Source organism: Delftia sp. Cs1-4 (genome assembly GCF_000214395.1).
Classification (GTDB): Bacteria; Pseudomonadota; Gammaproteobacteria; order Burkholderiales; family Burkholderiaceae_C; genus Comamonas; species Comamonas acidovorans.
Window position 1 is genome coordinate 4,176,331 of the sequence record NC_015563.1, and the last position, 57,390, is coordinate 4,233,720.

At 65.7% G+C, this 57,390-nt stretch carries 49 protein-coding genes and 1 pseudogene (2 of these 50 cut by a window edge); 20 read left to right on the top strand and 30 right to left on the bottom strand.

What is annotated here, in order from left to right; genetic code table 11:
* The 7 genes from DELCS14_RS18190 to aspA form a co-directional block, all read left to right on the top strand.
* Positions 1-1,379: the 3' end of an ornithine decarboxylase gene (locus DELCS14_RS18190; RefSeq protein ID WP_013802976.1), read on the top strand. The gene continues 1,525 nt to the left of window position 1, outside the view; the window shows 1,379 of its 2,904 coding nt (coding positions 1,526-2,904); its start codon lies beyond the left edge, outside the window; its stop codon occupies positions 1,377-1,379.
* Positions 1,376-2,833, top strand: coding sequence for a biotin carboxylase (locus tag DELCS14_RS18195; RefSeq protein ID WP_013802977.1), 1,458 nt, complete (start codon positions 1,376-1,378; stop codon positions 2,831-2,833). Before DELCS14_RS18190 ends, DELCS14_RS18195 begins: the two co-directional genes overlap by 4 nt.
* 9 nt (positions 2,834-2,842) lie before the next feature.
* Positions 2,843-3,844, top strand: coding sequence for a C45 family peptidase (locus DELCS14_RS18200; protein ID WP_013802978.1), 1,002 nt, complete (start codon positions 2,843-2,845; stop codon positions 3,842-3,844).
* Between the two features lie 113 nt (positions 3,845-3,957).
* A complete protein-coding gene (locus DELCS14_RS18205) occupies positions 3,958-5,274 on the top strand; it encodes a cation:dicarboxylase symporter family transporter (RefSeq protein ID WP_013802979.1) in 1,317 nt (438 codons plus the stop codon).
* Between the two features lie 21 nt (positions 5,275-5,295).
* Positions 5,296-6,315, top strand: coding sequence for an amino acid ABC transporter substrate-binding protein (locus DELCS14_RS18210; protein ID WP_013802980.1), 1,020 nt, complete (start codon positions 5,296-5,298; stop codon positions 6,313-6,315).
* A gap of 120 nt (positions 6,316-6,435) precedes the next feature.
* On the top strand, positions 6,436-7,866 hold the full coding sequence (locus DELCS14_RS18215) for an amino acid permease (protein ID WP_043796316.1): 1,431 nt from the start codon (positions 6,436-6,438) through the stop codon (positions 7,864-7,866).
* 14 nt (positions 7,867-7,880) lie between these two features.
* A complete protein-coding gene (gene aspA / locus DELCS14_RS18220; RefSeq protein WP_013802982.1) occupies positions 7,881-9,299 on the top strand; it encodes an aspartate ammonia-lyase in 1,419 nt (472 codons plus the stop codon).
* A gap of 10 nt (positions 9,300-9,309) precedes the next feature.
* On the opposite strand, the gene DELCS14_RS18225 is transcribed toward aspA, so the two are convergent.
* Positions 9,310-10,482, bottom strand: coding sequence for an MFS transporter (locus DELCS14_RS18225; RefSeq protein WP_013802983.1), 1,173 nt, complete (start codon positions 10,480-10,482; stop codon positions 9,310-9,312).
* Positions 10,479-11,738 carry a serine hydrolase domain-containing protein gene (locus DELCS14_RS18230; RefSeq protein ID WP_013802984.1) on the bottom strand — a complete coding sequence of 420 codons (1,260 nt, stop codon included), beginning with the start codon at positions 11,736-11,738 and terminating at the stop codon, positions 10,479-10,481. Before DELCS14_RS18230 ends, DELCS14_RS18225 begins: the two co-directional genes overlap by 4 nt.
* 175 nt (positions 11,739-11,913) lie before the next feature.
* Between DELCS14_RS18230 and DELCS14_RS18235 the strand changes: the two genes are divergently transcribed.
* Both DELCS14_RS18235 and DELCS14_RS18240 read left to right on the top strand, forming a co-directional pair.
* Complete coding sequence (locus DELCS14_RS18235) at positions 11,914-12,819, top strand: LysR substrate-binding domain-containing protein (RefSeq protein WP_013802985.1); 906 nt, start codon at positions 11,914-11,916, stop codon at positions 12,817-12,819.
* 309 nt (positions 12,820-13,128) lie between these two features.
* Positions 13,129-16,125: a diguanylate cyclase gene (locus tag DELCS14_RS18240; protein ID WP_228676789.1), complete on the top strand. Its 2,997-nt coding sequence runs from the start codon at positions 13,129-13,131 to the stop codon at positions 16,123-16,125.
* Positions 16,126-16,192: 67 nt separating this feature from the next.
* On the opposite strand, the gene DELCS14_RS18245 is transcribed toward DELCS14_RS18240, so the two are convergent.
* The 7 genes from DELCS14_RS18245 to DELCS14_RS18275 all read right to left on the bottom strand — a co-directional run bounded on the left by DELCS14_RS18245 (position 16,193) and on the right by DELCS14_RS18275 (position 22,410).
* Positions 16,193-16,870 (bottom strand): DUF1028 domain-containing protein, encoded by a 678-nt coding sequence (locus DELCS14_RS18245; protein ID WP_013802987.1) that lies wholly within the window; start codon positions 16,868-16,870, stop codon positions 16,193-16,195.
* Positions 16,871-16,923: 53 nt separating this feature from the next.
* Complete coding sequence (locus DELCS14_RS18250; RefSeq protein WP_013802988.1) at positions 16,924-17,358, bottom strand: RidA family protein; 435 nt, start codon at positions 17,356-17,358, stop codon at positions 16,924-16,926.
* Positions 17,359-17,404: 46 nt separating this feature from the next.
* The gene (locus DELCS14_RS18255) at positions 17,405-18,679 is read right to left on the bottom strand and encodes an NAD(P)/FAD-dependent oxidoreductase (RefSeq protein ID WP_013802989.1); all 1,275 of its coding nucleotides are present in this window, start codon (positions 18,677-18,679) and stop codon (positions 17,405-17,407) included.
* A 115-nt stretch (positions 18,680-18,794) separates the two neighbouring features.
* Positions 18,795-19,493 (bottom strand): ABC transporter ATP-binding protein, encoded by a 699-nt coding sequence (locus DELCS14_RS18260; RefSeq protein WP_013802990.1) that lies wholly within the window; start codon positions 19,491-19,493, stop codon positions 18,795-18,797.
* Complete coding sequence (locus DELCS14_RS18265) at positions 19,486-20,322, bottom strand: ABC transporter ATP-binding protein (RefSeq protein WP_013802991.1); 837 nt, start codon at positions 20,320-20,322, stop codon at positions 19,486-19,488. Before DELCS14_RS18265 ends, DELCS14_RS18260 begins: the two co-directional genes overlap by 8 nt.
* Positions 20,312-21,493 carry a branched-chain amino acid ABC transporter permease gene (locus DELCS14_RS18270; protein WP_012204871.1) on the bottom strand — a complete coding sequence of 394 codons (1,182 nt, stop codon included), beginning with the start codon at positions 21,491-21,493 and terminating at the stop codon, positions 20,312-20,314. The genes DELCS14_RS18265 and DELCS14_RS18270 overlap by 11 nt, the downstream gene beginning before the upstream one ends.
* Positions 21,493-22,410 (bottom strand): branched-chain amino acid ABC transporter permease, encoded by a 918-nt coding sequence (locus tag DELCS14_RS18275; protein ID WP_013802992.1) that lies wholly within the window; start codon positions 22,408-22,410, stop codon positions 21,493-21,495. Before DELCS14_RS18275 ends, DELCS14_RS18270 begins: the two co-directional genes overlap by 1 nt.
* Before the next feature lie 286 nt (positions 22,411-22,696).
* On the opposite strand from DELCS14_RS18275, the gene DELCS14_RS18280 reads away from it, so the two are divergent.
* The 3 genes from DELCS14_RS18280 to DELCS14_RS18290 all read left to right on the top strand — a co-directional run bounded on the left by DELCS14_RS18280 (position 22,697) and on the right by DELCS14_RS18290 (position 26,442).
* A complete protein-coding gene (locus tag DELCS14_RS18280; protein ID WP_013802993.1) occupies positions 22,697-23,845 on the top strand; it encodes a branched-chain amino acid ABC transporter substrate-binding protein in 1,149 nt (382 codons plus the stop codon).
* Complete coding sequence (locus DELCS14_RS18285; RefSeq protein WP_013802994.1) at positions 23,845-25,359, top strand: 4-hydroxyphenylacetate 3-hydroxylase family protein; 1,515 nt, start codon at positions 23,845-23,847, stop codon at positions 25,357-25,359. The genes DELCS14_RS18280 and DELCS14_RS18285 overlap by 1 nt, the downstream gene beginning before the upstream one ends.
* Before the next feature lie 132 nt (positions 25,360-25,491).
* On the top strand, positions 25,492-26,442 hold the full coding sequence (locus DELCS14_RS18290) for a LysR family transcriptional regulator (protein WP_013802995.1): 951 nt from the start codon (positions 25,492-25,494) through the stop codon (positions 26,440-26,442).
* 29 nt (positions 26,443-26,471) lie between these two features.
* Here DELCS14_RS18290 and DELCS14_RS18295 read toward each other — a convergent pair whose 3' ends face one another.
* Positions 26,472-27,032, bottom strand: coding sequence for a dihydrofolate reductase family protein (locus DELCS14_RS18295; protein ID WP_013802996.1), 561 nt, complete (start codon positions 27,030-27,032; stop codon positions 26,472-26,474).
* 220 nt (positions 27,033-27,252) lie between these two features.
* Between DELCS14_RS18295 and DELCS14_RS18300 the strand changes: the two genes are divergently transcribed.
* The 3 genes from DELCS14_RS18300 to DELCS14_RS18310 are packed head-to-tail and all read left to right on the top strand — an operon-like array spanning position 27,253 to position 29,741.
* On the top strand, positions 27,253-28,359 hold the full coding sequence (locus DELCS14_RS18300) for an alkene reductase (protein WP_013802997.1): 1,107 nt from the start codon (positions 27,253-27,255) through the stop codon (positions 28,357-28,359).
* A gap of 59 nt (positions 28,360-28,418) precedes the next feature.
* On the top strand, positions 28,419-29,438 hold the full coding sequence (locus DELCS14_RS18305) for a zinc-binding alcohol dehydrogenase family protein (RefSeq protein ID WP_013802998.1): 1,020 nt from the start codon (positions 28,419-28,421) through the stop codon (positions 29,436-29,438).
* A gap of 3 nt (positions 29,439-29,441) precedes the next feature.
* Positions 29,442-29,741, top strand: coding sequence for a putative quinol monooxygenase (locus tag DELCS14_RS18310; RefSeq protein ID WP_013802999.1), 300 nt, complete (start codon positions 29,442-29,444; stop codon positions 29,739-29,741).
* A 40-nt stretch (positions 29,742-29,781) separates the two neighbouring features.
* Here DELCS14_RS18310 and DELCS14_RS18315 read toward each other — a convergent pair whose 3' ends face one another.
* Positions 29,782-30,726, bottom strand: coding sequence for a LysR family transcriptional regulator (locus DELCS14_RS18315; protein ID WP_228676790.1), 945 nt, complete (start codon positions 30,724-30,726; stop codon positions 29,782-29,784).
* Between the two features lie 105 nt (positions 30,727-30,831).
* Between DELCS14_RS18315 and DELCS14_RS18320 the strand changes: the two genes are divergently transcribed.
* Together DELCS14_RS18320 and DELCS14_RS18325 are read left to right on the top strand one after the other, a co-directional pair.
* The gene (locus tag DELCS14_RS18320) at positions 30,832-31,812 is read left to right on the top strand and encodes a tripartite tricarboxylate transporter substrate binding protein (RefSeq protein WP_013803001.1); all 981 of its coding nucleotides are present in this window, start codon (positions 30,832-30,834) and stop codon (positions 31,810-31,812) included.
* Positions 31,813-31,857: 45 nt separating this feature from the next.
* Positions 31,858-32,217, top strand: coding sequence for a hypothetical protein (locus DELCS14_RS18325; RefSeq protein ID WP_228676791.1), 360 nt, complete (start codon positions 31,858-31,860; stop codon positions 32,215-32,217).
* 67 nt (positions 32,218-32,284) lie between these two features.
* Here the strand turns inward: DELCS14_RS18325 and DELCS14_RS18330 are convergent, their stop codons facing one another.
* The 11 genes from DELCS14_RS18330 to DELCS14_RS18380 form a co-directional block, all read right to left on the bottom strand.
* Positions 32,285-33,571, bottom strand: a complete 1,287-nt coding sequence (locus DELCS14_RS18330) for a pitrilysin family protein (protein WP_013803003.1) — start codon at positions 33,569-33,571, stop codon at positions 32,285-32,287.
* A gap of 402 nt (positions 33,572-33,973) precedes the next feature.
* On the bottom strand, positions 33,974-34,681 hold the full coding sequence (locus DELCS14_RS18335; RefSeq protein ID WP_013803004.1) for a demethylmenaquinone methyltransferase: 708 nt from the start codon (positions 34,679-34,681) through the stop codon (positions 33,974-33,976).
* Position 34,682: 1 nt separating this feature from the next.
* Positions 34,683-35,525: an acetoacetate decarboxylase family protein gene (locus tag DELCS14_RS18340; protein ID WP_013803005.1), complete on the bottom strand. Its 843-nt coding sequence runs from the start codon at positions 35,523-35,525 to the stop codon at positions 34,683-34,685.
* A 163-nt stretch (positions 35,526-35,688) separates the two neighbouring features.
* Positions 35,689-36,873: an acetyl-CoA C-acyltransferase family protein gene (locus tag DELCS14_RS18345; RefSeq protein WP_013803006.1), complete on the bottom strand. Its 1,185-nt coding sequence runs from the start codon at positions 36,871-36,873 to the stop codon at positions 35,689-35,691.
* A 252-nt stretch (positions 36,874-37,125) separates the two neighbouring features.
* Positions 37,126-38,820: an AMP-binding protein gene (locus tag DELCS14_RS18350; protein WP_013803007.1), complete on the bottom strand. Its 1,695-nt coding sequence runs from the start codon at positions 38,818-38,820 to the stop codon at positions 37,126-37,128.
* Positions 38,821-39,238: 418 nt separating this feature from the next.
* Positions 39,239-40,015, bottom strand: a complete 777-nt coding sequence (locus DELCS14_RS18355; protein ID WP_013803009.1) for an enoyl-CoA hydratase/isomerase family protein — start codon at positions 40,013-40,015, stop codon at positions 39,239-39,241.
* A 43-nt stretch (positions 40,016-40,058) separates the two neighbouring features.
* Positions 40,059-40,892 carry an amidohydrolase family protein gene (locus tag DELCS14_RS18360; RefSeq protein WP_013803010.1) on the bottom strand — a complete coding sequence of 278 codons (834 nt, stop codon included), beginning with the start codon at positions 40,890-40,892 and terminating at the stop codon, positions 40,059-40,061.
* Positions 40,893-40,907: 15 nt separating this feature from the next.
* A complete protein-coding gene (locus DELCS14_RS18365) occupies positions 40,908-41,630 on the bottom strand; it encodes an NAD(P)H-dependent oxidoreductase (protein ID WP_013803011.1) in 723 nt (240 codons plus the stop codon).
* A complete protein-coding gene (locus DELCS14_RS18370) occupies positions 41,627-42,361 on the bottom strand; it encodes an enoyl-CoA hydratase-related protein (RefSeq protein ID WP_013803012.1) in 735 nt (244 codons plus the stop codon). The genes DELCS14_RS18365 and DELCS14_RS18370 overlap by 4 nt, the downstream gene beginning before the upstream one ends.
* Positions 42,358-45,900, bottom strand: coding sequence for an indolepyruvate ferredoxin oxidoreductase family protein (locus DELCS14_RS18375; protein ID WP_013803013.1), 3,543 nt, complete (start codon positions 45,898-45,900; stop codon positions 42,358-42,360). The genes DELCS14_RS18370 and DELCS14_RS18375 overlap by 4 nt, the downstream gene beginning before the upstream one ends.
* A 228-nt stretch (positions 45,901-46,128) precedes the next feature.
* On the bottom strand, positions 46,129-46,416 hold the full coding sequence (locus DELCS14_RS18380; RefSeq protein ID WP_013803014.1) for a hypothetical protein: 288 nt from the start codon (positions 46,414-46,416) through the stop codon (positions 46,129-46,131).
* 113 nt (positions 46,417-46,529) lie between these two features.
* On the opposite strand from DELCS14_RS18380, the gene DELCS14_RS18385 reads away from it, so the two are divergent.
* Together DELCS14_RS18385 and DELCS14_RS18390 are read left to right on the top strand one after the other, a co-directional pair.
* On the top strand, positions 46,530-47,522 hold the full coding sequence (locus DELCS14_RS18385; protein WP_013803015.1) for a helix-turn-helix domain-containing protein: 993 nt from the start codon (positions 46,530-46,532) through the stop codon (positions 47,520-47,522).
* A gap of 22 nt (positions 47,523-47,544) precedes the next feature.
* Positions 47,545-48,264: a Crp/Fnr family transcriptional regulator gene (locus DELCS14_RS18390; RefSeq protein ID WP_013803016.1), complete on the top strand. Its 720-nt coding sequence runs from the start codon at positions 47,545-47,547 to the stop codon at positions 48,262-48,264.
* Between the two features lie 210 nt (positions 48,265-48,474).
* Here the strand turns inward: DELCS14_RS18390 and DELCS14_RS18395 are convergent, their stop codons facing one another.
* The 7 genes and pseudogenes from DELCS14_RS18395 to DELCS14_RS18430 form a co-directional block, all read right to left on the bottom strand.
* The gene (locus tag DELCS14_RS18395; protein ID WP_013803017.1) at positions 48,475-49,074 is read right to left on the bottom strand and encodes a DsbA family protein; all 600 of its coding nucleotides are present in this window, start codon (positions 49,072-49,074) and stop codon (positions 48,475-48,477) included.
* Between the two features lie 2 nt (positions 49,075-49,076).
* Positions 49,077-49,760 carry a glutathione S-transferase N-terminal domain-containing protein gene (locus tag DELCS14_RS18400; protein WP_013803018.1) on the bottom strand — a complete coding sequence of 228 codons (684 nt, stop codon included), beginning with the start codon at positions 49,758-49,760 and terminating at the stop codon, positions 49,077-49,079.
* 251 nt (positions 49,761-50,011) lie between these two features.
* A pseudogene (locus DELCS14_RS18405) lies at positions 50,012-50,489 on the bottom strand (DUF3363 domain-containing protein); the annotation flags it as partial.
* 330 nt (positions 50,490-50,819) lie between these two features.
* Positions 50,820-52,436, bottom strand: coding sequence for a glutamine-hydrolyzing GMP synthase (guaA, locus tag DELCS14_RS18415; protein ID WP_013803019.1), 1,617 nt, complete (start codon positions 52,434-52,436; stop codon positions 50,820-50,822).
* 31 nt (positions 52,437-52,467) lie between these two features.
* On the bottom strand, positions 52,468-52,902 hold the full coding sequence (locus DELCS14_RS18420) for a type II toxin-antitoxin system VapC family toxin (RefSeq protein WP_012204856.1): 435 nt from the start codon (positions 52,900-52,902) through the stop codon (positions 52,468-52,470).
* On the bottom strand, positions 52,899-53,177 hold the full coding sequence (locus tag DELCS14_RS18425; protein ID WP_013803020.1) for a type II toxin-antitoxin system prevent-host-death family antitoxin: 279 nt from the start codon (positions 53,175-53,177) through the stop codon (positions 52,899-52,901). Before DELCS14_RS18425 ends, DELCS14_RS18420 begins: the two co-directional genes overlap by 4 nt.
* 140 nt (positions 53,178-53,317) lie before the next feature.
* Positions 53,318-54,247 carry a LysR family transcriptional regulator gene (locus tag DELCS14_RS18430; protein ID WP_013803021.1) on the bottom strand — a complete coding sequence of 310 codons (930 nt, stop codon included), beginning with the start codon at positions 54,245-54,247 and terminating at the stop codon, positions 53,318-53,320.
* Positions 54,248-54,340: 93 nt separating this feature from the next.
* Here DELCS14_RS18430 and ilvD point away from each other — a divergent pair, with 93 nt between their 5' ends.
* Positions 54,341-56,035 carry a dihydroxy-acid dehydratase gene (ilvD, locus tag DELCS14_RS18435; protein ID WP_013803022.1) on the top strand — a complete coding sequence of 565 codons (1,695 nt, stop codon included), beginning with the start codon at positions 54,341-54,343 and terminating at the stop codon, positions 56,033-56,035.
* 90 nt (positions 56,036-56,125) lie between these two features.
* Here ilvD and guaB read toward each other — a convergent pair whose 3' ends face one another.
* Positions 56,126-57,390, bottom strand: the 3' portion of a protein-coding gene (guaB, locus tag DELCS14_RS18440) for an IMP dehydrogenase (protein WP_013803023.1). It continues 211 nt past the right edge of the window; 1,265 of the gene's 1,476 nt are visible here — the last part of the coding sequence; the start codon falls outside the window, past its right edge; its stop codon occupies positions 56,126-56,128.

Here is a 57,390-nt window from a genome sequence, read left to right on the forward strand (position 1 = left end):
ATCCCATCTACCGCCCGCGCACGGCCATGGCCAGCGCCGCCAAGCTGTGCGAGACCTTCAAGGACCCGGCCTACGCCAGGCGCCACGCCGAGTTCGCCGCCAGCATCGACTGGGAAGACGACCAGCAGTTGCTGGAGACCCGCCTGATCCCCGACCCCGCCAAGGCCCGCATCCGGGTCTACGCCACGCATTCCACGCACAAGACGCTGACGGCGCTGCGCCAGGGCTCGATGATCCATATCTGGGACCAGGACTTCAAGGACAAGGCCGAGGAGTCCTTCCACGAGGCGTACATGACGCACACCTCGACCTCGCCCAACTACCAGATCCTCGCCTCGCTGGACGTGGGCCGCCGCCAGGTGGAACTGGAGGGCTACGAGCTGATCCAGCGCCAGCTGGAGCTGGCCATGAGCCTGCGCGAGCAGGTGCTGCACCACCCCCTGCTCAGGCGCTACTTCCGCTTCCTGCGCATCGGCGACCTGGTGCCGCTGGCCTACCGCGAGTCGGGCGTGGACAACTACTACAACGACGAGACGGGCTGGGACAACCTGGAGGTGGCATGGCGCAGCGACGAGTTCGTGCTCGACCCCAGCCGCGCCACCCTGGTCATCGGCACCACGGGCATGGACGGCGACACCTTCAAGAACAAGGAGTTGATGGACAGGTACGGCATCCAGATCAACAAGACCTCGCGCAACACCGTGCTGTTCATGACCAACATCGGCAGCACGCGCTCGGCCATCGCCTACCTGATCGAGGTGCTGATCAAGATTGCCCGCGACGTGGACGCCCGCGTGGCCGACCTGAGCGCCATCGAGCGGCGCATCCATGAAAGGCGCGTGCGCTCGCTCACGCTGGAGCAGCCGCCGCTGCCCAATTTCTCCAGCTTTCACTTCGCCTTCCGGGGCCGCAGCGTCGAAGGCCGCGCAGGCACGCGCGACGGCGACATCCGCAGCGCCTTCTTCCTCTCGTACGACGACACCAACTGCGAATACATCGACATGGCCGAGGCCGCGCGCGCCATCGCCGAGGGGCGCGAGCTGGTGTCCGCGCTCTTCGTCATCCCCTACCCGCCGGGCTTTCCCATCCTCGTGCCCGGGCAGGTGATCAGCGCCGAGATCCTGCAGTTCATGGCCGCGCTCGATGTGCGCGAGATCCACGGCTTCCGGCCTGAGCTGGGCTTTCGCATCTTCAGCCGGGCCGCGCTGGACCGCGCCGCCCAGGCCACGGCCGCGCGCGCCGCGCTGGCGCTGTCGGGCCGCGCGGCGCAGCCGCAGGCGGGCGACGAAGGCCTGGGCCTGGTCCGACCCGAGCCCGAACCTGAACTGATCACGCTTTCCCCCACCCCGAAGAAGACCACGACGAGGAGCAAGAAGTGAACAACAAAGTCAAAAGCGTTGCCGACCTGCTGCTGATGTTCCACCGCAACGAGCGGCCCATCTACTTCATCAGCGCCACCAACTTCAACCTGCTGGGCATGGACCGCTGGGTCAACCGCTTCCGCTACATCAACTACATCGATTGCTTCGACGGCCGCCACCCCAACGCCTTCGTGCCGCAGGAGCTGCCGCACGAGCCCTTCGAGTCCATCGAGGACATCAACAACTACCTGCTGCAGCACAAGGACGTGGTGGATCTGATCGAGCGGCGCGGCGGCAAGCCGGTCGCCACCTTCCTGATGTTCGACGAGAAGACCGAGGCCCTGGCCCGCGAGCTGGGCATGGAGGTCTGGTTTCCGCCAGCCGCGCTGCGCCAGCGCTGCGACAACAAGATGGAGACCGTGCGCATAGGCAACAAGGCCGGCGTCTACTCGGTGCCCAACGCGCTGGAGAAGGTGGACAGCTACGAGCACCTGATGCAGATCGCCGAGCGCCACGGCCTTGGCAAGGACCTGGTGGTGCAGTCGGCCTTCGGCGACTCGGGCCACACCACCTTCTTCATCGCCTCGCGCGAGGACTTCGACAAGCACAAGGACGAGATCGTCAACGACCCCGAGGTCAAGATCATGAAGCGCATCAACTGCCGCGGCGCCACGCTGGAGGCCTGCGCCACCCAGTCGGGCACCCTGGTCGGGCCGCTGCTGACCGAGGTGGTGGGCGCGCGCGAACTCACGCCCTACAAGGGCGGCTGGTGCGGCAACGAGGTGTTCCCGGGCGCCTTCTCCGAGGAGGTGCGCGCCAGGGCGCGCGACATGGCCGAGCGCTTCGGCAACCAGCTGCTGGCCGAGGGCTACCGCGGCTACTTCGACCTGGACTTCCTGATCGACACCGACACCGGCGAGGTCTACCTGGGCGAGCTGAACCCGCGCATCTGCGGCGCCAGCCCCATGACCAACCATGCCGCCTTCGCCTACGCCGATGCGCCGCTGTTCCTGTTCCACCTGCTCGAATTCTCGGGCGTGCCGTTCGACCTGAACGTCAAGGAGATCAACGAGCGCTGGGCCCAGCCGCATTTCATCGACTCCTGGTCTCAGGTGGTGCTCAAGTTCAACGAGGACCGCATCGACCAGGTCACGCATGCTCCGGCCACCGGCATCTACCGCATGGGCGAGGACGGCAGCGTGGCCTACCAGCGCTTCGACTACAACCGCAAGGCCATAGACACCGAGCGCGAGGCCTTCTTCCTGCGCATCACCGGCCCCGGCGACTACCGCTACGAGGGCGCCGACCTGGGCATCCTGATCACGCGCGGCCGCTCGATGGACGACAACTTCAAGCTCAACATCCGGGCGCGCGACTGGATACGCGGCATCAAGAACTACTACGCGGGCAAGCCCATCCTGGCCACCCAGCCCGGCGCAGCGCCGGCGCCGGGCTCGTTCAAGATCCTCTGAAGGCCTCCCATGCCCCTGCCTACCCGCATCCGCTTCCAGGCCATCGCCGAAGACCTGCCCGGCCGGAAATGGCAGGCCCTGTGCGAGCAGGCCTGGCCCTACTACCGCGCCTGGTTCCTGCGCCAGGGCGCCGTGGCACGCGCCGGCTTCCTGGAGTGCCGCCGCGCCCTGCGCCAGCACATGCCGGAGCTGGTGCCCACCTGGGAGCGGCTGGTGGAGCTGGCCGGCGGCGGCGACATCGAGGCGCGCTTCCTGTCGCTGTGGTGCCCGCCGCCCTACATCACCGGCTGCTCCCAGGCGGTCTGGCTGGATACGGCCGGCCAGCAGGAACCCATGCTGCTGCGCAACTACGACTTCGCGCCCGCGCTGCTGGAGGGCCACTGGCTGGCCACGCGCTGGAGCGGGCAGCGCGTGGCCGCCATGGGCGACTGCCTGTGGGGCGCGCTGGACGGCATGAACGAGTCGGGCCTGGCCGCCTCGCTGTCCTTCGGCGGCCGCACGGCCCATGGCGACGGCTTCGGCATTCCGCTGGTGCTGCGCTATGTGCTGGAGATCGCGCAGGACACCGCATCGGCCGTGGCCATCCTGCAGCGCGTGCCCGTGCACATGTGCTACAGCGTCACGCTGCTGGACGCCCGGGGCGAATGGGCCACGGTGTTCCTGAACCCCGACCGTCCCGTGGAAGTGACCCGGCGCCGGGCCGTGACCAACTTCCAGCACACGGTGGAATGGCCCGAGCATGCACGCGCCACCAGCGCCTGCGAGCGGCTGGCCGCCCTGCAGCAGCAGATCGACGCCGGCATGCCGGCCAGCGACACCCAGGCCGCGCTGCTGCGCGAGCCCCTGTACCAGCCCGCCTGGCGGCGCGGCTACGGCACGCTGTACACGGCGGCCTACGCCCCTCGGTCGGGCCGGCTCGAACTGTCCTGGCCCGGCCAGGCCTGGCCGCAGACCCTGGCCGCCTTCGAGGAGGGCCACCGGGAGATCGCCTACCTGAGCCAGGGCCCCTGAGCGCCCCGCCCAGCATCCCGCGCCTGCATTCAGCGCTTGCATCCGACGCCCGGGACAAGGTGCCACGCACTGCCGTCCAGGCATTCCCCACAGGTTCCGAAGGAGACATGGAAATGACAAGAAGACTTCCGCCCGCCATCTGGATTCTGGTTGCCATGGTGCTGGGCATCGTGATCGGCTACATGGTGTTCATCAACTTCCCCGACAAGAAGGCGGCCGCGCAGATCGCGGGCTACATCTCCATCATGTCGGACGTGTTCCTGCGGCTGATCAAGATGCTGATCGGCCCGCTGGTGTTCTCCACGCTGGTGGTGGGCATCGCGCACATGGGCGACGCGGCCTCGGTGGGCCGGGTGTTCCTCAAGGCCATGGGCTGGTTCGTCACCGCCTCGCTGGTGTCGCTGGTCATGGGCCTGGTCCTGGCCAACCTGCTGCAGCCGGGCCACAACCTGGGGCTGCCGCTGCCGGACATCGGGGCTTCGGCCAACCTCGCCACGGCCAAGTTCACGCTCAAGGACTTCGTCAGCCACCTGGTGCCCAAGTCCTTTGCCGAGGCCATGGCCAACAACGAGATCCTGCAGATCGTCGTGTTCTCCATGTTCTTCGGCGTGGCCCTGGCCGCGCTCGGTGAAAAGGGCAGGACGCTGGTGGCCGCCATCGACGAGCTGTCCCACGTCATGCTCAAGATCACCGGCTATGTGATGAAGCTCGCGCCGCTGGCCGTGCTGGCGGCCATGGCGGCCACCGTGTCTGTCAACGGCCTGGAGATCCTGCTGAAGTTCGCCGTCTTCATGGGTGACTTCTACCTGGGCCTGTTTCTGCTGTGGGGAGTGCTGGTGATCGCCGGTTTCCTGTTCCTGGGCCCGCGCATCTTCAGGCTGCTGGTGCTGATCAAGGAAGCCTTCATGCTGTCGTTCGCCACCGCCAGCTCCGAGGCCGCCTACCCCAAGATCCTGGACGCGCTGGACCGCTTCGGCGTCAAGCGCAAGATCTCCAGCTTCGTGATGCCCATGGGCTACTCGTTCAACCTCGACGGCTCCATGATGTACTGCACCTTCGCCGTGCTGTTCATCGCCCAGGCCTACGACATCCACCTGTCGCTGGGCACGCAGATCACCATGCTGCTGATCCTGATGCTGACCTCCAAGGGCATGGCCGGCGTGCCGCGCGCCTCGCTGGTGGTGATCGCCGCCACGCTCAACCAGTTCAACATCCCCGAGGCCGGCCTGCTGCTCATCCTGGGCGTGGACACCTTCCTGGACATGGGCCGATCGGCCACCAACGCCGTGGGCAATTCCATCGCCACCGCCGTCGTCGCCAAGTGGGAGGGCGACCTGCTGCCCGAGACCGAAGCCGCAGCCAACGCCGCACGGCTGGATTCGGAGGCCAGGGCCACGCTGGCCCATCCCGCCTCCCCGGCCCATTCCTGACAACCCGCACAAGGAAACGCCATGAAACCCGAACCCAGATCACGGCCAGGGCAGCCATGGGCGCTGCCGGGGCCGGCGCGGGTGGCAGCGGCAGCGGGCGTGGCGGCGCTTGCGCTGCTGGCCGGCACGGCCGGCGCCCAGGAAGCCGACACGCCAGAGCGCACCGCCGCCAGCCGCGCGCCCGCCACGCTCAGCGGCACGCTGGCCAAGGTGCGCGCCAGCGGCTCCATTGCGCTGGGCTACCGCCAGGCCTCGGTGCCGTTTTCCTACCTGAACGCGCGCAACGAGCCCATCGGCTACTCCATCGAGCTGTGCAAGGCGCTGGTGACCAGCATCGAGGATGCGGTCAACAGGAGCCTGGCCATCCGCTGGGTGCCCGTCACGGCCGACAACCGCGTGGATGCCGTGGCCAGCGGCCAGGTGGACCTGGAATGCGGCTCCACCACCAGCAACCTGGAGCGCCAAAAGCGCGTGGCCTTCTCGCCCATCATGTTCGTGGCCGGCACCAAGGTCATGGTCCGGCAGGACACGCAGATCCGCTCCTTGCGCGACCTGGCCAGCAAGAAGGTGGCGGTGACGGCCGGCACCACCAATGAAAAAGCCATGCGCGACCTGGACCGGAAATTTCACCTGGGCATGCAGCTGCAGGTGGTGCCCGACCACTCCCAGGGCTTTGCCCAGGTGGCCGGCGGCCAGTCCGACGCCTTCGCCACCGACGACGTGCTGCTGTACGGCCTGATCGCGGAGAACGCCGGCAAGGCGGATGGCAACGGCGGCACGGGCGCGAGCCCGGGCGCCAGGTTCCAGGTTGTGGGCGACTACCTCTCCTACGACCCCTACGCCATCATGTTCCGCAAGGACGACCCCCAACTGGCCCAGGTGGTGAGAACCAGCTTCCAGGCGCTGGCCGAGGACGGCGAGATCGAGCGCCAGTACAGGCGCTGGTTCCTGCGCCGCCTGCCTTCGGGCACCAGCCTGGACCTGCCGATGAGCGCCCAGTTGCAGACCCTCATCGAGACCCTGGCCGCCCAACCCCGTTGAGGCGGTTGCTGCCTGCACCCATTGCGCGCCGGATGGCGCCTCGCCCGGCCTTGCTCTGCGCACGGCATGCAGCACGCGGGTCGCGCCCCCTTTGCAACAGCAAATACAAGGAGACAGGAAATGAGTCAGCAACTCGAAGGTGGGCTGAAGCCGCGGCACCTCACCATGCTATCCATTGCGGGGGTGATCGGCGGTGCGCTGTTCGTCGGCTCCGGCAAGGTGATTGCCAGTGCCGGCCCCGCAGCCATCCTGGCGTACATGGGCGGGGGCATCCTGGTGGTGCTGGTCATGCGCATGCTGGGCGAAATGGCCGTGGCGCAGCCTGACAGCGGCTCGTTCTCCACCTACGCAGACCGCGCCATCGGGCGCTGGGCCGGCTTCACGATCGGCTGGCTGTACTGGTGCTTCTGGACACTGCTGATGGGCTGGGAGGCCTATGTGGCCGGGGCCATCCTCAACGCCTGGATGCCGGCCGTTCCCATCTGGGGCTACATGCTGGTGGTGGTCTTCGGCCTGATGGCCGTCAACTTCCTGCCGGTGCACAACTATGGCGAGTTCGAGTTCTGGTTCGCTCTGATCAAGGTCGTGGCCATTGTGCTGTTCATCGCCATCGGAGCGCTGGCCATCGCCAGGCTCTGGCCTGCGGGCGATGTCGCAGGCATGGCGTACCTGACCAGCAAGGGCTTCATGCCCAACGGCCCCGGCGCCGTGGTGGTGGCGCTGCTGGGCGCGATGTTCGCCTTCATCGGGGCCGAGATCGTCACCGTGGCGGCGGCCGAATCCCAGGACCCGGGCAAGGAAATCGTGCGGACCACCCGGTCCGTGGTCTGGCGCATTTCGCTGTTCTACGTGGGCTCCATCTTCATCGTGGTCTGCCTGATTCCGTACGACACCCCGGGCCTGATCCTCTCCACCGAAGGCACCTACGCCGTCGCGCTCAAGCACCTGGGCATTCCCTTCGCCGGCCAGATCGTCAACTTCGTGGTGCTCACTTCCGTGTGCAGTTGCTTCAACTCGGCGCTCTACACCTCCAGCCGCATGCTGTTCTCGCTGGCGCGCCGCGGCGACGCCCCCCGCCTGTTCACGACCCTGGGCCGCAGCACCAGCGCGCCCTACATGGCCGTCATCGCCTCCAGCGCGCTGGCCCTGCTGACGGTCGCCCTCACCGCCACCGGCCAGATGGACGTGTTCGATGTGCTCATGGCCGCGACCGGCTCCATCGCGCTGCTGGTGTACCTGTGCATCGCCGTGTCGCAGTTGCACATGCGCCGCAAGCTCGAAGCCAGCGGCACGCCCATCCGCCTGAAGATGTGGTGCTTCCCGGCGCTGACCTACGCCACCATCTTCTTCATCGTCGCCTCCATGGTGGTCATGGTGGCCGAGGGCACCTACCGCAAGGAAGTGCTCTACACCAGCGTGCTGGGCGGTGCATTGGTCGCCCTGGGCATGCTGGCGCAAAAGCTCCACTGGGGCCGCCCGAAACCCGGCCGCGTGGAGCAGGAGCAGGCCGTTCAGGAAGGCCTGGGTCCGTTGATCGTCAAATCCGAATAAATGGAGACACAAGCATGAGCACCGATCCATCCGTCCGCATCGAACACGACCTGCTCGGGGACCGCGAGGTTCCCGCCGACGCCTACTACGGCGTGCACACCCTGCGCGCCCGGGAGAACTTCGGCATCACCGGCACGCCCATCTCCATCTACCCCGAACTGATCCGCGCCCTGGCCAGCATCAAGCAGGCGGCGGCCCTGACCAACCATGAGCTGGGCCTGCTGGACCAGCGGCGCTGCGATGCCATCGTGAGCGCCTGCCAGGAGCTGCAGGGCGGACGGCTGCACGAGCAGTTCGTGGTGGACGTGATCCAGGGCGGTGCAGGCACCTCGACCAACATGAACGCCAACGAGGTCATCGCCAACCGCGCGCTGGAGCTGCTGGGCCACCACAAGGGCGAGTACCGGTACCTGCATCCCAACGAGCAGGTGAACATCGGCCAGAGCACCAACGACGTCTACCCCACCGCGCTCAAGATCGCCACCTGGTTCGGCATCCACGGGCTGATCGACGCCATGGACACGCTGCGCCTGGCCTTCGCGCAAAAGGCCGAGGAGTTCCGGGATGTGCTGAAAATGGGCCGCACCCAGCTGCAGGATGCTGTGCCCATGACGCTGGGCCAGGAATTTAGCACCTATGCCGTGATGATCGAAGAGGACCAGGCGCGTCTGCGCGAGGCCGTGCTGCTGATCTGCGAGATCAACATGGGCGCCACCGCCATAGGCACGGGCATCACCGCCCATCCCGACTACGCGCCCCTGGTGCTCAGGCACCTGCAGGAGATCACCGGCATTGCGCTGCAGACCGCGCCCAACCTGATCGAGGCCACCCAGGACTGCGGCTCTTTCGTCCAACTGTCGGGCGTGCTCAAGCGCGTGGCCATCAAGCTGTCCAAGACCTGCAACGACCTGCGGCTGCTGTCCAGCGGCCCGCGTGCAGGCCTGGGCGAGATCAACCTGCCGGCCATGCAGGCGGGATCGAGCATCATGCCGGGCAAGGTCAACCCCGTGATCCCCGAGGTGGTGAACCAGATCGCCTTCGAGGTCATCGGCAACGACATCACCGTCAGCTTCGCGGCCGAGGCCGGGCAGCTGCAGCTCAATGCCTTCGAGCCCATCATCGCCCACAGCATCTTCAAAAGCGTGAGCCACCTGCGCAACGGCTGCCTGACGCTGGCCGAGCGCTGTGTGCAGGGCATCACCGCCAACCGCGAACACCTGCGCGCGGCGGTGGAGAACTCCATCGGCATCGTGACCGCGCTCAACCCCTACATCGGCTACGCCAATGCCACCTCCGTGGCCCAGCAAGCCCACGCCAGCGGCGGCAGCGTCTACGACATCGTGCTGGCCCGGGGCCTGCTGACCAAAACGCAGTTGGACACCATCCTGCGGCCCGAGATCCTCACGCGGCCCACGGCGCTGAAACTCGGATGACCGGTCTGCCCTACCTGCACACCGCAGGAAACCCATGCCGCCTGGCCGCCCACACCACGGCCAGCGATGCGCCCAGCAGCGCCAGCAGCACGGGCGTGAAGGCGCCCACGCCCATGCGCGCCAGCAGCAGGCCGCCCACGATGCCGCCGCCGGCAATCGCCATGTTCCAGGCCGTGACCAGCATGGACTGCGCCACGTCGGCGGCCTCGCCCGCCGTGTGGGCAATGGCAGTCTGCAGCAGCGTGGCGGCGCCGCCAAAGGCCAGGCCCCAGACGGCCACCGCCGCATACACCAGGGCCGGCGCATCTGCGGCCACGCCCAGCATCAGCGTGGACAGTGCAAACAGCGCAATGCTGGCCAGCGTGAGCGCACGCAGGTGGCGGTCGATCAGCACGCCGGTGATCCAGATGCCCAGCACGGAGGTGGCGCCGAACACCAGCAGCACCAGGTCCGTGCGCGCGGCCATGCCCGCCACCGCCAGGAAGGGCGCGATATAGGTGTAGAGAATGTTGTGCGCCAGCACGAAGGCCAGCACCACGAACAGCACGGGGCGCACGCCCGCCAGGGTGAACACGTGCCGCAGCGGCAGGTGGCGGCCTGCCGCCTGCCCCGCAAAGTCGGGCAGGCGGGCGCGCACCCAGACCATGAGCGCCAGCGCCAGCACGCTCATGAGGCCGAAGCACAGCCGCCAGCCCACCCACTGGCCCAGCACGGTGCCGGCCGGCACGCCCAGCGACAGCGCCAGCGGCGTGCCCACCATGGCAATGGCGATGGCGCGGCCCTTGAGATGGCCGGGCACCATGCGTGCCGCGTAGCCGGCCAGCAGCGCCCAAAGCAGCCCGGCCGAGACCCCCGCCAGAAAGCGCGCCACCAGGGTCAGCGCAAAGTGCGTGGACAAGGCCGTGACCGTGTTGGCGACGACAAAGCCCGCGATCGCCGCCAGCAGCAGGGGGCGGCGGCGCATGCCCTGCGTGGCGGCCGTCAGCGGTATGGCGGCCACCAGGGAGCCTATGGCGTAGAGGGTGACGGTCTGGCCCACCCAGGCCTCGGTCACGGCCAGGCCCTGGGCCATCTGCGGCAGCAGGCCCGCCGGCAGCGCCTCCGTCAATATGGTGATGAAGGCCGCCATGGCCAGCGCCAGCAGGGAGGCAACGGGCAGGCGGTCCTGGCTTGTTCCGGTCATTGCAGCGCTCCCGAAACCCCGTGGACCTCACAAACCCCGTAGACCGCGTCGCGCAAATCGTTGACGAAGCGCCCCGACATGCCCTCGTACAAGGTGTTGGTGAAGGCCACGACACTGAGCTCCTGCGCCCGGTCCACGAACCAGGAATGCCCATAGGCCCCGCCCCAGCGCCAGGTGCCCACCGACTCCGGCGATGCCGCCTGCGCCGCATCGCGCAGCACGGAAAAGCCCAGGCCAAAGCCGAAGCCCGGCGCATTGGGCAGGGCCAGCCCGCCGGTCTGGTCCCGCGCCATCTCGGCGACCAGGGCGTCGGGCAGCAGGGTGTTGCCACCCTGGCGCAGGGCTTCCAGCAGCCGCAGGAAATCGCCTGCCGTCCCGGCCATGCCGGCGCCGCCGGAGGCAAAGGCCTGGGCGTCAAAGATGCGCGAAGGGCTGAAGGCAATGCCGATGCTCCCCTCGAAGGGCGACACGGTCTCGCCCTCGGCCAGCGGATGGGGCTGCGGCACATCGCTGACATAGGCCGTGGCCACGCGCTGCGCGGCCAGCGCATCGGTGACGGCAAAGCCGGTATCGGTCATGCCCAGCGGCCCGGTCACCAGCTCGCGCACGGCCTGGTCCAGCGGCCTGCCGTGCACCTGCTCAATGAGGGCGCCCAGCACATCGGTGGCCAGCGAGTAGCCCCAGGCCGTGCCCGGCGCGTACAGCAGCGGCACGCTGGCGATGCGCTCCAGGTTCTCTTCCAGTCCGATGCCCTGGCGGTCCATGCCGTCCGATACGCCCGCGCGCGCATAGGGGCCTTGTGCATCGGCCTCGAAGAAGCGGTAGCCCAGCCCCGCCGTGTGGCTGAGAAGCTGGCGTACGGTGATGCGGGCGGGCCCGCCATCGGCCAGCCGGGGGCGGAACCGGGGCAGCCAGCGCTCCACCCCCTCGTCCAGCGCCAGCAGTCCCCGCGCCACCAGCACCAGCGCGGCAGCCGAGACGATGGGCTTGCTGGCCGAGGCCAGGCGAAACACCACATCCACGGCCATGGGCAGCCCGCGCTCGCGGTCGGCCCAGCCTGCGGCCTGGCGGTGGACCAGCGCGCCGCCACGCGCCACCAGCACCACGGCGCCGACCAGACGCTGCGCCTCAAGCGCCTGCCGGACCACGGCCTGGATGCGGTCGGACAGGGGCGAGGACGACAGGGTCGCAGGCAGCGCAGCGGGTGCAGCGGGTGCAGCAGGTGCTGAAGGCGCTGCAGAAAGGGCAATCGTCATGGGAATTCCCGGGATCAAATGAACAGGGTTCCGACGATAGAAAGACCGCGATTAAAGAAAAAGTGGGGTAGATTTCCGGTTTGCGCGGAACTGGATGTCCGCAATGAAGGAGCGGCGTTTGGACAGCCTCAACGGTTTCGTGGTGTTCGTGCAAGTCGCCTAGACCCGCAGTTTCGTGGCGGCCGGCAGGCTGCTGGGCATCTCGGCATCGGCCATCGGCAAGAGCGTGGCGCGGCTGGAGGACCGGCTGGGCGTGCGCCTGTTCCACCGCAGCACACGCAGCATCACGCTCACGGCCGAGGGCGCGCTGTTCCTGGAGCGCAGCCGCCGCATCCTGGCCGAGATCGAGGCCGCGCAGCTGGAGCTGTCGCAGGCCAGCACCGCGCCGCGCGGCCGGCTGCGGGTCAGCCTGCCCCTGGTCAGTTCTCTGGTGCTGCCGGTGCTGGGAGAGTTCATGCGCGCCTATCCCGAGATCGAGCTGGACCTGGACTTCACCGACCAGCTGGTCGATGTGATCGAGGAAGGCTTCGACGCCGTGGTGCGCACGGGCGCGCCCGCCGACTCACGCCTGTCCGCGCGCCGGCTGGGCGCCTTCGGCTACCTGCTGGTGGCCTCGCCCGGCTACCTGGCGCAGCGCGGCACGCCCCGGGTGCCCGAGGATCTGCTGGAGCACAGCTGCCTGCACTACCGCTACCCCCACAGCGGCAAGCTGGAGCCCTGGGTGCTGCGGCGCGCCGCGGGCGCGCCCGAGCTGCAGCTGCCCACCTCCATGATCTGCAACAACATCGAAACCCGGCTGTGCTTTGCGCTGCAGGGCCTGGGCATCGCCTACCTGCCGGAGTTCTCCATCCGCGAGCCGCTGGCCGACGGCCGGCTGCAACCCGTGCTGGCGGACTGCATGGAGCACACCAACGTCTTCCACGTGCTGTGGCCCGCCAGCAAGCATCCCTCGCCCAAGCTGCGGGCGCTGGTGGACTTCCTGTGCGCGCGGGTGTTTCCACAGGTGCAACCCGGGCAGGCCCCGGACGCTGCCAGGACCGCGGCGCCCAAGACACCCCAGACATCCGGGACGCGCAGATAGGCTGCGCGCCGGCCGCTGCTGCCTGCAGGCCCCCCGCCTTGCCTTCCTGGCTATCGCGCGGGCCCCTATCTGGGTTAGCATGCTTACAGAGCAGCGTATTCACAGAGTCATATCGGTTGCTCTGGCCCACCGGCAGGCAGGACCTGCGTCTCGAGCGCTGTGGCGTGCAGGGGCGCCGTATCGGTGGGTCATTGCGGTTGACGGCTGGCGTTGCAGATCTCTTTTCTTGTCTCGCTGCGTTGCATGTCTTCTCGTTCCACCGCTATCCATCGCCCCGCCCTTTCCTCGCGCTCGCACGCAAGAACATCATTGGCCATCATCGTGGGCGTCTGCTTCATGGTGCTGGCAGCGGGGCTGTACTGGGCCGCGTTGCTGACCAGCCACCAGTACATGCAGCGCTACACCCGGGATCAGGCATGGCTGCGCGTCTCGCAGATGTCCCAGGCGGTTTCCGCGCAGGCCGGGACCATGCTGTCGGGCCTGAACTATTCCCTGCGGGACCTGGCCCGGGACTACGAGTCGGGTGACTCGCAGGCGTTCGGGCGGGCCGTCGCCAGCGTCCAGGAGGCCTATCCGCCCGGCACCATCGTCCAGGTGGCCGTGGCCGATGCGAACGGCCAGGTGGTGTATTCGAGCCTGGCAGCCTCGGAGCCGCCTGCGCAGAGCGTGTCCATTCTCGACCGCGAACATTTCCAGGCGCATCTGAAGGGCCTGACGCAGGGAACCTTCATCGGCCGTCCGGTGCAGGGACGGGTTTCCGGGCAATGGGGTATCCAGCTGAGCCGCGCCCTGCACCACCGAGGCGCGTTTGCGGGCGTGCTGGTGGTGTCGCTGTCGCCGCAGTACCTGTCGCGGCAGCTGCAGGCCATCTTCGACAGCCCGCGCGACGTGATCTTGCTGCTGCGCGAGGACGGCACCTATCTTGCACGCTCGCAGAACCAGGATCGGGTGCTCGGGCGCCAGCTGCCCGCGGCGCGGGTGGCGCTGTTTGCCCCCGACGTCACGCATGGCACCTACGAGGCGCTGGCGAGCACCGACGGCATACAGCGCATGTATGCCTGGAGCCGCGTGAGCGGCTTTCCGATCCTGGTGAGCACGGGGCTGGACCACGAGGCCGTGTTCGGCCCGCTCAACGAGACCATACGGCAGAGCCTGTGGCGCAACGGCATAGGCACGCTGCTGATTTTTCTGGGCGGGATGCTGACGGCCTGGCTGGCGTTCCAGCGCTGGCGGGAGGAGGACCAGCGGGTCCAGTCCGAAGAGCGCTTTCATCTCCTGTCCGAGGAAGTCCCGGGCGGCCTGTTCCAGTACAGCTGGGACCCTGCCGGCCACTACGCTCTGTCGTTTGCCAACCCCGGCTTTTATGCAATGCACTGCATCGATGCGGATACGGCAGGCACTGCCTTGCAGGACCTGGCACAGCGGGTTCATCCGGAAGATATCTCCGCGCTCAGGCAGTCCATCGACGAAGCGATGCGCAGCCAGGGGGACTGGGCCTGCAAGTACCGCGTACAGTCCGCCGATGGCTCAGTGCGCTGGCTGCAGGGCCATGCACGCCCGCAACGCACCGAAGACGCAACCGTGCTCTGGCATGGCTACATCCTCGATGTCACCCAGGACGAAAGCCTGCGCAAGGCGCTTCACGAGAGCGAGGAGCGTCTGCGGCTGACCATCGGCGCCGTGCGTGACGGACTTTGGCAGTGGGACCGCGAACAGGACCAGGTGCTGTGGGATTCCCGCTGCTACCAGATGCTGGGCATGCCGGATCAGGCACTCGGTTCGTTCACCGTGGCCGGCTTCATGCATCTGCTGCACCCACTGGACCAGCCTCGCGTCCAGGAACGGCTCAGGCGCCACCTCGAACACGGCGACCCATTCCGTGTCGAGATGCGCATAAGGCAGGCCGATGGCTCCTGGCGATGGATCGAATCGCGCGGGGAGGTGACCCTGCGCGATGCCGACAACAAGGCACTGCGCATGCTCGGAATGCACACCGATATCCAGGAACGGGTGGAGCAGACCCATATGGTGAGCGCCCTGCTGGAGCGCGGAAGCGCCCTGGTGCTTGTCGCCAGCCATCGCCGCAGCATCGTCTACGCCAATGCCCGGGCAGCCGAGTGCTTCGGCCTTGCGGCGGGCGCACTGGAGCCGCAGTGCTCATTCCAACAGCTGCATCCGTCCAGCGACAGTTTCGACAGCTTCGCATCGCTGTATGAGCGCCTAAGCCTGAAGGGCACGGTGCGTACCGAGTGGGCACTGAAGGTCAAGGGCGGCCACATGCGCTGGTTCGACATGCAGGGCGCACTGCTGGACCCCGAAGATCCCCAAGGCAACGTGATCTGGACCCTGTTCGACGTAGATGCCCGCCATCAGGCGGAGAGTGCATTGCACGAGGTCCAGCAGCGGCTGGAGGCCATCATCGAGAAATTTCCGGCGGGCATCCTGGTGACCGACGATGCGGGGCAGTGCATCAGGGCAAGCAACGCAATGCTGGTGGACCTGTTCGAGCTGCCGCTGTCCGCCGCGGACCTTGTGGGGAAAAGCCTGCAGACATTGCTGTCCTATTTGCCCCCGGCCATGGCAACGGCCTTGCAACCTGCACCGCAACCGGGGGCAGGTGCCCTGTCGCAACGAACGATCTTTGCCCTGTCCAACGGCCGCCATATAGAAACGGAGCTGCTGCCGCTTCGCAGGCAGGAGCGGCTGCTTGGCTACTGCTGGGTATTCCACGACGTGACGGACTACAAGAGGCGCGAAACGCAGCTCGAAGCCCTGGCATTGACCGATGCGCTCACGGGTGCCAGCAACCGGCGGGCCTTCATCACGCGCATGGAGTCGGAGCTGGAGCACCTGCGCCTGGGACTGAGCCATCCGTCGGCACTGATCATGCTGGATATCGACCATTTCAAACGCGTCAACGACAGCTTCGGCCATGGCGTGGGCGACGAGGTGCTCAGGCATCTGGTGATCGCGGTGTCCAAGGAGCTGCGCCAGGGCGACATGCTGGGCCGCCTGGGCGGCGAGGAATTCGCCGTCTTGCTGACGGACGTGGACGCCCCGACCGCACTGCGGCGCGCGGAGAACCTGCGTGAGGCCGTGGCGGCGCTGGCCGTGTCCGTACAGGGCCAGGACAGCCCGATCCGCTTCACCGTGAGCCTGGGCGTATGCCTCATGGACGAGGGCGAAGCATCGGTCGAGCGCTGCCTGGAGCGGGCCGACGCCGCCATGTATTTCTCCAAGCGCAATGGCCGCAACCGCACCACATGCTGGACGCCCGATACCCCCATGATTTCAGACGCCAAGTGAGCGCGATGCCAGTGCCGCAACACGCCCGTGCGCCCGGGCAAGGCGATGTGCCGGCTACCCGGCCGCCTCATTCATCGCCCGGCACTCCGTAGCTGGGCGCGGCCCTGGGATCGATGGCGCGCGTCTGGTAGTCCTGCATCTGCGGCGCGTAGGCGGCCCAGAGGCCTTGCAGCGAGCCGATGGGATCGTGCTCGGACCAGTCCACGCGCAGGTCCGCCATGGGCCAGCTGTGCTCGCCCGCCACCTTGAGCGCGGCCGAATGCACGGGCCCGGCCTCGCCGCCCGCGGCCATGGCGGCCTGCATGGCGGCCAGCAGGCGCTCGGCCAGCGGCAGGTCGGCGCTGCGCTCGAAGGCCGGCACCATGGCCTCGATGGTGCGTTCGCTGGCCAGCAGGTTGCCGGCCGCCACGCACTGCCGCCCCACGGCGCTGGTGAAGATGCCCAGCGCCTGGCTGCCGCTGAAGACGCCGGTACGGCCCTGCGCGTCCACCACGGTGACCTGGCGGTACTGGGGCCAGCTGCCGTCATCCAGCGCCTGGCGCAGCGCGGCCTGGGGATCGGCGCCCTGCTCCAGAAGGTCCAGCACGCGCGGGCCCAGGGCGGGCAGCGTGATGTTCTGCGTGGACACCACGCCCACGCCCGCGCGCACCCAGGGGCAGCGCGCGCCCACCGCAATGCTGGACGAGCTGATGGCCACGCCCAGCTGCCCGGTGCGCTCGCAGCGCCCCACAATTGAAAAAGTCATGGTTTCTTCCTCCTGCCGATACGGCTGTGCCAGGTGCTTGCTGGGGTTGACGCTCAGGCGCTGGCCGGCGGCTGCCAGTCATCGGGGATGACCGCGATCACGTCGATCTCCATCAGCCACTGCGGCTGCCCCAGGGCCGAGATGCACAGCCCCGTGGAGATGGGAAACACGCCCTTGAGCCACTTGCCCACCTCCTGGTAGACGGGCTCGCGGTAGCGCGGGTCGATGATGTAGGTGGTGGTCTTGACGATGTGCGACAGGTCGCTGCCCGCTTCCTCCAGCAGCTGCTTGACGTTCTTCATCGCCTGCTCGGCCTGCTTTTGCGGATCGCCCAGGCCGACCAGGTTGCCCTCGAAATCGGTGCCGATCTGGCCGCGCACATAGACGGTGTTGCCGGCGCGCACGGCCTGGCACAGGTCGTTGTCCAGCGACTGGTTGGGATAGGTGTCCTTGGTGTTGAACATGCGGATGCGGGTATGGGTGGGCATGGTCTGGCTCCTGCAGGGGGTGGATGGGAAGGTGTCTCAGAGCGCGCTACCTGCTGCGGGCAGCGGCGTCGTAGTCGCTGTAGCGGCGCTGCTTGGCGATGTGGTCGGCCACGAACTTGGCGTCATGCCACACGCCCCAGATGAAGGACGAGCCACGGCGCGACAGCCAGGGCAGGCCCAGGAAGTAGATGCCGGGCTCATGGCCCACGCCGCGGTGGTGGCGCGGCTTGCCGCCGGGCTCGAAGCTGTCCACCTGCAGCCAGCTGAAGTCCACCCTGTAGCCCGTGGCCCAGATGATGGAGGTGATGCCTGCGGCGGCCAGGTCGAGTTCGCGCAGCGGATGGGTCATGCACTCCGGATCGGGCAGGCGCCTGCGCGCCTCGGGCTCCTCGGGCAGGTCCAGGCCGTTGCGGCGGATGTAGTCGTCGGCCGCATCGAGCATGGCCAGGTAGTTGGCGTCGCCGTTGGCGATGTTCTCGGCCAGGTCGTCCCGGAAGCGCACCCAGCCATCGGCGAAGGACTCGGTCAGCCCCACCAGGGTGATGCCCTGGTGTCCCAGCGCGCGAAAGTCCACGGTGTGGCCGCCGCGCGCGCCGCTGACGGCAATGGTCACATGCTCGCGGCCGGGCTTGGCAATGGCCGCATCCCATTCGCCCAGCACGCCCAGCCACCAGCAGAAATCACGGCCGCGATAGGCACGCGGCGGCCGGTCATGGGCGCCCACAGAGAGAAACACCTTGCGGCCCGCGCGCTGCAGTTCATCGGCGATCTGCACGCCCGAGGAGCCTGCGCCCACCACCAGCACGGCGCCTTCGGGCAACTGCGCGGGGCGGTGGTAGTGCGCGGAATGGATCTGCAGGAGGCCGCCATCGGCGGGCGCAGCCGGCGCTATCGGAGGGATCACCGGCACCTGGAACGGCCCCGTGGCCGCGATCACGTTGCGGGCCTCGATCACGCCCTCGGACGTTTGCACCGTGAAGCCCGGCCGGCCCTGGTTGCGCGTGACCCGCCTGACCTCCACGCCGGTGCGCACGGGCGCCTTGATCTGGCGGACATAGTCCTCGAAGTAGTCGGCCACCTCGTCCTTGCCGGGAAAGCCGTCGCGGTCGCCCTTGAACTCCAGGCCCGGAAAGCGGTCATGCCAGGCCGGCCCGTTGGCCACCAGCGAGTCCCAGCGCCCCGTGCGCCAGGCCTGGGCGATGCGCTGGCGCTCCAGCACCAGGTGCTCTACGCCAAGCTGGCTCAGGTGTTCGCTGGCCGCGATGCCGGCCTGCCCGGCGCCGACCACGAGCGTGTTGATGGTTTGGATTTCAGCTGTCATGGTGTGGGTCTCTCAGGAAAAAAAGGCGCAGACCGTCCCGCATCGGCGCGGTGCCGACTGCCTTGGTGTGGTCCGCAACAAAAAAGGGAAGGAGGTGAAGGCCGCCCGTGCGGCGCTACAGGTACAGGTGCTTCACCACGTCGTTGGCCAGCAGCTCGCTGGCCGTGCCCGAGGCCACCAGCTGGCCCTTGAGCAGCAGATAGCCCGTGTGGGCGATGGACAGCGCCGCCTCGGCGTTCTGCTCGATGAGCAGCACGGTGATGCCTTGGCTGTGGATGCGCTGCACCGTCTCGAAGTACTCCTCGATGAGCTTGGGCGACAGGCCCAGCGTGGGCTCGTCCATCACCACCAGGCGCGGCTCGCCCATGAGCACGCGGCCCAGCGCCACCATGGCCTGCTCGCCGCCGGACAGGGTTCCGGCCGCCTGCGTCAAGCGCTCGCCCACCCGGGGGAACAGGGCCACCACGCGCTCCAGCGCCTGGGCAAAGCCCTGCTGCGGGCGCAGCGCGTCGTGGCCGATCTTCAGGTTCTCCTGCACGGTCAGCTCGGCAAACAGGCGCCGCCCTTCGGGCACGAAGCCCACGCCCAGGCCAGCCAGGTCTTCGGTGCGCATGCGCGCCAGCGGCTGGCCCATGACGCGGATGGCGCCGTGGTGCACGGGCAGCAGGCCCGCAATCGCCTTGAAGGTAGTGGTCTTGCCCGCGCCGTTGGGGCCCAGCAGGCAGACGATGCTGTGCTCGGGCACCTGCAGCGAGACCTGGTTGAGCATGTTCACCACGCCATAGCGCGTGCTGATGGAGTCCAGTTCAAGCATGGCTGGCCTTTCTGCCCAGATAGGCTTCCTGCACGCGCGGCAGCCGGCGCACCGCCTCGAAGCTGTCGTCGCCGATCTTGCGTCCGTAGTCCAGCACCATCACGCGGTGCGGCAAGGTGGCGATGAGCCGCATGTCGTGCTCGATGATGATGAAGCCCAGCGCCGGATTGCCTTCGCGCAGGCGCTGGATGTCGGCGATCAGCGCATCGGTGTCGCGATCGTCCATGCCGCTGGAGGGCTCGTCCAGCAGCACGATGCGGGGCTCGGCGGCCAGGGCGCGCGCAATCTCCAGGCGGCGGCGGTCGGCCTGCGGCAGGCTGCTGGCCAGCACGTTGCGGCGCTGGTGCAGGTCGCTGGACACGCTTTGCAGCAGCGCGCAGGCGCGCTCGGCGCAGCGCTTCATCTCGGCGCGCGAGACGGCCGGGCGCAGCAGCGCGGTGAGCACGCCGCAGCGGGTGCGCGCGTGCATGCCGATGATCACGTTGTCCAGCACGCTCAGCGAGCCGAACAGCCGGCTGGTCTGGAAGGTGCGCGCAATGCCGGCGCCCGCGATGTCGTGCGCGGCCATGCCCTTGAGCGAGCGACCTTGCAGCAGCACCTCGCCCTCGGTGGGCTGGTAGATGCCGGTCAGCAGGTTCAGCAAGGTGGACTTGCCCGCGCCGTTGGGCCCGATGATGCCCAGCACCTCGCCCGCCGCCAGGTGGATGTCCACGCCCTGCACCGCCGTCAGGCCGCCGAAGCGCATGGTCAGGCCACGCCCCTCAAGGACCAGCGGGCCTGCGGGCGCGGCATGGTGGGTGGGATGGGTGGGAGGGGAATCAATGCTCATGGTTGCGCACCCGTTGGGGGAAGATGCCGCGCGGGCGGATGATGAGGAAGGCGATCACCACCAGGCCGTAGAACAGGATGCGGTAGTCGGAAAACGCCCGCAGCTTCTCCGGCAGCATGGTCAGCAGGAAGGCGCCGACGATCACGCCCAGCGTGTTGTCCATGCCGCCTGCGATCACCAGCGTCATGATGGTCACGGACACCAGGAAGGTGAAGTTGTCCGGCGAGATGAAGCTCACATAGAACGCATACACCGTGCCCGCGAAGCCCGCCAGGAAGGCGTCCACCGCAAAGGCCTTGACCTTGAACCAGGTGACGTTGATGCCGCAGGCGCGCGCGGCGATCTCGTCGTCGCGCAGGGCATTCCAGGCCAGGCCCACGCGCGAGCTGTGCAGGCGCTGCGCCGAGACGATGGCCAGCCCCAGCAGGGCGACGGCCACGTAGTAGAAGTTGGCCTGGCCCGGCAGGCTGTGGCCCCACAGCGTGATGGGGTCGTTGAACGAATGCCCGAACAATGTGGGCGAAGGAATGCCCACCAGGCCGTTGGCGCCGCCCGTCCACTCCAGGTTCATCAGCAGCTGGTGCACGACGATGCCGAAGGCGATCGTCACCAGCGCCTGGTAGCTGTCGCGGGTGCGCATGGACGGCAGGCCCAGCAAAAAGCCGAAGACCGTGGCCACGGCGGCGGCCACCAGCAGGCAGATCCAGAAGCTCACGCCGAAGTGGATGGCCAGCAGGGCCGACGCATAGGCGCCGATGCCGTAGGACGCGCCGGTGGCGAAGTTCGGTATGTTGGCGCTGCCCAGCTGGAAGTTCAGCGCCAGCGCCAGCACCGCGTACAGGCAGGCGATGATCATCAGGTGCATGGCGTAGCTGTCACCGCCCAGCACCCACGGAAAGACCAGCGCCAGCACCACGCCCGTGCCCACGGCCAGCGGCCTGCACTGGCCGAAGGCGGCCACGATGCGGTCCTCCACCAGCGGGCGTTTCTGCACCGCGACCAGGGCCACGGCAAAGCAGGCCAGCAGCGCCAGCACCGTGATCCAGCTTTCGGCCAGCAGGAACTGGCGCAGCAGCACGGCGCCCGCCAGGGCCACGCCCAGCACGATGGCGGCCGAGCCCGCACTCCGTGGAGCCGCGCGCGGCGGCGCCTGTATCGTCGTTGTCTGCATCACACCTTCTCCATTTTCTGAACGCCGAACAGGCCGGCGGGGCGAAAGATCAGCACCAGGATCACCAGGGCGAATACGAACACCAGCCGGTACGAGGTGCCATTGGGCACATAGCCCTGCACGATGGTCTCGATGGCCGCAATCAGCAGGCTGCCGACAATGGCGCCCCCCAGCCGCCCCAGACCGCCGACCACCGCGGCGGAAAAGCCGATCAGGCCCGCCTGCACGCCGAAGTCAAAGCGCACCACGCCCGCATAGCTGGCCAGGAAGATGCCGCCCACCGCGCCGGTGGCCGAGGCAATGAAGAAGGTGTTGCGAAACACCGGCCCCGGCGCAATGGAGAACAGCCGCGCGGTTTCGCGGTCCTGCGACACGGCGCGTATGCGCATGCCCATCGGCGTGTGGTGCAGCACGTACAGCAGCACGCCCACCAGCGCCACCGCCACCAGCACCGAGACCACGCTGATCAGGGGCAGCGGCCCGAACGGGGTGGGAACGGCCCCCTGCGCAATCGCCGGGAACGCGTGCGGATTGCTGCCCTGCGGGTACAGGTGGCGGATCAGCTCGCGGATCACGATGCCCAGAGCCACCGTGGCCACCAGCGGCATCATGGCCGGCGCATTGCGAAAGCGGCTGATCACCAGCCGGTCCAGGGCAACGCCCAGTCCTCCCACCGCCGCAATGGCCACCAGGCAGGCCAGGCCCAGCACCAGCCAGGTGGCCGAGCCGCCCAGCGCGGCAGCCAGGGCCTGCACGGCCGCCAGGGCGATGAAGGGGGCGACCATGGCCACGTCGCCATGGGAAAAGTGAATCACCTGCAGCACGCCAAACAACAGGCTGAAACCCAGGGCAAGCAGGCTGTAGATGCAGCCCAGGGTCAGCCAGTTGATGAGTTGCTGGAACAGCGCGTCATGCATCGATAGGGTTCCTCTTGTGTCGGGTTCGGCCGGTTTGGCGGGGCTTCGCTTGTCTCCATGTCACGCAACCATTGAAGCAAGAAACCGCGCAAAACCTGCGTCGCTTTTGCCGAGGCGCTGCTTCGGAAAACGCGATCCAGTCCCGGGCAGTTGCGGCGATACATTGATCCGGCGGCGTTGCCAGACAGCGCCGGCCAGCCCGCCACGCACCGTGGCGCCCCGCCGCCCCGGCCCCCCGGGCCGCCATGGCTGCCCCTCGTCTTCACCTGAACAGGACCGACCGACCATGCAAGCCTTCACGACAACCACCGCCCTCCTGCCATCGCGCCGGCGCCTTGCCGCATCCGCCCTGGCGCTGGCCGCCGCCACGCTGGCCTGCGGCGCGGCCTGGTCCCAGTCCACCGTGAAGCTGGGCTTCATCGGCCCCGTCAGCGGCGGCAACGCACAGCAGGGCCTGGGCGCGAAGAACGGCTTCCTGCTGGCCATCGACCAGTGGAATGCCACGGCCGGCGTGCCGTTCAAGGTGGAGGGCGTGGTGCTGGACGATGCCTCCGACCCGCAGACCGGCGTGTCCGCCGCGCTCAAGCTGGTCAACGACCGCGACGTGGTGGGCGCCATAGGCCACTGGAACAGCCCCGTGGCCCTGGCCACGCTGCCGGTGTTCAACCGCGTGCAGATGCCCTTCATCGTCTGGGGCGCCATCGGCCCCAAGATCACCGACCAGAACTTCGCCAACACCACGCGCGTGACGCCCACCCTGGTCAACGAGAACAAGCCCCTGGCCGCCTGGGCCGCCACGGGTCTGGGCGCAAGAAAGATCGCCATCATTGCCGACACCAGCGACTACGGGCGCGCCAACCTGGCCTCGTTCGGCAGCTTCTACAAGGCAGAAAAAGGCAGTGTGGTGGCCGAGGAAAGCTACCCCGTGGGCACCACGGATTTCCGCTCCATCCTCACCAAGATCAAGAGCCTGAACCCCGACGCGGTCTACTTCGGCGGCGTGATCACCGAGGCCGGCATCGTGCGCAAGCAGATGGCCGAGCTGGGCATGAAGCAGCCCATGCTGGGCATCAGCGGCATCTTCGACCCGCAGCTCATCCAGATCGCCGGCCCGGCCGCGGACGGCACCATCGTCGGCACGCCCAAATCGCAGACCAACCCCCGGCTGGACGCCATGAGCCGCGCCTATGCCGCCAAGGGCTATGCCGACTCCGAGAGCCCGTACACCAAGTACGCATACGACGCCACCGGCATCCTTTTGCAATCGCTCAAGACGGCAGGCACCAAGGACCGGCAGGCCGTGGCCAAGGCCATCCGCGCCATACGCTACGACGGCGTGACCGGTACCGTGACCTTCGACGCCAACGGCCAGACGCAGGTGCCCGTGGAGCTGCAGCTGCACGAGGTCAAAGACGGCAAGTGGGCCAGCCGCTGATGATCAGGACAGGCAGCCAGTACCGCGACTCCATCCGCGATGGCCGGCGGATCTGGATGAACGGCGAGCGCGTCAAGGATGTGACCACCCACCCCATGTTCAAGCCGCTGGTGGACATCCGCGCGCGCGTGTACGACCTGCAGCACGAGGCCGCGCTGCGCGACGCGCTCACCTACGACGAAGGCGACGGCGAGCGCCACCCCATCGCCCACAAGCTGCCGCTGACGCGCCAGGACTGGTGGGACAAGCGCCGCGCCACCGACCTGCTGCTGGAGGACATGGGCGGCGTGGTCATGCGCGTGGGCGACGAGAGCGTGGGCGAGATGTGGTCGCTGTTCGACGGCCAGGACGTGCTCAACGAGCTGGACCCGCGCTTTTCCGCCAACATCCGCACCCACATCCGCCGCGTGGTGCGTGGCGACCTGTTCCACGTATCGGCCAACACCGACCCCAAGGGCGACCGCTCGCGCCTGCCGCAGGACCAGGACCCCGACGTGCTGCTGCATGTGGTCAAGGAGACCGATGCAGGCGTCATCGTGCGCGGCGCCAAGTACGAGACCGCCGCCGCCTATGCCAACCAGGCCTTCACCAAGCCGGGGCTGGCGCACTGGGGCGACGCGGCGCAGTCCGAATACGCCATAGGCTTCATCTGCGACCTGGGCGCGTCCGGCCTGCGCTTCATCTGCCGCCCGGGCCTGGCCGCCCGCGCATCGGCCCAGGACCATCCGTTGAGCCATCGCTTCGACGAAGTGGACGCCATCGTGGTCTTCGACGACGTGCTGGTTCCCTGGGAGAACGTGCTGTTCTACCGCCACACCCGGGCCGCCCATTTCCTGCGCGAGACGCTGCACCGCTACTCGGCCTTCACCTTCCTGCAGCGCAGCCTGAAGCTGGCCGACATGCTGATAGGCACGGCCCTGCACAACGCGCGCCAGACCGGCGTGGAGAAGCTGCAGGCCGTGCAGGACAGGCTGGCCGGCCTGGCCTGCTACCGCGAAGGCATCAACGCCCACCTCACGGCCGCCATCGCGCTGGCCGAGCGCAGCCCGGCCGGGCTGATGATGCCCAACCAGTCCCTGCTGTTCACCGGAAGGTCGCTGGCCACCGGCCAGCTGCACCACATGATGAACACCGTGCGCGAGCTGTGCGGCGGCCAGGTCTGCCTGACGCCGGACCACGCCAGCTTCGAGAACGAGGAAACCGGCCCCTGGCTGCGCAAGTTCTACACCCTCGGCCCGCAATGGCAGGCCGACGACCGCCGCAGGCTGCTGGCCTATGCGCGCGACCTGCTCGACTCGGACCACGCCGGCCACCGGCTCAGCTTCCAGCTGTTTGCGCAATGCCCGCCCTACGCCCAGACGGCGGCCGTGTACCGGCATTTCAACTGGGATGCGCCGCTGGACTTTGTCGGCAAGTCCGCCGGCCTGACGGACCGCGTGAAGGCCACGCAGGCGCCGGCCCAGGGCGACGGGGCGGTGGCGCAATGGTTTCGCAATCACAACGCCAGCGACTGAAGGCTGCCGGGGCCCGACCGCCGCACAATGCAGGCGCCTTGCGGGAAGGGCCTCTTGCAGCGCGGTCCGCCGCTTGGTCAACTACGCGGCAGGTCACCCTGGCCGCCCTCCCCTCTCCACCTCTTGCACACCGTGCTGACACGACTGACCTTCAGACAATTGGAATACTGCGTGGCGGCGGGCGAATTCGGCAGCATTGCCGAGGCCGCCAACCGCATCCACGTCTCGCCCTCGTCCATCTCCTCGGCCATCACCCAGGTGGAGGCCGAGCTGCAGGTGCCGCTGTTCGTGCGCCACCATGCGCAAGGCCTGTCCGTCACGCCCGCAGGCGCCGAAGTCCTGCGGGAGATCCGCAGCCTGCTCGACCAGGCCATGGCCTTGTACGACGTGGCCAGCAGCGCGCAAAGCCAGGTGCGCGGCCCCGTGCGCGTGGGCTGCTTCACCACGCTGGCGGCCATGGTCGCCCCCGAGCTGTGCCAGGGATTCGCGCGCGCCCACCCCAAGGCCACGGTCACGCAGATCGAGGACCACCAGGAAGGCCTGATCCACAAGCTGCGCACCGCGCAGATCGATGTCGCCATCACCTACGACCTGCTGGTGGCCGAATCGGACATCTGCTTCGAGCCGCTGGCCCAGCTGCCGCCCATGGTCATCGTCAGCGAACTCAATCCGCTGGCCAACCACCGCTACACCACGCTGGAGGCGCTGGCCCAGCTGCCCATGGTCCTGCTGGACTTGCCCCTGAGCCGTGAATACTTCATGTCGCTGTTCCGCGAAGCCGGCGTCTCGCCCCTGATCGCGGCCCGCAGCGCCAGCCCCGACGTGGTGCGCTCCCTGGTCGCCAACGACGTGGGCTACTCCCTGGTCAACGTGCGCCCGCGCAACTCCCATGCGCTGGACGGCAAGAAGATCGTCAACCTGCACCTGAACGGCAACCACCGCCCCATGAAACTGGGCCTGGCCTGGGCCCGCGAACAAAAGCCCCGCCATGTGGTGGAAGCCTTCATGCACCGCTGCCGCAGCTTCATCTCCAATGAATACATTCCGGGGATGACGGCGCCTGGGCGCGGGGAGGCGAACTGAGCGGCGCGCAGACCGAATCAGGGAGCCCGTCAGCCCGTGCTCTTGCGCACCTCGTAATGCAGCACCGCCATGCCCTCGCCGATCTGCCGAACCGACAGCAGGCGCAGTACCGGATGCAGCACCCGGCGGGGAAACAGCGGCTTGCCCCGGCCCAGCGTGGCCGAGCCCACGCTCAGGATCATCTCGTCCAGCAGGTCCGCGTCATAAAACTGGCCTGCCAGGTCTCCGCCTCCCATGACCCAAAGGTTGCGCCCACCGGCCGCCGCCTGCATCTGCGCATGCACGGCACGCACATCACCGCTGACAAACCGGATATCGGCACCCGGGATACCAGGCAGCGTGCGGCTGGAAAACACCCAGGCAGGCTGCGTATAGGGCCACGCCGCCCCGGTCTCCTGCGCCACCGTCTCCGCGTGGCGCAGCATCCATTCGTAGGTGGCGGCCCCCATGGCCAGCGCGCCCACGCCGGCAATGAACTCCGGGTAGCCCGTGGCCTGCATGTCGCCCAGCGGGAACAGCCAGTCCAGGGAATCGTCCTCGGTGGCCAGGAATCCGTCGAGTGAGGTGGCGGCGAAGTATTGGGTCTTCATGGAGGAGATGGTAGCCAGGCAGGCGCGGCACGGCCATCCGCCCGGCTGTTGTGCGGGCCGCGCCCTGACCTCATCGTCAAATTTCTTTTGAAGCCGCCTTCAGTCCTGCGGGTCTTTTTCAATTGGAACACCCAGGTCAACATCGCTCCATGCCCAGACGACTTGCGAACCGGGTTTCCGCCACCGCCCCAACACCTGTACAGCTCCGCCAAAGAACCGCATGACCACCGCCTCCACGCCCCTGTTTAGCCCCCTGCAGCTCGGCCCGCTCAGCCTGCCCAACCGCATGGTGATGGCCCCCATGACGCGCAGCCGCACCAGCCAGCCAGGCGACGTGCCCAATGCACTGATGGCCACCTACTACGCACAACGCGCCAGCGCCGGCCTGATCGTCTCGGAAGCCACCCAGATCTCCCGCCAGGGCCAAGGCTACAGCTTCACCCCCGGCATCTATTCAGAGGCGCAGGTGGACGGTTGGCGCCGCGTCACGGACGCGGTGCATGCCGCCGGCGGGCGCATGGTGCTGCAGCTGTGGCACGTTGGGCGCATGTCGCATGCCAGCTTTCACGCCGATGGCCTGCCGGTCGCGCCTTCGGCGCTGTCGCCCCAAGCCCAGGTCTGGGTGGTCGGCGACGACGGTGTCGGCCGCATGGTCGACTGCCCCGTACCGCGCGCGCTGAGCGCACAGGACATCCAGGACGTGATCGGTGACTTCCGCAGGGGCGCGGCCAATGCGATGCGTGCCGGTTTCGATGGCGTGGAAATCCACGGCGGCAACGGCTACCTGATCGATCAGTTCCTGCGCACCACCTCCAACCACCGCACTGACGCCTACGGCGGCGGCATCGCCCAGCGCACGCGCTTCGCCGAAGAGGTCGCGGCCGCCGTGGCGGGCGAGGTCGGGGCCGAGCGCACCGGCATCCGCCTGGCGCCCTTCATCACGCAGCGCAACATGAACTGCCCGCAGATCATCGAGACCATCCTGCATCTGGCCAGCAAGCTCGACGAGATCGGCCTGGCCTACATCCACCTGTCCGAAGCCGATTGGGACGATGCGCCCGAGATTCCGCAGGACTTCCGCCACGCGCTGCGCCGCGCCTACCAGGGCAAGGTGATCGTTGCGGGCAAGTACGACGCGGAGCGCGCCCAAGCCATCCTGCACGAGGGCCTGGCAGACCTCGTCGCCTTCGGCCGCCCCTTCATTGCCAACCCGGACCTGCCGGCGCGCTACGCCGCCCAGGCGCCGCTGGCCGCATTCGATCCGAAGGCCCTGTTTGGCGGCGACGCGCGCGGCTACTCGGACTACGCAGCCCTCGCCACTGCCTGAAACCCTCCTTGCTCTCCCTTCTTGCTATCCCCTCTTCCTCAACCTTTGAAAGCACGACCATGAAAGCCGTTGGATACCAGAAACCCCAGGCCATCAGCCAACCCGAATCGCTGATCGACATCACCCTGCCCGATCCCGTGGCCAGCGGCCGCGACCTGCTGGTCGAAGTCAGGGCCGTGTCCGTCAATCCGGTGGACACCAAGGTGCGCGCCAGCGGCGCGCCCGCCGAGGGGCAGACGCACAAGGTGCTGGGCTGGGATGCCAGCGGCATCGTCAAGGCCGTGGGCCCCGAAGTCACGCTGTTCAAGCCGGGCGACCGCGTCTGGTACGCCGGCTCCATTGCGCGCCCTGGCACGAACAGCGAACTGCACCTGGTGGACGAGCGCATCGTGGGCCACGCGCCCAAGTCGCTGGACTTCGCACAGGCTGCGGCCCTGCCCCTGACCGCCATCACCGCGTGGGAGATGCTGTTCGACCGCCTGGGCATCGCGCCGGGCAAGCACCCCAGCCACAAGACGCTGCTCATCATCGGCGCCTCCGGCGGCGTGGGCTCCATCCTCACACAGCTGGCCACGCGGCTGACCAGCCTTACCGTCATCGGCACCGCATCGCGGCCCGAGACGCAGGCCTGGGTCAAGGAGCTCGGCGCCCACCACGTGATCGATCACAGCCAGCCGATTGCCGACGAACTCAAGCGCATCGGCTTTCCCACGGTGGACCACATCGTGAGCCTCACGCAGACCGACCTGCACTTCGCACAGATCGTCGAGGCGATCGCGCCCCAGGGAAAATTCGGCCTGATCGACGATCCCGCGTCGCTGGACATCACCAAGCTCAAGCGCAAGTCGGTGTCGGTGCACTGGGAATTGATGTTCACCCGCGCCCTGTTCGGCACCGACGACATGATCGGCCAGCACCGCCTGCTCAACGAGGTTGCCGCACTGGTCGATGCCGGCCTGATCCGCACCACGCTGGCCGAGCGCTTCGGCAGCATCAACGCCGACAACCTCAAGCGCGCCCATGCCCTGATCGAGTCGGGCAAGGCGCGCGGCAAGGTGGTGCTGGAGAACTGGGGCTGAGCCATGAAGACAGAGACCATTTTCAACCTGGCCATCCTTGAGGCGAAGGCCGGCCAGCACGACCAGCTGCGCGACGCCCTGCGCGCGCTGGTGCCATTCACCCGGCAAGAGGCCGGATGCCTGGACTACACGCTGTTCGAGCTGGCGGACACCCCCGGCACCTTCTACATGCGGGAGTCATTCAGGGACCAGGCAGCGCTGGATGCGCACTTCAGCATGCCGTACTTCAAGGCGTTCGAGAAACGCTTCGACGAACTGCTGGCACGCCCCTTGCAACTGGTGGGCCTGAAGGAAGTGCCCTGACGGGCGGTACGGATCCGGGCGGCACGGGTCCGGCCGACGACTAGCGCGCGGCTGCAGAGCGCCGCCCCCACGCTGGCGGCAGCGTGGGGGTTGCCGCCGACAGCTGGTCCCATACGTACTGGGCGGCAAAGCCGTGGTGACGGCTGCGCGAGCGCACCAGGCAGGCTTGCCGGCCCAGATTTCTTTCGGCCAACGGGACTGCGTCCTGCACATCCAGGCTCATTGCCGCGGCACCGTTGAGCAGCGCAACCATGCCGTTTTCACGGGCGGCATGCACCAGGTCCTCCAGCGTATCGGACTCCAGATGCACGCCCGGCTTCAGCCCCTGCGCCGCAAAGGCGTTGTCGAGCTGGCGCCGCATTGCGTATTCGCTTGGCAGCAAGGCCAGGGGGTGGTTCGCGACCTCGCTGAGCTCCAGCAGGCGTCGCCGCCGGCGGGGCTTCAATCCCACGGCCACCACCGGCTCGTCGAAGCAGGCCAGGATCTCCAGATCGGCATGCGGCTCCGGGTCGAAGCTGACGGCGAGATCGAAATCGCCACGCAACACGCCCTCCACCAAGGCCTGTGCGGTGCGCCTGCGCAGCGCGATCGCCAGCTGCGGCCACTGCGCCTGGGCACTGCGCACGACGGGCAGTACCCAGCATCCCGCGTAGGACTGCACCAGGCCGATGCGCACCAGGCCCGCCACGGTGCTCGCACGCGCCTGCACGTCGCGCAGCGCCGCCTGCAGCTCCCTGAGGCAGGCCGACACCCGGCGGTCGAGCTCATGTCCGGAGGCCGTGGCTACGGCGCGCCCGCTCGCACGGTCGAACAGATGCACGTCCAGGGTCGATTCCAGCAAGGCGATCTGCTCCGACAGCGCCGCCTGCGAGATCGAGGCATCGCGCGATGCCGCACTGAAGCTGTGCGCCCGCATCGCCGACACGAAGTAGCGCAACTGGCGCAATGAGACGAGATCGAGGGGGTCGCGGCTGCGTGCGGACATGGCCATCGGATTATCCGATAGGCGCGGCCAGAAAATGCGAATTGCGAAGAAACAAGGGCCTGCCGACACTACGGCCACGAGACAACTCTGGTCACGAGAGCACCGATGAAACGACGCAACTTCCTTCAGTACGCCAGCACGGCGACGGCCATTTCAGCCTTGGGCGCAAGCCCCTCGGCGCGCGCACAGGCATTCCCGTCCAAGCCCATCCGCATCATCTGCCCCTATCCAGCAGGTGCGACCACCGATGCCGTCTCCCGCCTGATGGCGAACGCCTTGCAGTCGGACAGCGGCAGCACGGTGATCGTCGACAACCGCAGCGGTGCGGGCGGCAACATCGGCACGGAGGCGGCAGCACGCGCCGAGGCCGACGGCTACACGCTGCTGCTGGGCGCACTCGGCCCCATGGCAGCGAACCCGGCGCTGTACTCCAGGCTCAACTTCGATCCGGTCAAGGACTTCACACCGCTGGCATGGGCCGCCTCGGTGCCGTTGATCTGGGCCGTGCATCCCTCCTTCCCGGCGGCCACGGCCAAGGAGGCGCTCGAATGGCTGCGCAAGAACCCGGGCAAGTTCTCCTACGCATCCGCCGGCAACGGCACGCCGCAGCACCTGGCGGGAGAACTCGTCAAGCGCCAGACCGGCACCTCGATCCTGCACATTCCCTACCGCGGCTCCGCGCCTGCACTCAACGACGTGCTGGGCGGCACGGTGCAGATGGTGTTCGAAGCCACGCCGGCCATCCTGCAACATGTGCAAAGCGGGCGCCTGAAGGCGCTGGCCGTGACGTCCGCCAGGCGCATTCCCGCGCTGCCCGGCGTGCCCACGCTCAAGGAATCGGGCGTGGACGCCGAGATCAGCGGCTGGTACGGCTTCCTCGCGCCCGCTGCGACCCCGGCCGACCGCAAGGCCTGGCTGGTCAAGCACATGGGCGCGGCGCTGGCGGCCAAGGCCACGCAGGACAGGCTGGCCGAACTCGGCTCGGTGCCCATCGACAACTCGCCCCAGGCATTCGCACGCCTGCTGGACAGCGAGCGGGCACGCTGGCAGACGCTGATCCGCGAAGTCGGCATCAAGCTCGACTGAAGGCGCCGCCCCATGCCGCACATCGCCATCGAGGTATCGCCATCCTTGCTCCCGTCGATCCAGTGGGAGCCGGTCCTGCACGCCATGCACCTTGCGCTGGCCGAGCGCGGATGGGCACGGCTCGCGGACCTGAAGTCGCGCGTGGCCCCCATCGCCGTCGGACTGTGCGGCGAGGACCCCCACGCGCAGCAGCTCATCGCCACCCTGACGCTGACCAACCCGCGCCCGCCGCAGATGTGCTCGGCCATGGCCGAGGTCGTGTTCGAGCATCTCTCGCGCGCGATCGGTGCGCCCCTGGAGTCAGCGGCGTGGGTGCAGTGCTGCGTGTTCCTGCAGGAGCACCCGAAGTCGCACTACCTCAAGCGGCAATGGAACGCGCCGCCGCCCGCTTCCTCAACTCCATGACAACGGGAAAAGCGCCATGTGTTGCAGCTGGCGGTTGGCCGCTGGCCGCTGATCGCGCGCTGCCGGCTCAGGCCGCCAGGCCTGCGGCCAGTTGCCGCACGGCCCGGGCACTGGCGCCCTTGCCGGTGATGGCCACCGCTGGGGGGTGGGCCAGCATGCGCTCGAAGACCTTGCGCACTTCCTCGGCACCGATGCCATCGATCATCGCCAGCGTTTCGGCCACGGACGTCACGCTGCCATGGGCAAAGAGGTCCTCGACAGCCCGCTCCATGGTGGCGTAGGTCCGCTCGCCCGCACGCACCCGCGAGACCGCCAGCTGGTTCTTGGCCCGTTCCAGATGCACGGGGTCGATGCCGGCAGCCTGGGCGCGCAGCAGGCTACCTGTCGCTGCCACCAGCGCTTCGAGCTTGTCCGGGGTCGTGACCGCATGCACGATGAAGTTGGCCCAGACGTCACCGCCCTCCATCGCCGCATAGGCCGTATAGGCCAGTCCGAGCCGCTCGCGCACGGTATCGACCAGGGGCGACGACATCCCCTCGCCCAGCAGATGGGCCGCCAGCGAGGCCACGAGACGCGCACGCTGCGGGTGCTCGCCCTGCAACTGCTCGAACACCAGCGGATAGGCCAGGTTCACGAACACCTGGGACACCTGCGTGAAACGTTGCGCCAGGGCCTGCCCCACATACTTTGCGGGCTGAGGGGGCAGCGCCACAGCGGGATCGGCCGAAGCAGGCATGCCGGCGAACAGCTGCGCCGCCTGCTCCAGCCAGGCCGGCACATCGAAGTTTCCGGCCGCGACGACGACGGTCTTTTCTCCCACGTAATGGGTTTGCACATGGCGCACCAGATCCTGCCGGGTGAAGCCTTCGATATTGGCCACCGTGCCGATCACAGGCATGCCCATGGGGTCGTCGCCCCAGATGGCGCGGTCCAGCAGGTCGCCGGCGCTGTCCTCCGGGTCCTCTTCGTACTCGATGGCCTCCTGCCGGATCACCTGCAGCTCCCTTTGCAGCTCATGCTCGGGAAACACGCTGTTCAGCACGATGTCCGCAATCATTCCCAGCAAGGCCTGCGCATGCCAGCCCAGGCCGGTCATGAAATAGCCGGTGATGTCCTTCCCGGTGAAGGCGTTGACCTCCGCGCCCAGCCGCTCCGCATCCAGGTTGATCTCCTGCACGGAACGCGTGTGCGTGCCCTTGAACGCCATGTGTTCCAGCACATGGCTGATGCCGTTGCTGGTGGAGGTCTCGTCGCGGGAGCCCACGCGCAGGAACACGCCCACGCTGACGCTCTGCAAATGCGGCATGGGCAGCGCCAGCAGCCGCACTCCGTTCGCAAGAGTGCGCAGGGCCATGGCAGGCCGCTCCAGTTCGGTTGCCGCCAGGGGCTTTTCTTGAATCATGGGCTATTGTCGTCGCGCTCCAGAGGATGCGCAGGGCAGGCCTGTTTCATGCCCCTGTACTTAACGCTGCGGGAGGCTCGGGCCCGGCCGCCCTGCTCATTCGATGACGGGCCAAAGCTCCCTCTCCTTAGCGCACGTTGCGCTCTCAGTGTCGCGCTGTTGATTTCGGCCATGCAGGAGAGGTCATTAGTCCCGTCCCTGCGATGGATGCGTCGCGGAACCGGCATCGTGCACCCGCCTGCATCAAAAGCGAGGCTGACGCCATGGCTTGCTCTCGCGACTGCTGGTAGCTGCCGAACAGAAAATGGAAGCAGAGGACCGATGTTCAGGTGACCCGGCCGATCGGTTCGACACTCACTCCTCGATTGCGCCACCGATCGAGCGCAGATACTGGCGGAATGTCATGTTCTCGTCAGCTTTTCTTGCGGCTAGGAAATCATCGAAGCGAGCCTGTTTTCTGAAACTCGTGCCGAGTTGCATGCGCGCCGCCTGACTGCGCTCGGTGTCCCGAATCACAGTTGCCAGTTCCGCCACCTTTTGGGCCTGGCTCAGGGGCATGAAAATCACCCCATCATCGTCACCAAGCACGAAGTCGTCGGAGGTGAGCACATGTTCGCCACACTTGGCAGAAATGAGCGCGTCGGCCTCCCGTGAGTCCAAACGCTGCGGCCCCGCGGGCAAGGTGCCCAAGCTGAAAATGGGCAGTCTGATGGTGCGCAACTCCGATGAGTCGCGGTGCAAGCCCCAAATGACGATGCCCCGCAGGCCAGCCAGGGCCGTCTCCAGAGTGACGAGGTCACCAACGCAGGCCTCGTCCAGACGCCCACCATTGTCGACCACCAAGACATCACCAGGCGTGGCCCGGTCGATCGCTTCGAGAAAGACGTCGACGCTGCCATAGTGCCGCGCAGGACGTACCCGGCCCACGATGTGGGAGTCATTCCACAAGGGACGAACTCCGGCAGGTGCACAACGAACCGCGATACCCAAACGCATGCATGCGTCCGCTACGTGCGGCGTCGTGAGGTCGAGGTAGGTACGCTGAAGTTTCACGGAGTCCATGTCATTTCTCCTGGGACAAAGGGGTGTCGCGCAGATCGCGCAGCAAATGGTTGTTGCGGTTCGTCATCGCAATCGAGTAGCGCCAGCCTCGCCCGATGCGGGTGGGACGCAACCTGGCGAGGGGCTCGATGGGTGCGTCGTAGATCGTCAATGCCGCGTCGCCCTGCCAGACCGGGCTGGCCTGCACGTTCTCGGCCTGGAGCCGTACGAGTTCGTAGACAGCCGGTCTATCGTGCTGGCCCTCGAACATCGATGGGAAGTGCCGCAGCGCGACGATGGGCCGGCTGCCGAACGTCACAGCGGAACTGTCGGCAAGGGCTGACAACTTCACGTGACCTTCGGCGAGGCGCCGGTCCTTGACGGCCACTGTGCCGGCAAAGGTGGCGCCGGCCTCCAGTTTGGGCGATGCAATCGAGGGCATGCCCATGGACCGTGTGATCCATACCGAGCCGATCTTCTTCGGATAGCCGAGCGCCCAGCCGCGCGCCAGCGACGTGTCCTGATCGACCACGATGTAGGGGCAATACTGCATGAGCTTGCCCTCGTACTGGACGCTCGCCAACACGATGCATTCGCGGTATTGCGCCCGGATCGGGTCGAGCAGCTCGCCGCCGGTGTCAGTGCAGGCCTGCCAATCGACGAAGGAGACCGTCACCAGGCCCGCCTCGTCTGGATGCAAGCTCAAGCCAGGTGGCAGTAGTGCCTCGATGGCGACCGGGTCGACCCAGGTCTCGATCGTGATGAAGTCGGCCGCATAGTGCCACGGTGGACTGGGGGCGATGCTTGCCTGCCCGTCATGGGAGAAAGGCCCCATGAAGCCTTGCGAAGCCGCGAATCGTGTCATATAGGTCTCCTGCTTTCGGCTTGGAAAAAGGCGGGATGGAACTCCCGCAGGATTTGTGGCTTACGACAGCCGCTCCAACCAGCCGTGAGGATCTGGAGCGCGTCCGAATTGAAGGTCTGTCAGGGCAGCTTTCAGACGCTGTGTGACAAGGCCCGGAACGCGGTCAGACACGTTCGAAGATGGCGGCGATGCCCTGCCCTCCGCCGATGCACAGCGTCACCAGCGCATAGCGTCCACCAATGCGGTGCAACTCAGCGATCGCCTTCGTCGTGATGATTGCGCCCGTCGCGCCGACGGGGTGGCCCAGAGAGATGCCGGAGCCATTCGGATTCACCTTGTCCGGATCAAGGCCAAGCTCCTGAATCACCGCGCAGGCCTGTGCCGCAAACGCCTCGTTCGACTCGATCACATCCAGGTCCTGGACTTTCAGGCCCGTGCGCGCCAGCACCTTGCGCGTAGCCGGGATGGGGCCGATACCCATATAGGCAGGCTCCACACCCGCATGGGCATAGCCCACCAAGCGGGCCAGCGGCTTGAGGCCCAGCGCATTCACACGTCCGCCCTCCGCCAGCACCACGGCTGCCGCGCCATCGTTGATACCCGACGCGTTGCCGGCAGTGACCAGACCGTCCTTCTTGAAGGCCGGCTTCATCGCGGAAAGGGATTCGAGCGTGGTGTCGCCCCGCACGTGCTCATCGGTATCGAACAGCACGATGCCCTTGCGTGTCTTCACTTCCACTGGAACGATCTGTTCCTTGAAGCGGCCCGTCGCGATGGCCGTTGCCGCGCGTTGCTGGCTGAGAACCGCCAGTCCATCCTGCTGCTTGCGCGAGATCTTGAATCGCTCCGCCACGTTTTCCGCAGTAATGCCCATGTGGATCTTGTCCCAGGGGTCATGCAGGATGCCGAGCATGTAGTCGACCAGCGTCGCATCACCCATGCGGGCACCATAGCGTGCCGAAGTGTCGATGTATGGCCCTCGGCTCATCGACTCCGAGCCCCCTCCGATGGCGATCTCGCAGTCGCCCTGCGCAATAGCCTGCGCCGCCGAGACAATGGCCTGGAGCCCAGAGCCGCACAGCCGATTGACGTTGAATGCCGGGGTCTCTATCGGAACACCCGCATCGATGGCGGCGACGCGACTGAGGTACGCATCCTTCGGATCGGTGGGGATCACATTCCCGATGACGACATGCCCAATGGCGTCAGGTGCAACGCCGCTGCGCTCCAATGCGGCCTTCACCGCAGTGGTTGCCAGTTGGGTGTTTGGCACGTCCTTCAGCGCACCGCCAAAGGTGCCGATGGCTGTACGAGCGGTGGCGACAACAAAGATTTCGCGAGCATTCATGAAAGGCCTGGAAGAAGCTGAGGAAGCGGTGGGCTTGCGCCGATGCATGGACACGGCATGGCAGTCGATGACAGGTACTTTAGGAACTTCATCCGCTAGTGGACAGTGGCTAAATTGACTATTTCCATGCGTATTCCGTCACCCAAAAACCACCAGCAGTGAGCGCCGACCTCCGACTTTGGAGTCCAGAAAGAACAAGAGCGCCTTGAACTCCTCCAAGGCGCTCGGATCGAGAAGCACCTCAATCGCGAATCATGCGGATGCCGCGTCTTTGAGACGAAGCTCTTCCTTCATCATCTCCCGCATCACGAACTTCTGAATCTTTCCGGTGACTGTCATCGGAAAGCTCTCGACGAAGCGTATGTATCGAGGAATCTTGTAGTGCGCGATCTGCCCTTTGCAGAACGCCCGCAACCCATCTTCAGAGAGCGTGGCACCGTCGCGAAGAATCGCCCATGCGCACAGTTCCTCGCCGTATTTCTGGTCCGGCACTCCAATCACCTGCACGTCCTGGATAGCTGGATGGCGATAGAGGAACTCTTCGACCTCCCGCGGATAGACGTTCTCGCCGCCTCGAATCACCAGATCCTTGATGCGGCCCGCGATGTTGACGTAGCCGTCCTCATCAATCGTGGCGAGATCCCCTGAGTGCATCCAGCCTTCTGCATCGATGGCCTCGGAGGTCTTCGCGGCGTCCTCCCAATATCCACGCATCACGGAATAGCCGCGCGTGCAAAGCTCGCCCACGGCCCCCACAGGAAGAATCTCCCCGGACTCCGGAGATATGACTTTCAATTCCAGGTGGGGCAGCACTTTCCCGATGGTGGAAACACGTTTCTCCAAGGGGGTGTCCGTGGTGCTTTGGCAGCTGGCCGGACTGGTTTCAGTCATGCCGTAGGCAATCGTCACCTCGCCCATATGCATCTCGTTTACGACGCGCTTCATCACTTCAATGGGACAGGGCGAGCCAGCCATCACCCCTGTGCGCAGCGTCGAGAGGTCAAACTCCTTGAAGCGCGGGTGGTCGAGCTCGGCAATGAACATGGTTGGCACACCATGAAGCGCCGTGCACCGCTCGTCTTGCACGGCCCGCAGCACCGACACGGCCTCGAACGCATCGTTCGGGTACACGATGGTCGTGCCATGCGTCAGAGCAGCGAGGTTGCCGACCACCATTCCGAAGCAGTGGTACAGCGGCACCGGAATGCACAGACGGTCATCCGGGGACAGCCGCATGGCTTCGCCAATGAAGAACCCGTTGTTCAGTACGTTTCGATGGGTCAGGGTCGCGCCCTTGGGAGAACCCGTGGTGCCACTCGTGAACTGAATGTTGATGGCATCAGTGCTCCGCAGTCGCGCACCGAGGGAGTGGACAGCTTGATCGGCCGGATCGCCCGTCGCGAGCAGATCCGAGAAGCGCATGAAACCAGGAACCGTGCCGTTTCCGATCTGGATGACGGTTTTCAGTGACGGCAGTTTGGCGGACTCAAGGCGTCCGGGCACCGCACCGCTCACCTCCGGTGCAATGCTTCTGATCATCTCCAGATAGTCGGTCGTCTTGAAGCTCGGCATCACGATCAACGCCTTGCATTCGACCTTGGCCAGCGCGTACTCCAGCTCCGCCACCCGATACGCCGGATTGATGTTGACGAGAATGACCCCGGCTTTGGCCGTCGCGAACTGGGTGACGAGCCATTCGACATTGTTGTGCGACCAGATCCCGATCCTGTCGCCGGGTTTGAGCCCCGCCCGAAGCAAAGCGCTTGCCATCCGATCGACTTCGCGCTGCAGCTCGAGGTACGTGTAGCGGATGCCTTGGTGACAAGAGACCACCGCCTCTTTGTCCGGGAACCTCTCGATCATCGCGTCGAAGAAAGCGCCGATCGTCTCCTCGATCAGTGGTGTGTCGGTCGCTCCGCGCGAATAGCTCATCTCTAACTTGGTCATCGATTCAGCCTCCAAAAATTCATTCCCCCAAGCTCCACGCGCTTGGGAGCCGTGCGTAGCGCCACCGTGACCCGCCGCAATGAATAGATGCCTTCGTGTGATTGCGCCTGACCGCCCTTTGCAATAGCGCGTCAATGCCTTGGTGAAGTCTTGACTCGCTCGCTCGATGTCCGAGCTCATCAACGGTTCATGAAGCACGTGCGCGGACTGCGACGCCCTCCACCTCTACAAGTTTTTGAATTTCGATGTGATACATACGGTCCACTCCATCGACAGGTGAAACGCTGACAAAGGTCTTGGCGCAGATATACGTTCTGAAATCCATGGCAAAGCGACCTCCTCCCTCAGTGAAGGGGCGGAGGTAAAACGATCTGCCAGATGAGATGCGCGTTGAAGATGCGACGCGCTGCGCGTCGCACTATTTGCGCTTGTGCATGATCTCGAGCCGACGGCGATCCTGGGCCTGTCGGTTGCCAGGGTCGCTCATACCGTTCGGCAGCAAGGCATCGAGAGCAACAGTACGCTCGTCGATCTGCTTGTTCGTCGCATCCTGCAGCGCCTTTTTGGACATCGCGTAGGCGACGTTGCAGTCGGGAGTGATGCAGCGTGCATAGCTTATGGCCGTGGACAGCAGTTGGTCCGGCTCCACCACTTCATGAAAGAACCCCAGGCGCTCGGCCTCTTCCAGACCGTACAACTCGCCACGCAAGGTGGTCAGCGCCCCCACCTTGTCGCCCAGGGCGTACTTGATGATCTCCACGTAGGCGGCAGGCATGGGAATGCCGATAGGCACTTCGTTGAGACCGAATTTCGCGGTCTTGCGGGCCGCAACGCGGAAATCACAATCGAGGGCAGTGATCAAGCCACCTGCGATGGCATGGCCGTTGATGGCCGCCACCGTGGGCCGCGGGTATCGGAAGATGCGCAGATTGGTTTCGCGGTAGGCCTTGTACCAATCGCGGATCTTGTCGTGGCTGCCGCTTCCGAAGATCTCGAAGCTGTACTGGAAGTCGATACCAGCCGAGAACGCATCGCCCTGCCCCGTCAGGACGACCGGCAGCTCGCTGAACTCTCGCTCGAGGCGATCGAATGCTGCGTGCAGGTCGGCGAAGAACTGATCGTTCTGGACGTTGACCTTGTTGGTGTTCATGCGCACGACGGCGCATTCATCAATGACTTCGATATCCCATGCCATGTGAGTCTCCTTCAGTTGTTAAACGAAATAGCGGCCGGCGGAATCAAGCTTGCAGGTTGAACGCACGACGCGCATTCCCAGCAAGGAATCGGGGGAGTACATCGTCTCCGAGTTCAAGCGCCTGAATGTCCTTCAGGCATTCCGCAGGGGTCAGCATCGGATAGTTGGTGCCGAAAAGTACCTTGTGCTTTCCGGGACCGCGCATGTAAGCCACCAGTTCCTGAGGAAACCGGGAAGCCTTGTAGGCCGAGGTGTCGACGTACACGTTCGGGTGCTTCATCATGAGCGAGATCATCTCGCTCACCCAGGGAAATCCGATGTGCCCACCGACGATGCGCAGTTCCGGGAACTCGTGCGCAACGTTGTCCAAATAGGGGATCGGCCGCCCTGGCTCCGAAGGCCGCATCGGCCCGGCATGGCCCACCTGCAGACAGAAGGTGACACCGAGTTCGACGCATTCGGCATAGAGGGGGTAGTACCTGCGATCATCAGGAGGAATCCCCCACAGCCAGGGCAGGACACGCAGCCCTTTAAAACCGAACTGCTTGACGCATCGGCGCAGTTCCCTCACCGCGTCCATTGGCCTGTTGATGTCGACGGACGCAATTCCGGCCACATATCCGGGATTCGCCTTGACCGCTGCGGCCACTTCGTCGTTCGTGATCATTGGCCCGGCCGGCCCCCACCACGCGCTTGCGATAGTCCTCGTGACACCCTGCTCGCGGAATGTCTTGAGCGCCTCGTCGTGCGAGATGTCAGGGTTGTCCTGCGCCAGCGTCCGCCAAGCCGTGGGCCAACGGCGCAGCGAATCGAACATGGGGTCAAGCAAGTACGCCTTGTTCGGAAGCTGCATCCAGGCATCTATGATTTCGGTCATCTCACTACTCCTGGGTCACGTGGATGAAGCCTGCGCCACCTTGGGCCGGAACTGGTCGTCGAAATCATTCAGGCTGGGCATCGACAATACCGGCCGGCTGTCGATGTTCTCCACGGTGTGGAAAAGCTTCATGAGCATGCCAGTACGCTCCGTGTTGTCCACATACGGTACGTGGTACGCGAAGAACGGCTCATGGACGGAGTAGCCCACATACCCCAACGTGCCTTGCAGCAGATGCTTGAGCATGTCCTTCAGGTCGCCATGGATCGAGCCGGGGCCGAACATGTAGTCCCGCCCGCCCAGCGACGCCACGACCATCGCGCGCTTGCCGCGCATGCCGCCTTGGTCGTAGACCCGCATTCCACCGTAAAAGACACCGGACAGGAACACCCGGTCGATCCAACCCTTGAGTTGGGCCGGTACTGAGTACCAGAAGATGGGGAACACCAGCACGAGCAGATCGGCATTGCGCACGGCCTCGACCTCGGCGGCAATCTGTGGATCGATGGTCTGGTTTTGCCAGGCGTGACGCTGCTCCAGTGGATAGACCAGATAGTCCTCGCGTGACCGGGTTCCGAAATCATCTGCACTGGCCACAGCGTTGAAGCCGATTGCCTGCAGATCGGTCATGCTCGTCTGCCAACCATCTTTTTCCAGGGCCTCCTTGGTCATGTCGCGCATGGCTGCGACGAACGAGTTCGGTTCAGGGTGCGCGTAAACGATGTGTGCGCGTTTCATTGCGTGCTCTCCATTGCCTTTCGACGGCGACCGACGGCCGCGTTGATTTCCATCACCTCTTCGTCAATGCGCTGGTGATACTCGCTGCTGGGATGCAGCCAGTCCTTGATGCGACGAACAATCGTTGGATCCTTCGCGGCGAGAAACTTTGCACGCTCCCAGGCCCGTGCACCAACCTCCGCCGCCGGCGGGGCTTCTGCAACAAGTCCCCACTCGCATGCCTCGGCGCCCGTGAACTTCTCGCCACCGAGGAGCAGGCGCCTGGCCCGCGGCAGGCCGACAGCCCGCTGCAGCAAAAGCGTGCTGGCCGCCTCCGGGACAATGCCCAGGTCGACGAAGGGAAGCCGTAAAACCGTGTCGGCACTCGTTACCACCCAATCGGCATGCAGCAGCCAGGTCACACCGATCCCCGTGGCGGAGCCTTGCACCGCGATCACGACAGGTTTTCTCACATCGGCGATGGCGTGCAGGAAGGTAGGTACGGCATCCTGCGGCTTCTGAGGCCACTCCTCGAAAGCCTTCAAGTCATGCCCGGCGCAGAACACGTCGCCCGCCCCAGTCACCAGGATGCTGCGCACCTCGTCACTTTCGTCGGCGGCCTTCAGGGCCTCGGCGATCGTCGCGAACATGGGCATGGTGAGCGCGTTTCGCTTTTCAGGCCGGGCGATACAGAGATGCCATACCCCGTCTTGCACACTGCACTGGATGGATTCAGTGTTTTGCGTCCTCACGATGAGGCTCCTTGCAAGCGGTGCTCATGGGTCATCGGCGGTGCGCCCTTGCCGGTAATCTCGCCCAGCAAGGCACGCTGGCGTTCACGCGCCTCCCCGATGGCTTTCAATTTCACGTGCCCAAACCCACGGATCTGCTCAGGAATACGTGCCAGCTCCAGACACTTCTTCGGATGGGTTGCGATGAAAGGCAGCGTGGCCTGGATACCTTTCTTGTATTCGTCGATAAGCGCGCGCTCTGTCCTGCGCTCGTGCGTGTAGCCGAACGGATCGAACAGCGTGCCCCGCAAGAACTTCAGCTTCGCAAGGACTGTGAAGGCCGACGCCATCCAGCCGCCGTACAGTTGCTTGCGCGGCAAACCGTCCGAGCCGCGACGGGCGAACAGTGGCGGCGCCAGGGAGAACCCAACTTTGTATTCGCCATCGAACTGGCTTTCGATCAGCTTGCGCAGCTCCGCAGACGAATGCAGACGCGCCACCTCATACTCGTCCTTGTAGGCCATCAGCTTGAAGAGGTTCTTGGCGACGGCCTGTTCGTAGCCGTCGGGCATTGCAGCACCGGACGAACCTACCTTGCGCAGAAAGCCTTCGTACTGCTGGGCATAGCTGCTGCCCTGGTAGGCCACAAGCCGGTCGCGGCGGTCTTGCACCAGCTGAGGCACATTTTCTTTGCCGCCTCTGGGGAGCCATTGCACGACCGCAGCGGGCTTCGCCACCAGCCGCTGTGGCGACACCACATACTGCCGCCCGATCTTGAACGCGCGCAGGTTGGCCTCCACCGCCTGTCCATTCAGCTCGATCGCGCGGCGCAGCGCATCGTGCGACAGCGGCACCTGCCCCGCCTGCCAGGCCGCGCCCAGCAAGATCATGTTGGCATAGACGCTATCTCCGCAGTAGCGCACCGCGATGTCATGGGCCGGGATCTTGGCCAGGTTCTTCTCTGCGCACGCCTGTTCGATGGTGGCCCACAGCGCCTCGTTTGGCATGCTGAAGTCACGGTTGCGCTGAAAGTCGGAAGTGGGCGATACATTGGTGTTCACCATGGCGCGGCAATTTGGCTTCAGCCGGCTGACGGAGTCCGGATGAGCGCTCACCACCAGATCGCCCCCAATAAGTGCATCGGCGGTGGCGTCCGGTATGCGGGGTGCATGGATGTCCTCGGCTGATATCGCGATGCGTACATGACTCCACACCGCGCCGCCCTTCTGCGCAAGGCCGGCCATGTCCATCACCGAGCAATGCAGGCCCTGCAAATGCGCGGCCATGCCCAGGATGTTGCCGATCGTCAGCACACCCGTGCCACCAATGCCATTGACAAGCACGGCGTAGCTGCTGTGCAGCGCTGGCAGTTGGGGATGGGATGGCTCGGGCCAGGCGGCGGGATCGCCTTCGGCGCCGGCAGCGGAAGCGACCGGTTTCTTGCGCAATGCCCCGCCCTCCACGGCCACGAAGCTCGGGCAAAAGCCATCGGCGCAGGAATAGTCCTTGTTGCATGAGGACTGGTTGATCTGGCGTTTTCGGCCCAGCGGTGTCTCCAGCGGCTCGATGGAAACACAGTTGCTCTTGACGGTGCAATCCCCGCAGCCTTCGCACACTTCCGGATTGATGACGTAGCGGACCGGAGGATCCGGGTATTTGTTGCGCTTGCGTCGGCGGCGCTTTTCAGCGGCGCAGGTTTGGTCGTAGACCAGGGCGGTCACGAAGGGCAGTTCGCGCAACTCGCGCTGGACGGCGTCCAGATCGCGCCGATGATGGAAGGTCGTGCCAGGCGCAAACGCTGTTTCGTGCCCCTTGTATTTCTCGACATCGTCGCTGACGACCACGATGCGTGACACGCCTTCGGCATGCAGCAGTTGCGTCAGCATCGGTGCCGTGAGCGGTCCGTCGTGCGGCTGCCCGCCCGTGAGCGCCGTAGCGTCGTTGAACAGGACCTTGAACGTCATCGGCGTCTTGGCCGCCACGGCCTGACGGATGGAGAGCGAGCCCGAATGGAAGAACGTGCCATCGCCCATGTTGGCGAACATGTGCGGCCGCTTGGAGAAACGGCTTTGTCCCACCCAGGGAGCCCCCTCGCCGCCCATGTGCGTATAGCTCTCGGTGCGGCGATCCATCCAGTTGGCCATGTAGTGGCAGCCGATTCCGGCCGTGGCGCGCGAACCCTCCGGAACCTTGGTGGAGCTGTTGTGCGGACAGCCGGAACAGAAGTACGGCGTGCGCATGAGGGGCGCCAGGAGTTTGCCCTTTTCTGGCGTCGAGGGGAGCGCCTGGCAAGCGTCCATGCCTGCGGCATGCAGCCGCGCCTGCAGCGCCGCCGCGATGTCCACGGGCCCGAGTTCGGCATCTCCGCGCAAAAGGCGCTGTTCATATGGAATCTCGAATTCCGCGCATTGGAGGCCGCCACTGGACTTGCCCACGACCTGGGGCGCTTTCTCGCCGCTTGCGGCAAGCGGGTAGAGGATGTCCTTGACCTGCTGCTCGATCAGGGCCCTCTTCTCCTCCACCACGAAGATCTCGTCGAGGCCCTGCGCAAACTCGCGGATGATCTGCGGCTCCAGCGGCCAAACCATGCCCAGCTTCAACAGGGCTATACCCCTCGCGTCCATATCCTGCTCACCGATACCGAGCAGCCCCAGCGCTTCGCGCACGTCGTTGTAGGGCTTGCCGCCCGCAATGATGCCGATGCGGGAACCTGCGCCCTTGGCCACGATGCGGTTCAACGCGTTCGCACGACAGTAGGACAGCGCCAGAGGCAGCTTGGTGCGCACGATCCGCGGCTCCTGCGTCGCCCACACGTCGGGCCAGCGGATGTGGACGTCTTCCGTCGCCTTGAAATCCTCGGGTGTCCGACATTCGACCCGGAACGGATCAACGTCTGCGATCGATGTGGTCTCGACGATATCGCCCACGCACTTGAGCCCCACCCACAGGCCCGACGCGCGGCTCATTGCCCAGCCATGAATCCCGTAGTCGAGGTATTCCTGCACGTTGCTCGGGTACAGGATGGGGATGAACGACGCGACCAGCAACTGTTCGCTCTGGTGCGCGAACGAGGACGACTTGGCCGTATGGTCGTCGGCGGCCAGCACGAGGGCTCCGCCATGCGCAGAAGTTCCAGCCGCGTTGGCATGCTTGAGGGCGTCCGCGCTTCTGTCGACACCAGGCCCCTTGCCGTACCACATGGCGAACACGCCATCGACCGTGGCCTCCTCCGGGTGCTGCATCAACTGCTGGGTTCCCCAGCAGGCGGTTGCGGCCAGGTCTTCGTTGAGGCCCGGGATGAACTCGATCTGCCGTTCCTTGAGGAGTTTCTGAATACCCCAGAGGGTCTGATCAAGACCCGACAATGGAGACCCGCGATAACCGCTGACAAATCCGCCGGTGTTCAATCCTGCCGCGCGGTCGCGTGCACTCTGGTTGAGCAGCAACCGGACCAGCGCCTGCGAACCGCTGATGTAGGCAGGGCCACGGTCCAGCTGGTAGCGGTCCTCGAGCTTCGCGGGACGCAGCAGTGCGCCCGGTGCCGGCGCGACCTCAGACATGCCGCACCTCCCCATGTTGGGCGCAGTTGAAGAGAACGGCACGGGGATGTGCCTCGCACGAGGGAGTTGCACGCGGTGACAGACTCATGGGGACTTCCTTGTATTTGTTGCTCGGTCGGATACCGACCCTCCAATTAACTGTCACGTCGCCCCATTCGTACATTGGCGAAAGTGACTTTATCCATGCCAAATTCGCCACACACCTCGGGCTGCGCACGGTGGAGTCACTCAAAATGACAGCCCAAACACGAAATAGGCGATGCCGGCCACGGCTGTCATCGCGATGAGTGGGACAGCCACCAACGCGTACCCGCGATAAAAGTCGTGCACTTGACCCGCGGGGACGACAACGAATCCCGGGCAGTTCCCCAGCACGGAAACTTGGTCGCCGTCTTCACAGGCGGGATGGGGCTGTCTGTCAGCGACCTGGCGAGAGTTCGCATTCATCTGGCTCTGCGAGGCTTGAGCGCAGGTAGGAACGTTGCCGCGCAATGACACCGGGGGTATGCCGCTCATCTCCGTGCTCCTTCTTGCTGTCGCTGGGCTAGAGTCCAGCAAGACTCATTAGGCAGACTGCACGTCTTGGTGTAAATTGTCGAAACTGACATGTTCTATGCCGTTTTCGACCAATGCCACGTGCTGCCATCCTCACCTTCGACGGTTGCTATGCCTCCAGCGTGGCCGGGTTTGCCGACATCCTTCAAATCGCGAACTCCCATCTGAAACTCGAAGGCGCGCCAGCGTCCGCGCTGTTCGACTGGAGATTCGTGTCGCCATCGGGCGAGACCGCGATTGCCAGCAATGGCCTAGCCTTACCAACCCACAAGGTGGGACCACGAGAACGCTATGACCTGGTCTTCGTTCCTAGCTTCCACTACGGCGGACATCGCCAGTTTGATCAGTTCCTCAGTCGGCATGCCGATGCATGCACCTGGATGACGGCGCAATGGCAGTCAGGAGCATGGGTGGCAGCGAACTGCACGGGCACATTCATCCTGGCCCAGACCGGTTTGTTGGATGAACGCACCGCAACAACCACATGGTGGCTAGAGCGGCAGTTCAGGGAGAAATTTCCCCGCGTCGACCTGCAACTGCGACCGGTGCTCACCGAAATGGATCGACTGATCTGTGCAGGTGCATCGGCGTCGTATCTGCTTCAGACCATACGGGTCATCGAGCGCTTTTCGGGGCCTGTCATCGCGTCACAGTGTGCGAAGGCGATGCTGATCGACGTGAGCCAAACCAGCCAGATTCCCTACCTTCCGTTGTTGGCGCAAAAGAGTCACTCCGATGCGCTGGTGCATCGCGCCCAGCGGTGGCTTCAGAGCAAGATGACCCAGGATTTGAAGATCACGGAACTTGCCGATGCGCTCGCGGTCAGCGACAGAACCCTCATCAGGCGCTTTCGCAGTGTGCTGGACCAAACACCGTTGGCCTATCTTCAAGATCTCCGGCTGGAAGCTGCGCGTGCGCTGCTTGAGACCAGTTCGCACAGTGTCGAAGAAGTGGCAAGCCAGGTCGGGTACAGCGACACCAGTTCCTTTTCCAGACTCTTCCGTCAACGCATCGGGATGAGCCCGGGCGCCTACCGCGGCCGCTTCCAGGTGGATGTGTCAGTCTAATAAGAGAAGATGCGGAGACACGATGGAACAGAGAACCGTCCAGACATCCGCATACCAGCCGGCGCCGTCGTCCGCTCTGACCGAATTCCTCAGCCAGTGGCCATGGTTTTGCATGCTGCCCGAGGAGCTGCGGGCCATGACATTGCAGACCTCCATCGAGAAAAAGGTCGAGGCCGATGAATTCATCGCGCGGTCCGGCCAGCCCAGCGCATACTGGTACGGCGTGATGCGCGGCCACCTGCAGATGTACATCGCCGGGCCCGAAGGAGACGAGACGACGCTGTACTACCTCCGGGAAGGAGAATGGTGCGGCGACGGGTCCTTGTTGAAAAAGGAGTTGATGCAGTACGACCTGCGCTCGTTGACCTCCGCACAACTCTGCCTTGTTCCTGCGAACACGTTCAACGTTCTGCGCAGTTCGTCTCATGAGTTCAGCAACTTTCTTTGCGATGTCATGAACGCCCGCATGGGCGAGTTCGTAGGGATGCTCGTGGCGTCGCGCCTACTGGGGCCCGAGAAGCGGGTTGCGAAGGCACTCCTGATGCTCGCCAAGAACGGACGCGAAGACGCGCTCAGGCTGTCGATCAATCAACACAAGCTGGCATTGATTTGCGGACTCTCGCGCCAGCGGGTGAATATGGCTCTTGCCTCGTTCAAGCAAGGTGGAATTGTCCGTACCGAAGGCACCAAAGGCTATTTGATCGTCCACACACAACGCCTGCGCAACTACATCGGGATTTGACAGCGCATCCACTCGTCGACAACGTACGGCTGCAGACCGAGACCGAGCCCTGCACCACTCAGCCGAGAAAGGCTCCCACCTGTTTCCGATCGGGCATGGCTCGTGCGAGATTTCGCAGGCACGTACGCAAGCCTTCTTCAATGGCTGGATGCCAGAAGGGATGTCCGAGCATCTCGTGCACTGTGTCACCACGCTGGATGGACCAGGCCATCACGCCCTCAGGATCGCAGACTCAAGCAGATCCATGCGGTCTCCGCCCCAGAACATCTCACCCCTGTAGATGAAAGTCGGAGCGCCAAACACGCCTAGCCTCTCGGCATGTTCGAGCGTCCCTGCCAGCGCTGCCTCAGCTTCTCTTTGCAGGAACCCGTTCCACTCCGAAGATGACAGCCCCGCGTTGACCAGAGCCGCCTCCACCTCCGCGGGCGACTCCAGGTCGAACTCGCGCCGCCAGAACGCTGCGAGCAGCGGGTCACAGAATTCCCAGAGCCGATTCCTGGCCTTGGCAAAAAGGATGGCCTGGCTCGCGAGCGTCGGATTCCAGAGCTTCGTCGTGGACCGCACCGTCAACCCCTGCAGCTTTGCGAGCCTTCGGCAATCCATGTACAGGTACTTCAGCTTCGCGACATCACGGCTCGATCGCTGCTCGACTTCCCCGCCGTACGCGGACTGGAAATCCGTCACGTAAGGCCACCAATCGAAGGTGACGCCACTGCGCTGAGAGAGTGCGCGGGCCGGGCCGAGCGCGAGGTAAGAATAGGGGCTTCGCAGATCGAAGAACGCTTCCACCCGATCAATGCCAATCGACATGGTCAACGGTTCTTCTGGAAAAGATTGAGCTTTGCTTCGTCGGACTTCGTCACGTCCACCCATTCGTTTCTCAGGAGATCCAGGCCGCGGCCGACGCCAGGACGGCTGCGCACCCGGCCATACCAATCCTGCACACGAGGGAACTCGTCCAGGGGGACACCGGTCATCTTGTGAATCCGGATCCAGGCGAAGCTGGCCATGTCGGCAATCGAGTACTCACCGCAGATGAACTCGCGACCATCAAGACGGTCATCCAGAACTTTCAAGAGACGTCTTGTTTCCGTCTGGTAGCGTGTGATGGCATAAGGCACCTTTTCGGACGCATAGCGAAAGAAGTGCTGGGCCTGGCCCATCATCGGGCCGATCCCGCCGACCTGCCAGAACAGCCACTGAAGTACTTCGCTGCGCTGGCGCGGCTCGGTGGGGAGAAAGCGTTTCTCCTTCTCCGCCAGGTAGACCATGATGGCTCCGGTCTCGAAGACCGTGAACGGCCCGCCGCCGTCGGCCGGCGCATGGTCCACGATCGCCGGGATTTTCCCGTTCGGATTGATCGCGCGATAGGCGTCTGTGTGCTGGTCGCCTGCAGTGATGTTGATCGGAATGACCCGATAGGGAATCTCCAGTTCCTCGACGAGGATCTGCACTTTGTGCCCGTTCGGTGCCGCCCAGCTGTATAGATCGATCATCCTGCCTCCTTGTGTGAAAAGCTCATCCACTCAAAGTTTGTGGATACTCAGCCCAGTTCCATCGCAGGTTAGCAGTGGTGACTGAAGCGTGATGTCTTTGCAACGACAGATCGGCTCCGGGGTGCCGGACGTATTCAGTCCACAAGGTTGATGTAGACCGGCAAGCTGAATTCGCCTTGCCAACTAGTCCTGCTGATGAAGTGACCTATTCATCTCTGCCTTTCAAGACGGACCTATGCCTTTTCCAAGTGATCTACCAGCCCTTGCTCTACCAGGAAGCCAGCGCGTTTGTGCAGGGCTTCCTTGACCTCGCTGCCAAAGCCGAGGTCGCCCAATCCCCTGCCCCCACCGATCAACTGCTGGTCCAGCCAGATCGCGCCGATCGCGGGGGCCTGCCGCTCGATGGGCAGATGCGATTTCAGTTCAACAGCCACGCCGCTCAGGCGCTGCGCGTCGTAGCGGCGCCCCTGCTCGGGCAGGTCGCTGGGTACCTTCCATAGCCCTTCGGCCACGCGGCCCATGATCGTGCGACCATCATCACCGGGCTCGAACACCGCCGGCTCGCGCGACTCGCCGTGCATCGCCGCGCATCGCCCGCTGCATCGTGCGGATGATGTCGCCGCGCTCGCCCAAGGCCCGCAAGGTCTTCTCGTCGTCGGAATGGATGGCCCAGGTGCCAAGCCCCATCTCGTAGGCCAAGCCCAGGCGCTGCAAGTGCTGCAGGCGGCCGAATTGCGCAGCACGGTGTCGGTATGCATCGAGGTTTTTCCTCCTGTTCATGACGGCTTTTACCGTCAGGAGTCAGGAGACCTGCTGATGCCTGGAAAGCCGCATGAAACAAGCTTTCCAGAGGCGTGATCTACCGTCAAAGACCGATTTGGTCTCGATAGTCAACAAGGAGGTCTTAATCCGGTCTCCGGTTTCTACCGTCACCTCTACCGTCAATCCGTTTCGCTGGCCAGCGGTAGCTGCCGATAGCTTCCGCGACGCATTACCTTTTAAATCAATACGTTACAGCGGATTTTCGATAGGTGACGATAGTCTCCGAAGGACCTGATTTCACTCCCACTCGATCGTCGCCGGCGGCTTCGTCGAAACGTCGTAGGTCACGCGGTTGATGCCGCGCACTTCGTTGATGATCCGGCCAGACACCTTCTTGAGCAGGCCGTAGGGCAGCTCGGCCCAGTCGGCGGTCATGAAGTCGCTGGTCTGCACGGCGCGCAGGGCCACGACGTAGTCGTAGGTGCGGCCGTCGCCCATGACGCCCACGCTCTTGACGGGCAGGAAGACGGTGAAGGCCTGGCTGGTGAGGTCGTACCAGTTCTTGCCGGTGGCTTCGTCGGTCCAGTTGCGCAGTTCCTCGATGAAGATGGCGTCGGCGCGGCGCAGCAGGTCGGCGTATTCCTTCTTGACTTCACCCAGGATGCGCACGCCCAGGCCCGGGCCCGGGAAGGGGTGGCGGTAGACCATTTCGCGCGGCAGGCCCAGGGCCACGCCGAGTTCGCGCACTTCGTCCTTGAACAGGTCGCGCAGGGGCTCGAGCAGCTTCAGGCCCAGTTGTTCGGGCAGGCCGCCGACGTTGTGGTGGCTCTTGATGGTGACGGCCTTCTTGCTCTTGGCACCGCCCGACTCGATGACGTCGGGGTAGATGGTGCCCTGGGCCAGGAAGGTGGCGCCCTTGTGGCCGCCATCACCGGCTTTCAGCTTGGCGGCTTCGGCCTTGAAGACGTCCACGAACAGGCCGCCGATGATCTTGCGCTTGGCCTCGGGTTCGCTGACGCCGGCCAGCTTGCCCAGGAACAGGTCGCTGGCGTCCACGCGGATGACCTTGGCGTGCAGCTTGCCTTCGAACATTTCCATGACCATGTCGCCTTCATTGAGGCGCAGCAGGCCGTGGTCCACGAAGACGCAGGTCAGCTGGTCGCCGATGGCGCGGTGGATCAGGGCCGCGGCCACGGACGAATCCACGCCGCCCGACAGGCCGAGGATGACTTCCTCGTCACCCACCTGCTCGCGGATCTTGGCGACGGCTTCCTCGATGTAGTCGCCCATGATCCAGTCGGCGTTGGCCGCACAGATCTCGCGCACGAAGCGGTTGAGCAGGGCCGCGCCCTGCACGGTGTGCGTGACTTCGGGGTGGAACTGGACGGCGTAGAAGCGGCGCGCCTCGTCGGCCATGCCGGCGATGGGGCAGGACGGCGTGGAGGCCATGACCTTGAAGCCCGGGGGCAGCTCGGTGACCTTGTCGCCGTGGCTCATCCAGACCTTGAGCATGCCGTGGCCGTCGGCCGTGGCGAAGTCCTCGATGCCCTTGAGCAGTTCGGTGTGGCCATGGGCGCGCACTTCGGCGTAGCCGAATTCGCGGGTGTGCGAGCCTTCGACCTTGCCGCCCAGCTGGGTGGCCATGGTCTGCATGCCGTAGCAGATGCCCAGCACGGGAATGCCCAGCTCGAACACGGCGTCGGGGGCGCGGTCGTCCACTTCGTAGACGCTGGCGTGGCTGCCCGACAGGATCACGCCCTTGAGGCGGCCGTCGGCGGCGAATTCGCGCACCCAGTCGCTGCTGACGTCGCAGGGGTGGACTTCGCAGTAGACATGGGCTTCGCGCACGCGGCGGGCGATCAGCTGGGTGACTTGGGAGCCGAAGTCAAGAATGAGGATCTTGTCGTGTTGCATGGTCATCTCAGGCAAAGGTGATGGGAGGGGATCAGAAATCTTCAGGGGCCAGCAGCGCCAGCCCGCGCTTGCGCGCGGCGGCGGCCTGGGCCGCGTCAAAGGTGGCCAGCGGCAGGCGCAGCGACTGCGCCAGCCACAGGTAGGCCGCGTCATAGACCGGCAGGCGGGTGTCCAGCGCCACGTCGAGCACGGCCTTGTGCTGGGCGGGCGCCAGTTCGTGCAGCTCCACGCGGTGGCGGATGGCCTCGAGCACGCCCCACAGGCCTTCGACCGAGCTGTGCGGAATGCGGCCGCCGTGCACGCCCGAGGCGATCAGGTTGCCGCACTCCCACTGCCAGAGGTTGGGCGCCTGCGGGTCCACTTCGTGGCGGCGGATGCGGGTATACAGGCGCTGGGTGTGCACGCTGGCGGCATCGGGCAGCAGCCAGGCGGCGGTGACGGAGGCATCGAGCACGAAGGAGGTCATGCCTGGCTCCGGCCTGCGTGGCGCAGTCGGGTGGTGGAGTCCGGCGCCTGTGCCGACTGGGCCGACTGGGCCGGCCGCACCGTGGCCTGCAGCGCCTGCATCTGCTCCAGCTCGCGGGCGATCTGCTCGTCGGTGATCACGGGGCGGCGGCGCACCGGCAGCATGCGCACCACTTCCTTGCCGTGGCGGGTGATGCGCACTTCCTCGCCCTGCTCAACAAGTTCGATCAGGGCGGAGAAACGGGTCTTGGCTTCGTAGATGCCGACAGATTGCATGGCGGGGCTGAAAACAAAAACAGGCCTGGTGTCCGGCCTAGCCCGAATTCTATCATTCTGGCCAGAATTTCCAAAAATTCAGACCAGAACCATGCGGATATTCGAGGGCCTTGCCTCGGGGGGCTGTCGGTGAACGCCACTCAGCGCTGTTCGCGCACGAAGCCGACAAACCGCGCCAGCGCGGGCGAAATGGCTCCGGCAGGCCAGGCCAGGCTGGTCTCGCAGACCGGCAGGGCAACGGCCTTGCTGCCTGCACGGGCGCTGGCGAAAACCGCCTCGCGGTAGACCACGCCGGGCCTGCAGAACTGCATCACGCTGGCGGGCACCCAGGCCAGGCCGATGCCGCCCCAGACCAGGTTCACGATGGTCTGCATCTGTATCGCCTGCTGCGCGATGCGCGGCACATGTCCGTGCCGTCGGTACAGATCCGTCACCGCGTCATGGAGCGAGGGCATGATGCGGCGCGGAAAGATCACCAGCGGCTGCTCCAGCACTTCGTCGAGCATCAGCCGGTCCGCGTCGGCAAGCGCGTGCTGCTGAGGCAGGGCCAGCACCATGGCTTCCCGCCCTACAGCCAGGCGCTCCAGGCCGGCCGGCGCATGCCCGGGGGCATGCAGCATCAGCCCGGCATCGATCTGCCCGCGCTCGAAGGCTTCCATCTGCACATCGCTGGTGGCCTCGACCAGCTCCAGCGCCACACCGGGCGTGCCTGCCACGAAGTCCCGCACCCACAGCGGCAGCCGGGTGAAGCCGATGGTGGAGACAAAGGCCAGCCGCACGCGCCCCACCTCTCCCGCTGCCGCAGCCCGCGCAATCCCGGGCAGCGCTGCCGCCTGCGCCAGAAGCTCACGCACCTGCGGCACAAGCGCCTCGCCGGCCGGCGTCAGCGCGACGTGGCGGCTCGAGCGCTCGAACAGCGCCACGTCCAGGCTGCGCTCCAGCTGCGCGATGGCCTGGGTGAGCGGCGGCTGCGTCATGTGCAGGCGCGACGCGGCGCGGCCGAAGTGCAGCTCGTCCGCCACGGCCAGGAATTGCCGCCAGACGCGCAGATCAATGGAGGGCTCATTCATATGCACAGCATATCAATCATGCCGATGAATAGGATTGGATCAGATGAATCAGTCGGCCCATACTCATCCAACCCCCACAACGAGAGACATGCCATGACCCCGCCGAACCAGATCAACCGCCGAAGCTCCCACATCACCGAAGGCAAGGCGCGCGCAGCCAACCGCTCCATGTTCTACGGCATGGGCTACAAGGAAGAGGATTTCAAGAAGCCCATGGTCGGCGTGGCCAACGGCCACAGCACGATCACGCCGTGCAACTCCGGCCTGCAAAGGCTGGCGGACGCGGCCATCGCAGGCATCGAGGAAGCCGGCGGCAACGCGCAGGTGTTCGGCACGCCGACCATCTCGGACGGCATGTCCATGGGCACGGAAGGCATGAAGTACTCGCTGGTCAGCCGCGAGGTGATCGCCGACTGCATAGAGACCTGCGTGGGCGGCCAGTGGATGGACGGCGTGCTGGTGGTCGGCGGCTGCGACAAGAACATGCCGGGCGGCATGATGGGCATGCTGCGCGCCAATGTACCGGCCATCTATGTCTACGGCGGCACCATCCTGCCCGGCAGGTGGAAAGGCCGGGACCTGAACATCGTCAGCGTGTTCGAGGCCGTTGGCGAAAACGCCGCAGGCAAGATCAGCGACCAGGAGCTCAAGGACATCGAGCAGCACGCCATCCCCGGCACGGGCTCGTGCGGCGGCATGTACACCGCCAACACCATGTCCAGCGCGTTCGAGGCGCTGGGCATGAGCCTGCCCTACTCCTCCACCATGGCCAATCCCCATGATGAAAAGGAGAACTCGGCCAAGGAATCCGCCAGGGTGCTGATCGAGGCCATCAAGATGGACCTCAAGCCGCGCGACATCGTGACGCGCAAGTCCATCGAGAACGCGGTCTCGGTGATCATGGCGACCGGGGGCTCCACCAATGCCGTGCTGCACTTTCTCGCGATCGCCCATGCGGCCGGCGTACCCTGGTCCATCGACGACTTCGAGCGCATCCGCCAGCGGGTGCCGGTGCTGTGCGATCTCAAGCCCAGCGGCAGATACCTGGCGGTGGACCTGCACCAGGCGGGCGGCATCCCGCAGGTCATGAAGATCCTGCTGAATGCGGGCCTGCTGCACGGCGACTGCATCACCATCTCGGGCCAGACCATCGCCGAGACCCTGGCTGGCGTGCCTGACGAACCACCCAACCCGCAGGTCATCCGTCCCCTCTCGGATGCACTCTATCCGCAGGGCCACCTGGCCATTCTCAAGGGCAACCTGAGCCCGGAAGGCGCGGTGGCCAAGATCACGGGCCTGAAGAACCCGGTCATCACCGGCCCGGCACGCGTGTTCGACGATGAGCAATCGGCGCTTGCGGCCATCCTCGACGGCAGGATCCAGGCCGGCGACGTGATGGTGCTGCGCTACCTGGGCCCCAAGGGCGGCCCCGGCATGCCGGAAATGCTGGCACCCACGGGCGCCCTGATCGGCGCCGGCCTGGGCGAGAGTGTGGGCCTGATCACCGATGGCCGCTTCTCCGGCGGCACCTGGGGCATGGTGGTCGGCCACGTGGCGCCGGAAGCGGCCGTGGGCGGCACCATCGCGCTGGTGCACGAGGGCGACTCGATCACCATCGACGCGCACGCATTGCAGCTGCAGCTGAACGTGCCCGAAGACGTGCTCGCCCAGCGCCGTGCGGCATGGAAGGCCCCCGCGCCCCGCTACACGCGGGGCGTGCAGGCCAAGTTCGCGTTCAACGCATCGAGCGCCAGCTCGGGCGCGGTGCTGGACAACTTCGCCATCTGAGCTTCGTCATCTAGGCGCACAAAAAAAAGAGGTCCGGGCAGTGGCTGCCCGGACCTCTTTTCCATCTCGCGCCAAGGCGCTGGATCTGGATCAGTCGGCGCGGTAGTTCGGCGCTTCCTTGGTGATCTGCACGTCATGCACGTGCGATTCACGGATGCCTGCGGCGGTGATCTCCACGAACTCGGCCGTGTTGTTCATCTCTTCGATGGTGGCGCAGCCGCAGTAGCCCATGGCAGCGCGCACGCCGCCGGCCATCTGGTAAACGATGGAGACCATGGAGCCCTTGTAGGGCACGCGGCCTTCGATGCCTTCGGGCACGAGCTTGTCGGCGTTGGGATTGCCGGTGCTCGACTCCTGGAAGTAGCGGTCGGCCGAGCCCTGCTGCATGGCGCCGATGGAGCCCATGCCGCGATAGCTCTTGTACGAACGGCCCTGGTACAGGATGACCTCGCCCGGAGCCTCTTCGGTGCCGGCGAACATGCCGCCCATCATGATGGTCGAGGCGCCAGCGGCCAGTGCCTTGGCGATGTCGCCCGAGAAGCGGATGCCGCCGTCGGCGATCAGCGGCACGCCCGTGCCCTGCAGGGCCTGGGCCACGCTGTCGATGGCCATGATCTGGGGCACGCCCACACCGGCGACGATGCGCGTGGTGCAGATGGAGCCAGGGCCGATGCCGACCTTGACGGCATCGGCGCCTGCCTCGGCCAGTGCCAGCGCAGCGGCGCCGGTGGCAATGTTGCCGCCGATGACATCGACCTGCGGGTAGTTCTGCTTGACCCAGCGCACGCGGTCGATCACGCCCTTGCTGTGGCCGTGGGCCGTGTCCACCACCAGTGCATCGACGCCGGCCTTGACCAGCAGCTCCACGCGCTGCTCGGTGCCCTCGCCCACGCCCACGGCGGCGGCCACGCGCAGGCGGCCTGCGCTGTCACGCGCTGCGTTGGGGAAAGTCGTCTGCTTGGTGATGTCCTTGACGGTGATCAGGCCCTTGAGTTCAAAGGCGTCGTTCACGACCAGGATGCGCTCGAGCTTGTGCTTGTTGAGCAGGGCCTTGGCTTCCACGGGCGTGGTGCCGTCCTTCTCGTTGACGGTGATCAGGCGCTCGCGCGGCGTCATGATCTGGCTGACCTTGACGTCGTAACGGGTCTCGAAGCGCAGGTCGCGGCTGGTGACGATGCCGACCACCTTGCCGCCGTCGCACACGGGGAAGCCGGAGATGCCGAGGTTCTCGGACAGCTGCAGCACCTGCAGCACGGTGTGCTCGGGGGTGATGACCACGGGGTCGTGCACCACGCCGGATTCGTGGCGCTTGACCTTGGACACTTCGGCAGCCTGTTGTTCTGCCGTCATGTTCT

Bases quoted from the DNA above. Each gene is read 5' to 3' on its own strand.
- DELCS14_RS18200 (WP_013802978.1), top strand. From the start codon at position 2,843: ATGCCCCTGCCTACCCGCATCCGCTTCCAGGCCATCGCCGAAGACCTG.
- DELCS14_RS18205 (WP_013802979.1), top strand. From the start codon at position 3,958: ATGACAAGAAGACTTCCGCCCGCCATCTGGATTCTGGTTGCCATGGTG.
- DELCS14_RS18210 (WP_013802980.1), top strand. From the start codon at position 5,296: ATGAAACCCGAACCCAGATCACGGCCAGGGCAGCCATGGGCGCTGCCG.
- DELCS14_RS18215 (WP_043796316.1), top strand. From the start codon at position 6,436: ATGAGTCAGCAACTCGAAGGTGGGCTGAAGCCGCGGCACCTCACCATG.
- aspA (WP_013802982.1), top strand. From the start codon at position 7,881: ATGAGCACCGATCCATCCGTCCGCATCGAACACGACCTGCTCGGGGAC.
- DELCS14_RS18225 (WP_013802983.1), bottom strand. From the start codon at position 10,482: ATGACCGGAACAAGCCAGGACCGCCTGCCCGTTGCCTCCCTGCTGGCG.
- DELCS14_RS18230 (WP_013802984.1), bottom strand. From the start codon at position 11,738: ATGACGATTGCCCTTTCTGCAGCGCCTTCAGCACCTGCTGCACCCGCT.
- DELCS14_RS18245 (WP_013802987.1), bottom strand. From the start codon at position 16,870: ATGACTTTTTCAATTGTGGGGCGCTGCGAGCGCACCGGGCAGCTGGGC.
- DELCS14_RS18250 (WP_013802988.1), bottom strand. From the start codon at position 17,358: ATGCCCACCCATACCCGCATCCGCATGTTCAACACCAAGGACACCTAT.
- DELCS14_RS18255 (WP_013802989.1), bottom strand. From the start codon at position 18,679: ATGACAGCTGAAATCCAAACCATCAACACGCTCGTGGTCGGCGCCGGG.
- DELCS14_RS18260 (WP_013802990.1), bottom strand. From the start codon at position 19,493: ATGCTTGAACTGGACTCCATCAGCACGCGCTATGGCGTGGTGAACATG.
- DELCS14_RS18265 (WP_013802991.1), bottom strand. From the start codon at position 20,322: ATGAGCATTGATTCCCCTCCCACCCATCCCACCCACCATGCCGCGCCC.
- DELCS14_RS18270 (WP_012204871.1), bottom strand. From the start codon at position 21,493: ATGCAGACAACGACGATACAGGCGCCGCCGCGCGCGGCTCCACGGAGT.
- DELCS14_RS18275 (WP_013802992.1), bottom strand. From the start codon at position 22,410: ATGCATGACGCGCTGTTCCAGCAACTCATCAACTGGCTGACCCTGGGC.
- DELCS14_RS18280 (WP_013802993.1), top strand. From the start codon at position 22,697: ATGCAAGCCTTCACGACAACCACCGCCCTCCTGCCATCGCGCCGGCGC.
- DELCS14_RS18285 (WP_013802994.1), top strand. From the start codon at position 23,845: ATGATCAGGACAGGCAGCCAGTACCGCGACTCCATCCGCGATGGCCGG.
- DELCS14_RS18295 (WP_013802996.1), bottom strand. From the start codon at position 27,032: ATGAAGACCCAATACTTCGCCGCCACCTCACTCGACGGATTCCTGGCC.
- DELCS14_RS18300 (WP_013802997.1), top strand. From the start codon at position 27,253: ATGACCACCGCCTCCACGCCCCTGTTTAGCCCCCTGCAGCTCGGCCCG.
- DELCS14_RS18305 (WP_013802998.1), top strand. From the start codon at position 28,419: ATGAAAGCCGTTGGATACCAGAAACCCCAGGCCATCAGCCAACCCGAA.
- DELCS14_RS18310 (WP_013802999.1), top strand. From the start codon at position 29,442: ATGAAGACAGAGACCATTTTCAACCTGGCCATCCTTGAGGCGAAGGCC.
- DELCS14_RS18315 (WP_228676790.1), bottom strand. From the start codon at position 30,726: ATGTCCGCACGCAGCCGCGACCCCCTCGATCTCGTCTCATTGCGCCAG.
- DELCS14_RS18320 (WP_013803001.1), top strand. From the start codon at position 30,832: ATGAAACGACGCAACTTCCTTCAGTACGCCAGCACGGCGACGGCCATT.
- DELCS14_RS18330 (WP_013803003.1), bottom strand. From the start codon at position 33,571: ATGGCCCTGCGCACTCTTGCGAACGGAGTGCGGCTGCTGGCGCTGCCC.
- DELCS14_RS18335 (WP_013803004.1), bottom strand. From the start codon at position 34,681: ATGGACTCCGTGAAACTTCAGCGTACCTACCTCGACCTCACGACGCCG.
- DELCS14_RS18340 (WP_013803005.1), bottom strand. From the start codon at position 35,525: ATGACACGATTCGCGGCTTCGCAAGGCTTCATGGGGCCTTTCTCCCAT.
- DELCS14_RS18345 (WP_013803006.1), bottom strand. From the start codon at position 36,873: ATGAATGCTCGCGAAATCTTTGTTGTCGCCACCGCTCGTACAGCCATC.
- DELCS14_RS18350 (WP_013803007.1), bottom strand. From the start codon at position 38,820: ATGACCAAGTTAGAGATGAGCTATTCGCGCGGAGCGACCGACACACCA.
- DELCS14_RS18355 (WP_013803009.1), bottom strand. From the start codon at position 40,015: ATGGCATGGGATATCGAAGTCATTGATGAATGCGCCGTCGTGCGCATG.
- DELCS14_RS18360 (WP_013803010.1), bottom strand. From the start codon at position 40,892: ATGACCGAAATCATAGATGCCTGGATGCAGCTTCCGAACAAGGCGTAC.
- DELCS14_RS18365 (WP_013803011.1), bottom strand. From the start codon at position 41,630: ATGAAACGCGCACACATCGTTTACGCGCACCCTGAACCGAACTCGTTC.
- DELCS14_RS18375 (WP_013803013.1), bottom strand. From the start codon at position 45,900: ATGTCTGAGGTCGCGCCGGCACCGGGCGCACTGCTGCGTCCCGCGAAG.
- DELCS14_RS18380 (WP_013803014.1), bottom strand. From the start codon at position 46,416: ATGAGCGGCATACCCCCGGTGTCATTGCGCGGCAACGTTCCTACCTGC.
- DELCS14_RS18385 (WP_013803015.1), top strand. From the start codon at position 46,530: ATGCCACGTGCTGCCATCCTCACCTTCGACGGTTGCTATGCCTCCAGC.
- DELCS14_RS18390 (WP_013803016.1), top strand. From the start codon at position 47,545: ATGGAACAGAGAACCGTCCAGACATCCGCATACCAGCCGGCGCCGTCG.
- DELCS14_RS18395 (WP_013803017.1), bottom strand. From the start codon at position 49,074: ATGTCGATTGGCATTGATCGGGTGGAAGCGTTCTTCGATCTGCGAAGC.
- DELCS14_RS18400 (WP_013803018.1), bottom strand. From the start codon at position 49,760: ATGATCGATCTATACAGCTGGGCGGCACCGAACGGGCACAAAGTGCAG.
- guaA (WP_013803019.1), bottom strand. From the start codon at position 52,436: ATGCAACACGACAAGATCCTCATTCTTGACTTCGGCTCCCAAGTCACC.
- DELCS14_RS18420 (WP_012204856.1), bottom strand. From the start codon at position 52,902: ATGACCTCCTTCGTGCTCGATGCCTCCGTCACCGCCGCCTGGCTGCTG.
- DELCS14_RS18425 (WP_013803020.1), bottom strand. From the start codon at position 53,177: ATGCAATCTGTCGGCATCTACGAAGCCAAGACCCGTTTCTCCGCCCTG.
- DELCS14_RS18430 (WP_013803021.1), bottom strand. From the start codon at position 54,247: ATGAATGAGCCCTCCATTGATCTGCGCGTCTGGCGGCAATTCCTGGCC.
- ilvD (WP_013803022.1), top strand. From the start codon at position 54,341: ATGACCCCGCCGAACCAGATCAACCGCCGAAGCTCCCACATCACCGAA.